General features: G+C 64.3%; 48 protein-coding genes, 1 tRNA gene and 1 pseudogene (2 of these 50 only partly in view). 29 read left to right on the top strand and 21 right to left on the bottom strand.

Annotated features, from left to right (window positions below; all coding sequences use genetic code 11):
• Positions 1 to 36, top strand: partial view of a hypothetical protein gene (locus ACGYK9_RS16105; protein WP_394413029.1) — the 3' portion only. Its footprint begins 333 nt before the window's first position; 36 of the gene's 369 nt are visible here — the last part of the coding sequence; its start codon lies beyond the left edge, outside the window; the stop codon is at positions 34 to 36.
• A gap of 52 nt (positions 37 to 88) precedes the next feature.
• On the opposite strand, the gene ACGYK9_RS16100 is transcribed toward ACGYK9_RS16105, so the two are convergent.
• Complete coding sequence (locus ACGYK9_RS16100; protein ID WP_394413026.1) at positions 89 to 1066, bottom strand: PleD family two-component system response regulator; 978 nt, start codon at positions 1064 to 1066, stop codon at positions 89 to 91.
• 440 nt (positions 1067 to 1506) lie between these two features.
• Between ACGYK9_RS16100 and ACGYK9_RS16095 the strand changes: the two genes are divergently transcribed.
• On the top strand, positions 1507 to 2604 hold the full coding sequence (locus tag ACGYK9_RS16095) for a cupin domain-containing protein (RefSeq protein ID WP_394413023.1): 1098 nt from the start codon (positions 1507 to 1509) through the stop codon (positions 2602 to 2604).
• On the opposite strand, the gene ACGYK9_RS16090 is transcribed toward ACGYK9_RS16095, so the two are convergent.
• On the bottom strand, positions 2596 to 5997 hold the full coding sequence (locus ACGYK9_RS16090; protein WP_394413021.1) for an indolepyruvate ferredoxin oxidoreductase family protein: 3402 nt from the start codon (positions 5995 to 5997) through the stop codon (positions 2596 to 2598). The genes ACGYK9_RS16095 and ACGYK9_RS16090 overlap by 9 nt on opposite strands.
• 124 nt (positions 5998 to 6121) lie before the next feature.
• Here ACGYK9_RS16090 and ACGYK9_RS16085 point away from each other — a divergent pair, with 124 nt between their 5' ends.
• Together ACGYK9_RS16085 and ACGYK9_RS16080 are read left to right on the top strand one after the other, a co-directional pair.
• A complete protein-coding gene (locus ACGYK9_RS16085; protein WP_394413018.1) occupies positions 6122 to 6583 on the top strand; it encodes an Lrp/AsnC family transcriptional regulator in 462 nt (153 codons plus the stop codon).
• A 90-nt stretch (positions 6584 to 6673) separates the two neighbouring features.
• Complete coding sequence (locus ACGYK9_RS16080; RefSeq protein ID WP_394413075.1) at positions 6674 to 7786, top strand: S-(hydroxymethyl)glutathione dehydrogenase/class III alcohol dehydrogenase; 1113 nt, start codon at positions 6674 to 6676, stop codon at positions 7784 to 7786.
• Between the two features lie 32 nt (positions 7787 to 7818).
• On the opposite strand, the gene ACGYK9_RS16075 is transcribed toward ACGYK9_RS16080, so the two are convergent.
• Positions 7819 to 9276, bottom strand: coding sequence for a cobyric acid synthase (locus tag ACGYK9_RS16075; protein WP_394413015.1), 1458 nt, complete (start codon positions 9274 to 9276; stop codon positions 7819 to 7821).
• A 128-nt stretch (positions 9277 to 9404) separates the two neighbouring features.
• The gene (locus ACGYK9_RS16070) at positions 9405 to 9725 is read right to left on the bottom strand and encodes a DUF6280 family protein (RefSeq protein ID WP_007120494.1); all 321 of its coding nucleotides are present in this window, start codon (positions 9723 to 9725) and stop codon (positions 9405 to 9407) included.
• Positions 9726 to 9946: 221 nt separating this feature from the next.
• Between ACGYK9_RS16070 and efp the strand changes: the two genes are divergently transcribed.
• The gene (gene efp / locus ACGYK9_RS16065) at positions 9947 to 10510 is read left to right on the top strand and encodes an elongation factor P (protein ID WP_067265157.1); all 564 of its coding nucleotides are present in this window, start codon (positions 9947 to 9949) and stop codon (positions 10508 to 10510) included.
• A gap of 85 nt (positions 10511 to 10595) precedes the next feature.
• Here the strand turns inward: efp and ACGYK9_RS16060 are convergent, their stop codons facing one another.
• A complete protein-coding gene (locus ACGYK9_RS16060; protein WP_394413011.1) occupies positions 10596 to 11342 on the bottom strand; it encodes a YgfZ/GcvT domain-containing protein in 747 nt (248 codons plus the stop codon).
• Between the two features lie 64 nt (positions 11343 to 11406).
• Between ACGYK9_RS16060 and ACGYK9_RS16055 the strand changes: the two genes are divergently transcribed.
• On the top strand, positions 11407 to 12090 hold the full coding sequence (locus tag ACGYK9_RS16055; RefSeq protein WP_394413008.1) for a TIGR04283 family arsenosugar biosynthesis glycosyltransferase: 684 nt from the start codon (positions 11407 to 11409) through the stop codon (positions 12088 to 12090).
• 32 nt (positions 12091 to 12122) lie between these two features.
• Here ACGYK9_RS16055 and ACGYK9_RS16050 read toward each other — a convergent pair whose 3' ends face one another.
• Entirely contained in the window at positions 12123 to 13979 is a 1857-nt protein-coding gene (locus ACGYK9_RS16050; protein ID WP_394413005.1) for an ABC transporter ATP-binding protein, read from the bottom strand.
• A gap of 233 nt (positions 13980 to 14212) precedes the next feature.
• Here ACGYK9_RS16050 and ACGYK9_RS16045 point away from each other — a divergent pair, with 233 nt between their 5' ends.
• A complete protein-coding gene (locus ACGYK9_RS16045) occupies positions 14213 to 15421 on the top strand; it encodes a pyridoxal-phosphate-dependent aminotransferase family protein (protein WP_394413002.1) in 1209 nt (402 codons plus the stop codon).
• On the opposite strand, the gene ACGYK9_RS16040 is transcribed toward ACGYK9_RS16045, so the two are convergent.
• Positions 15418 to 16521: a pyridoxal phosphate-dependent aminotransferase gene (locus tag ACGYK9_RS16040; RefSeq protein WP_394412999.1), complete on the bottom strand. Its 1104-nt coding sequence runs from the start codon at positions 16519 to 16521 to the stop codon at positions 15418 to 15420. The two genes, ACGYK9_RS16045 and ACGYK9_RS16040, sit on opposite strands and share 4 nt — an antisense overlap.
• A 119-nt stretch (positions 16522 to 16640) precedes the next feature.
• On the opposite strand from ACGYK9_RS16040, the gene ACGYK9_RS16035 reads away from it, so the two are divergent.
• Complete coding sequence (locus ACGYK9_RS16035) at positions 16641 to 17432, top strand: crotonase/enoyl-CoA hydratase family protein (protein WP_394412996.1); 792 nt, start codon at positions 16641 to 16643, stop codon at positions 17430 to 17432.
• A 208-nt stretch (positions 17433 to 17640) separates the two neighbouring features.
• On the opposite strand, the gene ACGYK9_RS16030 is transcribed toward ACGYK9_RS16035, so the two are convergent.
• Both ACGYK9_RS16030 and ACGYK9_RS16025 read right to left on the bottom strand, forming a co-directional pair.
• Positions 17641 to 20652: a valine--tRNA ligase gene (locus tag ACGYK9_RS16030; RefSeq protein WP_394412993.1), complete on the bottom strand. Its 3012-nt coding sequence runs from the start codon at positions 20650 to 20652 to the stop codon at positions 17641 to 17643.
• 89 nt (positions 20653 to 20741) lie between these two features.
• Positions 20742 to 21182, bottom strand: coding sequence for an Lrp/AsnC family transcriptional regulator (locus ACGYK9_RS16025; protein ID WP_394412990.1), 441 nt, complete (start codon positions 21180 to 21182; stop codon positions 20742 to 20744).
• Positions 21183 to 21282: 100 nt separating this feature from the next.
• Between ACGYK9_RS16025 and ACGYK9_RS16020 the strand changes: the two genes are divergently transcribed.
• From ACGYK9_RS16020 to ACGYK9_RS16010, 3 genes are all read left to right on the top strand, one after another.
• Positions 21283 to 22443, top strand: a complete 1161-nt coding sequence (locus tag ACGYK9_RS16020; protein ID WP_394412987.1) for a type III PLP-dependent enzyme — start codon at positions 21283 to 21285, stop codon at positions 22441 to 22443.
• Between the two features lie 70 nt (positions 22444 to 22513).
• A complete protein-coding gene (locus ACGYK9_RS16015; RefSeq protein ID WP_394412984.1) occupies positions 22514 to 24811 on the top strand; it encodes a xanthine dehydrogenase family protein molybdopterin-binding subunit in 2298 nt (765 codons plus the stop codon).
• Entirely contained in the window at positions 24789 to 25904 is a 1116-nt protein-coding gene (locus ACGYK9_RS16010) for a DUF2235 domain-containing protein (protein ID WP_394412981.1), read from the top strand. The genes ACGYK9_RS16015 and ACGYK9_RS16010 overlap by 23 nt, the downstream gene beginning before the upstream one ends.
• Here ACGYK9_RS16010 and ACGYK9_RS16005 read toward each other — a convergent pair.
• The 4 genes and pseudogenes from ACGYK9_RS16005 to putA all read right to left on the bottom strand — a co-directional run bounded on the left by ACGYK9_RS16005 (position 25877) and on the right by putA (position 31684).
• Positions 25877 to 26263: pseudogene (locus ACGYK9_RS16005) on the bottom strand (GFA family protein). The gene ACGYK9_RS16010 and the pseudogene ACGYK9_RS16005 sit on opposite strands and share 28 nt — an antisense overlap.
• Positions 26260 to 27003, bottom strand: a complete 744-nt coding sequence (locus ACGYK9_RS16000) for a rhomboid family intramembrane serine protease (protein ID WP_394412978.1) — start codon at positions 27001 to 27003, stop codon at positions 26260 to 26262. The pseudogene ACGYK9_RS16005 and the gene ACGYK9_RS16000 overlap by 4 nt, the downstream one beginning before the upstream one ends.
• Positions 27004 to 27088: 85 nt before the next feature.
• Complete coding sequence (locus tag ACGYK9_RS15995) at positions 27089 to 28240, bottom strand: amidohydrolase (protein WP_394412975.1); 1152 nt, start codon at positions 28238 to 28240, stop codon at positions 27089 to 27091.
• 27 nt (positions 28241 to 28267) lie between these two features.
• Positions 28268 to 31684 carry a bifunctional proline dehydrogenase/L-glutamate gamma-semialdehyde dehydrogenase PutA gene (gene putA / locus ACGYK9_RS15990; RefSeq protein ID WP_394412972.1) on the bottom strand — a complete coding sequence of 1139 codons (3417 nt, stop codon included), beginning with the start codon at positions 31682 to 31684 and terminating at the stop codon, positions 28268 to 28270.
• A 107-nt stretch (positions 31685 to 31791) separates the two neighbouring features.
• Here putA and ACGYK9_RS15985 point away from each other — a divergent pair, with 107 nt between their 5' ends.
• A complete protein-coding gene (locus ACGYK9_RS15985) occupies positions 31792 to 32268 on the top strand; it encodes an Lrp/AsnC family transcriptional regulator (protein WP_067267484.1) in 477 nt (158 codons plus the stop codon).
• Between the two features lie 78 nt (positions 32269 to 32346).
• Positions 32347 to 32433 (top strand) — tRNA-Leu (locus ACGYK9_RS15980).
• A gap of 14 nt (positions 32434 to 32447) precedes the next feature.
• Here ACGYK9_RS15980 and ACGYK9_RS15975 read toward each other — a convergent pair.
• Positions 32448 to 33989, bottom strand: coding sequence for an MHYT domain-containing protein (locus ACGYK9_RS15975; RefSeq protein ID WP_394412969.1), 1542 nt, complete (start codon positions 33987 to 33989; stop codon positions 32448 to 32450).
• Between the two features lie 311 nt (positions 33990 to 34300).
• On the opposite strand from ACGYK9_RS15975, the gene ACGYK9_RS15970 reads away from it, so the two are divergent.
• Positions 34301 to 34891 (top strand): PAS domain-containing protein, encoded by a 591-nt coding sequence (locus tag ACGYK9_RS15970; protein ID WP_394412966.1) that lies wholly within the window; start codon positions 34301 to 34303, stop codon positions 34889 to 34891.
• A 54-nt stretch (positions 34892 to 34945) separates the two neighbouring features.
• Here the strand turns inward: ACGYK9_RS15970 and metG are convergent, their stop codons facing one another.
• Together metG and ACGYK9_RS15960 are read right to left on the bottom strand one after the other, a co-directional pair.
• The gene (metG, locus tag ACGYK9_RS15965) at positions 34946 to 36670 is read right to left on the bottom strand and encodes a methionine--tRNA ligase (RefSeq protein WP_394412963.1); all 1725 of its coding nucleotides are present in this window, start codon (positions 36668 to 36670) and stop codon (positions 34946 to 34948) included.
• A gap of 70 nt (positions 36671 to 36740) precedes the next feature.
• Positions 36741 to 37964: an MFS transporter gene (locus ACGYK9_RS15960; RefSeq protein ID WP_067267478.1), complete on the bottom strand. Its 1224-nt coding sequence runs from the start codon at positions 37962 to 37964 to the stop codon at positions 36741 to 36743.
• 155 nt (positions 37965 to 38119) lie between these two features.
• On the opposite strand from ACGYK9_RS15960, the gene ACGYK9_RS15955 reads away from it, so the two are divergent.
• Genes ACGYK9_RS15955 through ACGYK9_RS15945 form a run of 3 tightly spaced genes read left to right on the top strand, consistent with a single transcriptional unit; the run spans position 38120 to position 40669 of the window.
• Positions 38120 to 39163, top strand: a complete 1044-nt coding sequence (locus ACGYK9_RS15955) for an aldo/keto reductase (RefSeq protein ID WP_394412959.1) — start codon at positions 38120 to 38122, stop codon at positions 39161 to 39163.
• 38 nt (positions 39164 to 39201) lie between these two features.
• On the top strand, positions 39202 to 39708 hold the full coding sequence (locus ACGYK9_RS15950; protein WP_394412956.1) for a lipocalin family protein: 507 nt from the start codon (positions 39202 to 39204) through the stop codon (positions 39706 to 39708).
• A gap of 40 nt (positions 39709 to 39748) precedes the next feature.
• Complete coding sequence (locus ACGYK9_RS15945; RefSeq protein ID WP_394412953.1) at positions 39749 to 40669, top strand: EamA family transporter; 921 nt, start codon at positions 39749 to 39751, stop codon at positions 40667 to 40669.
• On the opposite strand, the gene ACGYK9_RS15940 is transcribed toward ACGYK9_RS15945, so the two are convergent.
• Together ACGYK9_RS15940 and ACGYK9_RS15935 are read right to left on the bottom strand one after the other, a co-directional pair.
• Positions 40666 to 41361, bottom strand: a complete 696-nt coding sequence (locus tag ACGYK9_RS15940) for a DNA mismatch repair protein MutT (protein ID WP_394412950.1) — start codon at positions 41359 to 41361, stop codon at positions 40666 to 40668. The two genes, ACGYK9_RS15945 and ACGYK9_RS15940, sit on opposite strands and share 4 nt — an antisense overlap.
• A gap of 42 nt (positions 41362 to 41403) precedes the next feature.
• Positions 41404 to 41820, bottom strand: a complete 417-nt coding sequence (locus tag ACGYK9_RS15935; protein WP_247744700.1) for a DUF983 domain-containing protein — start codon at positions 41818 to 41820, stop codon at positions 41404 to 41406.
• Positions 41821 to 42038: 218 nt separating this feature from the next.
• Here ACGYK9_RS15935 and ACGYK9_RS15930 point away from each other — a divergent pair, with 218 nt between their 5' ends.
• The 5 genes from ACGYK9_RS15930 to ACGYK9_RS15910 all read left to right on the top strand — a co-directional run bounded on the left by ACGYK9_RS15930 (position 42039) and on the right by ACGYK9_RS15910 (position 44793).
• Positions 42039 to 42662 carry a calcium sensor EFh gene (locus ACGYK9_RS15930; protein WP_394412947.1) on the top strand — a complete coding sequence of 208 codons (624 nt, stop codon included), beginning with the start codon at positions 42039 to 42041 and terminating at the stop codon, positions 42660 to 42662.
• A 46-nt stretch (positions 42663 to 42708) separates the two neighbouring features.
• Positions 42709 to 43305, top strand: a complete 597-nt coding sequence (locus ACGYK9_RS15925) for an RNA polymerase sigma factor (RefSeq protein WP_394412945.1) — start codon at positions 42709 to 42711, stop codon at positions 43303 to 43305.
• On the top strand, positions 43298 to 43654 hold the full coding sequence (locus ACGYK9_RS15920) for a hypothetical protein (protein WP_394412942.1): 357 nt from the start codon (positions 43298 to 43300) through the stop codon (positions 43652 to 43654). The genes ACGYK9_RS15925 and ACGYK9_RS15920 overlap by 8 nt, the downstream gene beginning before the upstream one ends.
• Before the next feature lies 1 nt (position 43655).
• Positions 43656 to 44174: a periplasmic heavy metal sensor gene (locus ACGYK9_RS15915; RefSeq protein WP_394422595.1), complete on the top strand. Its 519-nt coding sequence runs from the start codon at positions 43656 to 43658 to the stop codon at positions 44172 to 44174.
• Between the two features lie 112 nt (positions 44175 to 44286).
• The gene (locus ACGYK9_RS15910) at positions 44287 to 44793 is read left to right on the top strand and encodes a hypothetical protein (protein ID WP_394412936.1); all 507 of its coding nucleotides are present in this window, start codon (positions 44287 to 44289) and stop codon (positions 44791 to 44793) included.
• Here ACGYK9_RS15910 and ACGYK9_RS15905 read toward each other — a convergent pair.
• Genes ACGYK9_RS15905 through ACGYK9_RS15895 form a run of 3 tightly spaced genes read right to left on the bottom strand, consistent with a single transcriptional unit; the run spans position 44790 to position 47304 of the window.
• On the bottom strand, positions 44790 to 45338 hold the full coding sequence (locus ACGYK9_RS15905; protein ID WP_394412933.1) for a TadE/TadG family type IV pilus assembly protein: 549 nt from the start codon (positions 45336 to 45338) through the stop codon (positions 44790 to 44792). The genes ACGYK9_RS15910 and ACGYK9_RS15905 overlap by 4 nt on opposite strands.
• Positions 45338 to 45877, bottom strand: a complete 540-nt coding sequence (locus ACGYK9_RS15900; protein WP_168612391.1) for a TadE/TadG family type IV pilus assembly protein — start codon at positions 45875 to 45877, stop codon at positions 45338 to 45340. Before ACGYK9_RS15900 ends, ACGYK9_RS15905 begins: the two co-directional genes overlap by 1 nt.
• Complete coding sequence (locus tag ACGYK9_RS15895) at positions 45874 to 47304, bottom strand: pilus assembly protein TadG-related protein (RefSeq protein WP_394412930.1); 1431 nt, start codon at positions 47302 to 47304, stop codon at positions 45874 to 45876. The genes ACGYK9_RS15900 and ACGYK9_RS15895 overlap by 4 nt, the downstream gene beginning before the upstream one ends.
• Before the next feature lie 346 nt (positions 47305 to 47650).
• Between ACGYK9_RS15895 and ACGYK9_RS15890 the strand changes: the two genes are divergently transcribed.
• The 7 genes from ACGYK9_RS15890 to dnaG all read left to right on the top strand — a co-directional run.
• On the top strand, positions 47651 to 49081 hold the full coding sequence (locus ACGYK9_RS15890) for a Glu/Leu/Phe/Val dehydrogenase (RefSeq protein WP_394412927.1): 1431 nt from the start codon (positions 47651 to 47653) through the stop codon (positions 49079 to 49081).
• 151 nt (positions 49082 to 49232) lie between these two features.
• Entirely contained in the window at positions 49233 to 50486 is a 1254-nt protein-coding gene (locus tag ACGYK9_RS15885) for a sarcosine oxidase subunit beta family protein (protein WP_394412924.1), read from the top strand.
• A gap of 12 nt (positions 50487 to 50498) precedes the next feature.
• Positions 50499 to 50771, top strand: a complete 273-nt coding sequence (locus tag ACGYK9_RS15880; RefSeq protein ID WP_394412921.1) for a sarcosine oxidase subunit delta — start codon at positions 50499 to 50501, stop codon at positions 50769 to 50771.
• Positions 50768 to 53704, top strand: coding sequence for a sarcosine oxidase subunit alpha family protein (locus ACGYK9_RS15875; RefSeq protein WP_394412918.1), 2937 nt, complete (start codon positions 50768 to 50770; stop codon positions 53702 to 53704). Before ACGYK9_RS15880 ends, ACGYK9_RS15875 begins: the two co-directional genes overlap by 4 nt.
• Complete coding sequence (locus ACGYK9_RS15870; RefSeq protein ID WP_394412915.1) at positions 53697 to 54233, top strand: sarcosine oxidase subunit gamma; 537 nt, start codon at positions 53697 to 53699, stop codon at positions 54231 to 54233. The genes ACGYK9_RS15875 and ACGYK9_RS15870 overlap by 8 nt, the downstream gene beginning before the upstream one ends.
• Before the next feature lie 51 nt (positions 54234 to 54284).
• A complete protein-coding gene (locus ACGYK9_RS15865) occupies positions 54285 to 54593 on the top strand; it encodes a hypothetical protein (RefSeq protein ID WP_209219329.1) in 309 nt (102 codons plus the stop codon).
• 114 nt (positions 54594 to 54707) lie between these two features.
• Positions 54708 to 56062, top strand: the 5' portion of a protein-coding gene (gene dnaG / locus ACGYK9_RS15860) for a DNA primase (protein WP_394412912.1). The gene runs 640 nt beyond the window's last position; 1355 of the gene's 1995 nt are visible here — the first part of the coding sequence; the start codon lies at positions 54708 to 54710; its stop codon lies beyond the right edge, outside the window.

The following is a 56062-nucleotide window of genomic DNA, read 5'->3' as shown; positions in this document are numbered from 1 at the left end:
GCCGAACGCTGTTTGGTGCAATTCCCCATCAACTGAATGCGAAAACCCGCCCATGAGGCGGGTTTTTCTTGAGGCGATTGCCTTGTCGTCAATGGGCGGCGGAGACCGAGGGTTTCTCGGTCGGTGGGGTGTCGAGCTTGACCTTCTGCCGCATCGCCACGCGGCGAATGGCGCGGTCGAATGTCTTTCTGACCCGCTGAGTGCGGCTGGCATTGGGCTGGATCGGGCCACCGACAGAAAGCATCACCGTCATCGGGCTGTTGTCGTCATGGCGCAGGTCCATGCCGTCCAGCTCCCCTTGGATGAGCACCTCGATCTCGGGCCAAGCGGGCAGGCTGTCACCTGTCACGATGCACAGCAGCGTGCCGGATCCGTTATGGGTCATCAGCAGTTGGGGGCAATCGACTACGCGCGAAATGGCCTCGGCCGCAGCGGCGATGGCGCGGGCGAATTCGGCGGTGTTGCAGGTCGCGTAAAGCTCATCGATATGTTCGATCTTGGCCGCGAAGACTTGACAGATATCAAGGTGTTGGCGTGAAAGCTGCGACAGGTAATTGCCCAAGGAGAAGGGCAGCACCAATTGATCGACCCCATTGATATGCACAGGATCGGCCAGCGCAAAATCGTGGACACCGGGCTCGCCCGCGTCTTTCAAATGCTGCGGATCAAGGCGCGGGGCGCGCTGGGTGTTCTCCAACATCCGCTCGGCGATATGCACGCGGGTTGCAATGTCCTTCACGTCAAAAGGTTTGGTCACATAGTCGTTGGCCCCGGCGGCAAAGGCGCTTTCGATCGCAGTCGCGTCGGCGCGCGAGGTCACCATTAGGATTGGCGTGTCTTGATAGGCTTCCAGCGTGCGAATGCGGCGGCATAGGGTGATGCCGTCCATCTCGGGCATCTCGATGTCCAAGAGCAGGCAGTCGAAGTGTTCTGTGGTGGTTTCGAGCAGTTCCAGAGCGGCAGCGCCGGAGGCGGCCAATGTCAAATGGGGGTACTCGGCTTCGCGGAAAACAACGGGCAGCAATTCGCGGATAAATGGGTCATCGTCGACAGCAAGAATTTTCATTTTTGGCACCTCTTTCGTGGGGCAGACGGGCAGTCCGGGTGTCTTTATAATCTGTTCATATCTAGTCGTATAAACCCGGCGAAATTGTGACGCTTCTGCACCAATACCTTGTGCCGTTGCATAAATTATTAACCATATTTTGAAGCCTCGCGAAACCATTGAATTGGCGAAGAGAGATGGCCGTGGCCCCTTGCTTTCCCGCATTGCGGGAGGTGATTGCGTGGAAATTGTGCAGGCTTTCAGGCGCCATCGGGCGCATCCCGGTGCGAAATCGGGGCGAGAATTTGCGGTTCTTGTGATCGCGCGGATTTCGCGCTGCGACTCGCTGGTCGAAAATGAGCGGTCGGGGGAACTTTATCGGCTGTGGTGCGTAACGCCCAGTTGACGCTTTGCCTGTCGCGCGCTCAACTGCGGCGCGATACGTGAAGAGGATCAGTTAAATGCGTTTGCCCGATGATGTTTTGGCGGAATTCTTGTTGCCCACGCGGGAGCTTAGGGAGGATCTGCCTTTCTTCACCAAAGTGCTGGGCATGCGGCTTGAGACGATCTTTCCCGCGGATGATCCTTCGGTGGCCAGTTTTTCGGGCCATGGGGTGCGCGTGAGGCTTGAGCGGGGGGCGGATGTGCCGCCGGGGCATCTGCGCCTGCTAACCGATGCGCCCGACAGGATCGCAGAGGGCCAGCGAGAACTTACGGCGCCAAACGGCACCAAGATCGAGATCCTGCCGCGCAGCCCCCGCGTGGACCAGCCCGAGACACAGCATGAGTTTGCCGTGCGGCGGCTGGCGGACGAGGCCCCTTGGGTGATCGGCCGCGCGGGGATGCATTACCGCGATCTGATCCCGTCGCGCCTCGGCGGCTCGATCATCGCCAGCCACATCCGCATCCCCGACGGCGGCCCGGTGCCGGACATGGTGCATTACCATACCGTCGGCTTCCAGCTGATCTATTGCTACCGCGGCTGGGTCGATGTGCTTTACGAGGATCAGGGCGATGTGATCCGGCTCCATGCCGGGGATTGCGTGACCCAGCCACCCGGCATCCGTCATCGCGTGATTGAGGCCTCGCCCTCGATCGAGGTGATCGAGATCGGCGTGCCTGCGGAACATGTCACCACCATCGACCACGAGATGACCCTGCCCAACGGCAAAGGCGACCCTGCCCGCGAATGGGACGGCCAGACTTTCGTGCATCACGTGAAGGAGGGGGCCGAGTGGCAGCCCTTCCGTATTCCGGGCTTCGTCGCGCGCGACACCGGAATCACCAAGGGCACCAAGGGCGTGGCCGGCATTCAGGTGGCGCGTTTCGACGGCGGCACGCCGCCGCCTGCGAAGCACGACGCCGACATTCATTTCAGCTTCGTCATGGAAGGCAGCATGACCCTGAACGCCGAAGGGCAGGAGCCACGCCAATTGGAGGCAGGCGATGCCTTCGTCATCCCGCCGGGCATGGTGGCGCAATATAGCGATTGCTCGCCCGACCTCGAATTGCTTGAAGCCGGGCTGCGCGGTGATTTCTCGACGACGCTCTTAGCCTAGGCGCGCGGCCACTTCGGCCTGCACCTTCTCGGCTGCGGCCTCTTTCACGGGGCCGTAGCCGCGGATTTCCATCGGTGCGGAAAGCACCGCCAGCGCCGCATCATGGGGCAGGGCGGGGGCCTTTGCCATGACCTCCTCGTACCAGCCGATCAGGGCGACCTCGAGCTTGCGGTCGGTACCGTAGCTGAACGGGTCGGCCCATGTGCCGCGCAGCGGTTTCATCGCCGCCAGAAGGTCGAAGGCGCGGCCCATCCACGGGCCGAACTTGCGCTTGTGGGGGCGTCCGCGGCCATCCGTGCCAGTGGGCCAAGCGGGCGGGGCGAGGTGGTAATGCACCTTGTAGTCGCCCTCGAACGTATCCGCGATGCGCTCCTCGAAACCGCTCTGACGGTGCAGGCGCGCGACCTCGTATTCGTCCTTGTAGGCCATCAGCTTGAAGAGCGATTTCGCCGCCGCGCGCATCAGGTCGTCGGCGCCTTCGGGCAGCTTGCCCGCCAACGCATCGAGCTTGGCCTTGTAGCGCTGGGCATAGGCGGCGTTCTGGTAGCCGGTGAGGAACTCCATCCGCCGCGCGATCAGGCTCTCGACACTGTCGTCGGGCGCGGGCGCGGGGGCGAAATGCGCCTCGATCGCCTGCGGGTTGCCCGCCATGACCCGGCCAAAGCCGAAGGCTGCGCGGTTCTTGTCTGGCACGACGCCGTTGAGTTCAATCGCCTGTTCAAGTGCTGTGAGCGAGACCGGCACGAGACCTTTCTGCCAAGCGAAACCGAGCATCATCACATTGGCAAAGACCGCGTCGCCCATCAGCTTCTCGGCCATGGCGTTAGCGTCGAAGGCGGCAAGGTTCTCGGCCCCCACGGCCTGCGCGATCACCGCCTCGCGGTCGTCGATGCGCAACTCGGCGTCGCGGTTCAGCACCAGATCGCCGGTGGGCATCTCGGCGCGGTTCAGCACGATCTGCGTCCCGCGCCGGTAGTGGGCCGAGGCTTTTGGCGCAGAACTAACAACCATGTCGCAGCCGATCACCGCGTCGGCGCCGCCCTGGTCGATGCGCACCTGATGCACCTCCTCGGGGCGTTTCGCCAGACGGACATAGCCCAGCACCGTGCCGAACTTCTGCGCGAAACCGGTGAAGTCGAGCACGCTAGAGCCCAGCCCCTCGAGATGCGCCGCCATGGTGATGAGGGCGCCCACGGTCACCACGCCGGTGCCGCCGACGCCGGTCACCAGCAGGTTGAAGGGCCGGTCGAGCTTGGGCAACTCCGGCATCGGCAACTGCGCCGAGAGCCCCGCCACGTCCAGCCCCGCGCCGGAGCGTTTGCGGCGGCTGCCGCCCTCGACCGTGACGAATGACGGGCAGAAACCGTTGAGGCAGGAGTAATCCTTGTTGCAGGTGGACTGGTTGATCTGCCGCTTGGTGCCGAACTCGGTCTTCTTCGGCTCGACGCTGAGACAGTTCGACTCGAGGCTGCAATCGCCGCAGCCCTCGCAGACGAGATCGTTGATCATCACGAATTTCTTCGGGTCGTCCATCAGCCCGCGCTTGCGCATGCGGCGTTTCTCGGTGGCGCAGGTCTGCTCGTAGATCAGCACGGTGACGCCGGGGATCTCGCGCAGCTCGCGCTGCACGCGGTCCAGATCGCCGCGATGGTCGAAGGTGGTGCCCTCTGGGAAGTCGCCCTTTGGCAGCAGCTCGGGCCGGTCGGAGACCAGCGCGATGCGTTCCACACCCTCGGCACGGCAGGCCTGCGCGATGGCGGCGACGGAGACGGGGCCGTCCACCGGCTGGCCGCCGGTCATCGCGACCGCGTCGTTGTAGAGGATCTTGTAGGTGATGTTGGTCTTCGCCGCGACCGCCTGCCGGATCGCCAGCGAGCCGGAGTGATACCACGTGCCCTCGCCGAGGTTCTGGAAGACGTGTTTGCCGCCGTTGAACAGCGAGGTGGCGATCCACGGCACGCCTTCGCCGCCCATCTGGGCAAAACCGGCGGTCTCGCGGTCCATCCAGGAGGCCATGACATGGCAGCCGATGCCGGAGTTCGCCTTAGACCCCTCTGGCAGCTTGGTGGAGGAGTTATGCGGGCAGCCGGAGCAGAAATAAGGGGTGCGGGTGGCGCCCGGGACGTTCAGCAGCACGGGCGGCTGGTCGGTCAAGGCGCGGGCTTTTTCGAGCAGCTTCTCTTCAGGGAAAAAGGCATCGAGACGTGCAGCGATGATCGGCACCAGCTTCAGCGGCGACAGCTCACCGGTCCAAGGCACCAGTTCTTCGAGGTTCTCGTCATGTTTGCCGACCATCCGCGCCGGTTTCGAGCCGGGCCAGTCGTAGAAAGCTTCCTTGAACTGGCTCTCGATGATGCCGCGTTTCTCTTCGATCACAAGCACTTCGCGCTTGCCCTTCACGAAGTCGAGCGCGTCGTCCAGTGCCAGCGGCCAGACCATGCCGATCTTGTAGATGTCGATGCCCAGACGGCGGCAGGCGGCCTCATCAAGGCCCAGAAGCCGGAGTGCCTCCATCGTGTCGAGATGGCCCTTGCCGGTGGTGACGATGCCGAAGGAGGCGTCCTGCGTCTTGTAGATATGCCGGTCGATCGGGTTGGCGCGCATGAAGGCCTGAACCGCGTCGAGCTTGTGGTGCAGTCGCGTCTCGATCTCGGGGGAGGGGAGATCGCCCAAGCGCACGTGCAGCCCGCCCGGGGGGGCGGTGTAGTCAGGTTGCTTGAACACGCGGTCGGGGGTCAGCTCGACCGAGGCGCCGCTCTCCACGGTTTCCGAGATCGCCTTGAAGCCGACCCATGTGCCCGAGAAACGCGACAGCGCGATGCCGTATTCGCCGAAGGCTTGGTATTCGGCAACGGAAGCCGGGTTCAGCGTCGGCATGAACCACGACATGAAGCCCACGTCGGACTGGTGCGGCATCGACGACGACACGCAGCCATGGTCGTCGCCCGCCACAACCAGCACACCGCCCTTGGGCGCGGAGCCATAGGCGTTGCCGTGTTTCAGCGCGTCGCCCGAGCGGTCCACCCCCGGGCCCTTGCCGTACCACATGGAGAAGACGCCCTCGACCTCCGCCTGCGGGTCGAGATGGGCCTGCTGCGCGCCCAAGACCGCGGTGGCGCCGAGGTCTTCGTTCACCGCCGGAAGGAACTTCACGCCCGCTTCGGCCACGCGGTCCTTGATGCGCCAGTATTCCAGATCGAGCCCGCCCAGAGGCGAGCCACGGTAGCCTGAGACGAAACCGGCGGTATTCAGCCCCGCTGCGCGATCACGCCGGGCCTGATCCAGCATGATGCGCACCAGCGCCTGTGTCCCGGTCAGAAAGACGCGGCCTTCGGTCTGATCATAGCGGTCATCAAGTTTATAAGTGGTAAATTCGCGCGGTTGTTCTGTCATGGGGGTCTCCTCACTGAGAAGTGTACCGCAGGATGTGCGAATTTTTGCACCGGTTTTGCTGGCTTTGTCCCGGATGCGCGGATAAATTATCCGGAAGAACTTTTCAGAATGAAAGATTTACCCGATGACTGAAATGGATGCGACGGACCGACAGCTTGTGTTTTTACTCCAGCAGGATTCGCGCCTGCCCAACGCACAGCTGGCCGAAAAGCTGAACATTTCCGCTTCCGCCTGCTGGCGGCGGGTCAAGGCGTTGGAGCAGTCGGGGGTGATCAAACGCTATGCCGCCGTGGTCGACCCCAAGGCGATGGGGCTGGGGTTCGAGGCGATGGTGCATGTGCATCTGACGCGGCATGACGCCTCGGCCCTCGCCAGCTTTATCCGCGCGATCCAAAGCCGGACGGAGGTGACGGAATGTTTCGCCACCACGGGCCAAGCGGATTATCACCTGCGCGTGCTGTGCCGCGATATCGACGCCTATAACGCTTTTTTGGAGAGCTTTCTGTTCCTGCATCCCGCAGTCAATTCGGCCACGACGAATGTGATCCTGCGGCAGATCAAATCCGACGCGCCGATCACCGGTTGAGGCGATCAGAGCGGCGTTTTCTGCGTTGGACATTTGCCGCATGCGTGCTTCATAAAGCAGCAGAGATCACACCCGAAGGAGAGACCCATGATGAGAACCCGTGCCGCCGTTGCCGTGGAAGCCGGCAAACCGCTTGAAATCATGGAGGTGAACCTCGAAGGCCCGAAACGGGGCGAGGTCTTGGTCGAGATCAAGGCGACCGGCCTGTGCCACACCGATGAGTTCACCCGTTCGGGCGACGATCCCGAAGGCATCTTCCCCGCCATCCTCGGCCATGAGGGGGCGGGCGTCGTGCTGGAAGTGGGTGAGGGCGTCACCACGCTGGAGCCGGGCGATCACGTCATCCCGCTTTACACGCCAGAATGCCGCGAGTGTGAATATTGCCTCAGCGGCAAGACCAACCTTTGTCAGGCGATCCGCGTGACCCAAGGTCAGGGCAAGCTGCCCGACGGCACGACGCGGTTTTCGATGCTAGATGGCACGCCGATCCACCACTACATGGGCTGTTCGACCTTCGCCAATCACACCGTGGTGCCTGAAATCGCGCTGGCCAAGGTGCGCAAGGACGCGCCTTTTGACAAGATTTGCTACATCGGCTGCGGCGTCACCACGGGCATCGGTGCCGTCATTAACACCGCCAAGGTCGAGTTGGGCGCGCGTTGCGTGGTCTTTGGACTGGGCGGCATCGGGCTGAACGTCATTCAGGGGCTGCGCATGGCCGGGGCGGATCAGATCGTGGGCGTCGACCTTAATGACGACAAGGAAGAGGCCGCGCGTTACTTTGGCATGACCGATTTCGTGAACCCCTCGAAAGTCGACGGCGATCTGGTGGAGCATCTGGTTGAACTGACCAAGGGCGGTGCGGATTACTCCTTTGACGCGACGGGCAACACCAAGGTCATGCGCGACGCGCTGGAATGCGCGCATAAGGGCTGGGGTGAGAGCATCATCATCGGCGTGGCACCTGCCGGGGCCGAGATTTCGACGCGGCCTTTCCAACTGGTCACCGGTCGGGTCTGGCGCGGCACCGCCTTTGGCGGGGCCAAGGGGCGGACGGATGTCCCCAAGATCGTCGACTGGTACATGAACGGCAAGATCGAGATCGACCCGATGATCACCCACAAACTGACTTTGGATCAGATCAACGAAGGCTTCGATCTGATGCACAAGGGTGAATCGATCCGCGCGGTCGTCGAGTTTTAAGCGTTGGGCTGGAGGGCCGCGCGCTCTCCAGCCTAGACCTCTGCCGCGAGGGAGAGGAACAGGTCGACATCCATATAGGTCTCGACATGATCGGCCAGCGCGTCCAGCGCCTCTTCCACGCCGGTTTCAAAATCCAGCGATGAGGTGACGCCGAAGCCGCCAAGATAGGCGCGGCGGAAGGCATCCGAGCTGAAAATCCCGTGCATATAGCAGCCCTGCACCCGGCCCGAAGGGGAGGCCGCGCCCTCGGGCATGCCGTCGAAAGCCAGCCACGCGCGGGCGCAATCGGGGCCGGTGGTCTCTCCGATATGGATCTCATAGCCGGTGAGGGCGGTGCCGCTCGCCGGGTGCTGGCCCGATTTTTCTGACAGATGTTTCAGCGGGGCCATCGTGGTTTCTACATCCAAATGCCCCAGCCCCGCCACCCGCGCCGCCGGGCCTTCGATCCCCTCGGGGTCGGTAATGGTCTTGCCCAGCATCTGATAGCCACCGCAAAGGCCCAGCACATGGCCGCCGCGCCGGATATGGGCGGCAAGGTCGATGTCCCACCCCTCGGCCCGGAAGGCTTCGAGGTCGGAAATCGTGGATTTACTGCCGACCATGAGCACCAGATCGGCCTCGGCGGGGAGGGGGCTGCCAGGCATGATCATCCGCAGGTCAACGCCCGGCTCAGCCGCCAGCGGATCGAGGTCATCGAAATTGGCGATCCGGGGTAGGCGTGGCACGGCGATAACACAGCCCGACCCGCCTGAGCGGGCGCGGGCGGGCAGGTCCATCACGTCTTCGGCGGGCAGGCGGTGGGCGGCATCGAACCACGGAATTACCCCAAGGCTCGGCCAGCCGGTACGCGCGGCGATGTCATCGCGCCCTGCGTCAAAGAGACTGCGGTCGCCGCGGAATTTGTTCACCGCAAAGCCGCGGATCAGCGCTTTATCCTCGGGGGAGAGCACGGCCTGTGTGCCGACGATCTGCGCGATCACCCCGCCGCGGTCGATGTCGCCCATCAGCACCACAGACACCCCGGCGGCGCGGGCAAAGCCCATATTGGCGATGTCGCCCGCCCGCAGGTTCGTCTCAGCCGGGGAGCCCGCGCCCTCGATCACGATCAGGTCGCAGCTTTCAGCCAAACGGTGAAAGGATTGCAGCACCGCGGGCATCAGGCTGGCTTTGTTGCGGCCAAATTCCCGCGCCTCTTGCTGGCCTGCGATTCTACCCTGCACCACCACCTGCGCGCCGGTGGCGCTCTGGGGTTTCAGCAGCACCGGGTTCATATCCGTATGCGGGGCCACGCCCGCCGCGCGGGCCTGCAACGCCTGCGCGCGGCCAATCTCGCCCCCGTCTTCGGTGACGGCGGCGTTGTTGGACATGTTCTGCGGTTTGAAAGGGCGCACCCGCAGGCCACGCCGGGCGCAGGCGCGGATCAATCCGGCGACGATCATCGACTTGCCGACATTGCTGCCGGTGCCTTGGATCATGATGGCTTTGGTCATGTCTGCTCGCCCTTGGTTTCGCGCAAATTGGCGCAAATCAGGGGCAGGGGAAAGCCCATCGCCGAGGGGCAGACACAAAAAAACGCAGCCCGAAGGCTGCGTCAATTGCGCCGCTTGGCGAATATGTCTTAGGCGGCTTCGGCCTGAAGCGCGGCATTGCGGCGCTCGGATTCTTCACGCGACAGGGCGACGGATGTCCGCACGCCTTTCCCGACGAATTCCATCAGACCTTCGACGACCCGCTCGTTGGGGTCGATACCGGCACAGCTCAGAACCTCGCGGCCATCGCGCGAGCGGGCCCAGCGGGCGATCTGTTCAGGGCCGTTGCCATATTTCTTGTCATCGGCAATTGCGTCATCCAAAGCAGCTAGCACCACAGCAGCAAAGAGCTTGCGTGCGCGGTTGCCTTGCTCGTTGTTGAAAGCGGTGCCATCAACGAAATCTTTCATCTCGTCGTCCTTTCGATTATTCTTGCTCTTGTCATTCGGGCGTGGAGGCCCTTATGACGGATATCTTTTGATTCGGATACCTCTATTTAGCATATCTCCCATGCAGCTTGCGCATATCTAGTTGGGGTGGCAGCAGAGAATAACGCCTGCTTGCAGGGGACCATCCCTCCCGATATAGACCCGAACATCATATCATCAACCTTATGTCGTGGTTTTGTCACATGCCCAAGATTAACGGAAACGAGATCCGCCCCGGAAACGTCCTTGAACATAACGGTGGCCTCTGGGCGGCTGTGAAGGTCGATCACGTGAAGCCCGGCAAGGGCGGCGCCTTTGCCCAAGTCGAGATGCGCAACCTGCGCAACGGCTCCAAATTGAACGAACGCTTCCGTTCCGCCGACAAGGTCGAGCGCGTGCGTTTGGAGCAAAAAGACCAGCAATTTCTGTATGAAGACGACGGTATGCTGGTGGTGATGGACACCGAAACCTATGAGCAGGTGCAACTGCCTGCCGAGCTTTTGGGAGAGCGCCGCCCCTTCTTGCAGGACGGCATGATGATCGTGGTCGAATATCACGAGGAGGAGGCGCTGAACGCCTCCCTGCCGCAGAAGGTGACCTGCAAAGTGGCCGAGACCGAGCCGGTGGTGAAGGGCCAAACGGCGGCGAATTCCTTTAAACCCGCCGTGCTCGACAACGGTGTGAAGATCACCGTGCCGCCCTTCGTGGGCCAAGACGAAGACATCGTCGTGAACACGGAAACCATGGAATATGTCGAACGCGCCTGACGCGACGTCATCTTTGGTAAAGGAGATCAGCCCCGGTTTTGCCGGGGCTTTTTGTTTCGTGGGGCCTTTCAGCGGCGCGCGGTGCTCAGGTCGCGGGGCCGGGCCAAGTGACCTCTGCACCTTCGGCCTGCATCGGGCCTTTGGCGCGGTCGAACCGCAAATGCGCCAAAGCCTGACCGCCCGCTTGGGTGTAGAGCGTGCCCGCGGGTTTCCCCTCTGCCGTGATTGCCGTGCCGGGGGCGGCGCTGCCGCTGACCTCGACCCGGGTCAGCCCTTTGCGCAACTCGGTCTTGTGTTTCATCCGGGCGGTGACCTCTTGGCCGACATAGCAGCCTTTGCGGAAATCCAACCCGTTGATCCGATCAAAGCCCGCCTCAAGGATAAAGGTATCGGGGGTGAGTTCGATCCCCGTCTCGGGGATCAGATGGGCCACGCGCAGAGCGTCCCAATCGGTCGCGTCCTCGGTTTGCGGGGTGTCGCGATAGGCGCGCCAGCCCATTTCTGGATGCCGCGGATCGGCTAAGGCGTCGTCGGGCGCAGGCCCGGTGCCGCGGTGCAGGTGCAGATCGCTGGGCGCGATCGTGACCTTGGCGCGCAGTTTATACATCGACAGCCGCTGGGTCAGCATATCCCCAAGGCTTTCATCCACGTCCAGCAGAACGTCATCGCGATCGGCGATCAAAAAGAAATCGGCCATATATTTGCCCTGCGGCGTCAGCAGGGCGGCATAGACCGGGCCTTGGTCCAGTTTGCCGACGTCATTGGTCACGATTCCTTGCAAAAAGTCGCGGGTGTCGGGGCCGGAGAGGCGCAGAATGCGGCGCGGGGTCATGCGGGTGTCCTTTGATTGCTGGCCATGACATATAACCTGTCAAAGCCATCCAAAAGGGGCAACCATGCGCGCGCCGATCTCTGTCGTCATTCCCAGCCTGAATGCAGCCACCGCGCTGCCCGCCTGCCTCGCCGCGCTTGTCGAGGGCTTGCAGGCCGGGCTGATCCGCGAGGTGATCTTGAGCGATGGCGGCTCCACGGATGGCACGCGCGCGCTGGCCGACGGCTGGGGGGCTGAGGTCGTCTCGGGCGCGCCTTCGCGGGGGGGGCAGTTGCGGCGTGGCTGCGACGCGGCGCAGGGCGCGTGGCTCTTGGTGCTGCACGCCGACACGGTGCTGGCCCCGAGCTGGAGCGATGCAGTGCAGGATCACATGGCGGGCAGGGCCGAAGGGGCGGGGTGGTTCCGCCTGCGCTTCGATCAGCGCGGTTTGGCGCCGCGTTTGGTGGCGGGCTGGGCGAACCTGCGCAGCGCTTTTGGCCTGCCCTATGGCGATCAGGGGTTGCTTTTGCCCCGCGCGCTTTATGACGTGGTGGGCGGCTATCCCGATCAGCCGCTGATGGAGGATGTGGCGCTCGCCCGCGCCCTGCGCGGTCGCTTGACCCGGCTCAATGGCGTCGCCGTGACCAGTGCCGAGAAATACCGCCGTCAGGGCTGGCTGCGCCGGGGCGGGCGCAACCTCTGGACGCTGGCGCGCTATGCGATGGGGGCCAGCCCCGAGGCGCTTGCCGAAAGCTACCGGCGTTCGTGAAAGGGGCGCGGGTTTCCCCACGCCCCGCGCATTCAGTTAAAGAACGCCGCGCCGATCCGCTGGAGCAGATTGGGCTGGCGCGCCCTTTCGCGGCGTTTCTTCGCGGAGAGGGCGCTGAGGCCGCGGGCGTCCGATACGGTCTTTCCGTCGCGATATTGCAGGCGGTAGAGATCGGCATAGATGCCGCCGCGCTCCATCAACTCGTCATGGGTGCCCTCATCGGTGACGCGGCCCCGGTCCATCACCACGATCTTATCAGCACTGCGGATGGTCGACAGCCGGTGCGCGATGACGATGGTGGTGCGACCCTTGGCGAGGCGATCAAGCGCATCCTGCACGACTTGTTCCGATTGCGCGTCCAAGGCGCTGGTGGCCTCATCCAGCAGCAGGATCGGCGTGTCGCGCAGCAGGGCGCGGGCGATCACCACGCGCTGGCGCTGCCCGCCCGACAGGGCCGAGCCGCGCGGGCCGACGCGGGTTTCCAGCCCTTGTTCCAACTGCGGCAGGAAGTCCGCCACATGGGCGGCTTTCAGCACCCGGTCGAGCTCTTCATCGGTGACATTCTCGCGGCCCAGCACGATGTTTTCGCGCAGGGTTTCATCGAACAAAAGCGCTTCCTGTGTCACGACAGAGAAGAGGCCGCGCAGGTCCGGTATGGTCATCGCGCTGGTGTCGACCCCGCCGATCCGCACGCTGCCGCTTTGTGGATCCACCAGCCGGGTGAGCAGGTTGAAGATGGTCGATTTCCCCGCCCCCGAGGCGCCGACCAGTGCGGTCGTCTGGCCCGCTTTCGCGGTCAGGTCCAAGCCGTTCAATACCTTCGTGTCGCCATAGGAGAGCGAGACATCCGTCAGGGTCACATCGGGCGGGCCATCGGGCGCGGCCTGCGCTTTGTCCGGGCTGCGCAGATGCAGGGGCGCGTCGAGCAATTCCTTGATCCGTTCCAGCGCGGCGGCGGCCATCTGCCATAGGCCGCTGATCGCGCCAAGGCGGCGCAGGGGAGAGAACATGAACCCTAGCGAGGTGAAGAAGGTCATGAACTCGCCAATGGTTTTGTTGCCCGCGATGATCTCGGACCCGCCGTAGACGATCACGGCCATGAAGCCGATGCCCGACATGATGTCGATCATCGCCGGGATCGCGGAGTTGCCAAAGGCGGCACGGACTTCGGTGCGGATAAAGGTGCGCGTCAACTCGCGGTATTGCCGGGCTTGGTAGTCCTCTAGCGCGTTGAGCTTGATCTGCACGATGCCGTGGAAAACCTCGTCCAGCCGGGTCGAAAGGCTGGCCCCGATGTCGCGCGCCTCGCGCGAGCGGGCGCGGACGAAACGCTGGGCGATGGCGGCGGGCAGCACCATCAGCGGCACGCCGACCATCGCCAGAAGCGCCCAGATCGGGTCAATCGCGATGGCCACGCCCATGAGGATCACCAGCCCCACCAGATCGCGCCCCGCACCGGTGATCACCGCGCGCCAGACATCGCTGACCGCGTTCACATCCGATTGTACCCGCTGCACAAGAAAACCGGGCGGGTGGTTCTGGTGAAAGGCACCGTCTTGCTGCATCATTCGGTCAAGCAGGTCGATGCGCAGATCCGCCGCCGTGCGCTGTGCCACGCGGGTCAGCAGCACCTTTTGCACCACCGTGGCGAGCGCGCGCAGCGCAAAGATCGCTACCAGCACCAGCCCGACCCAGACCAGCGCCCCACGGTCGCCGCCGACGAAGACGCGGTCAAACATCGGCTCCATCAGTTTCGCCAGCACGCCCAAGGTGGAGCCTTCGATGATCATGAAGATCACCGCGATGGCCATCAGACCGGTGTGTTTCTTTAGATAGTCCCGCCAAAGCCAGCGCATCAACTGCGCGGAGGTGTAACTGTCATCATTCATACCGGTGCCTGATCCTTTTGGGCAGTCGGATCCCGTGTACGAAAGCCGCGCAGGCAGGGCAAGCCGTCGCGCAGGTCGGGCAAGGCGGGCAGGGGGTGGCCTGCGCGCGTGGAAGGGTGGCGCGGGGGCGCACCTTACCTAAGGTCCGATCGCGTGTTGACCCCGGCCTGCCGGGCAGTAAGCTGCGCCCGACCGTCCCCCGGTCACGCATTTTCAAAACGGCAGCCAATATCATGACAAAGCAGAATAAACTCGCCCCCGGTCGTTCGTACCTCGCCATTCCCGGCCCCTCGGTCATGCCCGACGCGGTGCTGAGCGCGATGCACCGCGCGGCTCCCAATATCTATGAGGGCGAGTTGGTCGAGATGATGCCTGCGCTGGCCGCTGACCTGAAGCGCGTGGCGCGTACAGATCGTCATGTGGCGATGTATATCAGCAACGGCCACGGCGCTTGGGAAGCCGCGCTGAGCAATGTCATAGCCCCCGGCGACCGGGTATTGGTGCTGGCCACGGGGCGTTTCGGCCATGGCTGGGCCGAAATGGCGACGGGGCTGGGGGCCGAGGTGGATATCCTCGACTTTGGCCGCAACGCGCCTGTCGATCTCGCGCAGGTGGCCGAGCGTTTGAAGGCCGACAGCGGCCACCAGATCAAGGCGGTGATGGCGGTTCATGTGGACACCTCAAGCTCGGTCCGCAACGATGTGCCGGGTCTGCGCCGCCTGTTGGATGAGGCGGGCCACCCCGCGCTCTTGATGGCCGATTGCATCGCGTCATTGGGCTGTGAGCGCTTTGAGATGGACGCTTGGGGCGTCGATGTCATGGTCACCGCTTCGCAAAAGGGGCTGATGGTGCCGCCGGGCATGGCCTTCGTCTTTTTCAACGACCGGGCCGAGGAAGCCCGTGCGCGTCTGCCCCGCGTGAGCCGCTATTGGGACTGGTCACCGCGCGCCCATGCGCAGGAGTTTTATCAATACCACGGCGGCACGGCGCCGACGCATCACCTCTACGGCCTGCGCGCCGCCCTCGACATCATCCATGAAGAAGGGATCGAGCAGGTCTGGCAGCGCCATGAAACGCTGGCCCGTGCGGTTTGGGCGGCCTGCGAGGCGTGGTCGGCGGAAGGCAGCCTGCGGTTCAACATCGAAGACCGCGCCCTGCGGAGCCATGCCGTCACCGCGCTGCGGCTGCAAGCGCCCCATGCGACCGAGTTACGCGACTGGGTGCAGGGCAATCTGGGGCTGACGCTGGGCGTGGGGCTGGGCATGGCCCTGCCGGGGGAGCCCGCGTGGCACGGGTTCTTCCGCCTTGGCCATATGGGCCATGTGAACGGCCATATGATCATGGGGCTGCTTGGCGGGATCGAAGCCGGGCTTTCGGCGCTGAAAATCGACCACGGCCCGGGCGCCTTGCAAGCGGCGGCGGAGGTGATCGGCGGGGCTTAGGCCCCGCGCGCGTCCGCTAAGGCTTCGGGCAAGGCGGCGGCGAAGTGATCCAGCTCCTCCGCCGTGCTGCAACTGATGCGGATGCAGCGGTTCTGCGGCGCAGCGAAGGGCATCCGCACGAAGATCCCCCGCGTCACCAGCGCGTCGAGAACCGCCTTCGCGAAAGCGCCATCGCGGCCACAGTCAACGGCGACGAAATTGGCGGCAGAGGGAAGGGTGCTGAGCCCGTTTTCTTCGGCGATTTGGGCGATCCGGCGGCGCGCCTCGGCGATCTTAGTCTGAACCTCTTTCAGGTAGCTCTGATCCTGCACCGCCGCCAAAGCCCCCGCCTGCGCTGCGCGGTTCAGGCCAAAGTGATTGCGGACCTTGTGAAAGGCGGTGATCAACGCGGGCGCGGCAATGGCATAGCCGATCCGCGCCCCGGCGAGACCGTAGGCTTTGGAGAAGGTGCGCATCCGGATCACCCGTGGGTCATCGGCGGAAAGTTCGGGCGCGGTGCCCTCGGGGGCGCATTCGATATAGGCTTCATCCAGCAAAAGCAGGCTGCCTTGGGGCAGGTCGTCGAGCGCGCGTGCCAGTGCCGCGCCCTCATGCCAAGTGCCCATCGGGTTGTCGGGATTGGCGAGGTAGACGAGCTTGGCGTCTACCTCCGCCGCCTTGGCGAAAAGCGCCGCCGGGTCTTCGTGATCGTCGCGGTAGGGCACCTTGTGCAGCACGCCGCCAAAGCCCGTGACGTGGTAGTTGAAGGTAGGGTAGGCGCCTTCGGAGGTCACCACCGCATCGCCTTCGCCCACCAGCAGACGGACGAGATAGCCCAGCAGCCCGTCGATGCCTTCGCCGACGATGATGTTTTCGTGCGCGATGCCGTGCAACTCGGCCAGCGCCGCGCGCAACTCCACGCTTTCAGAATCGCCGTATTTCCACATCTCGGTCTCGGCCATGGCCGCGATGGCGCGGGGCGAGGGGCCAAAGACGTTTTCATTGGCGCCAAGCCGCGCTTTGAACGGGCGGCCAAGGACGCGCTCCTGCGCTTCGGGGCCCACGAAGGGGACATTGGCGGGCAGGCGTTGGGCGAGGGGGGTGAGGCGTGCATATGTCATGCGCCAAGGTGTAGGGGCGGGCCCGTGAGAGGGCAAGTGCCGCAGCACCTGCCGCCACGTTTTGCTGGTGCCGCGCGATGATCTGCGCTGAACTGCGCCAAACATTCAGGAGAATAGCCATGCCCCGCGTCACCACCCGGATCGAAGACCATATCGCCCATGTGACCCTCACCCGCGCCGACAAGATGAACGCGGTGGATGATAAGATGATCGAGGCGATCATCGCGGCAGGGCAGGAGGTTGCGGCTTCGGACGCCCGGGTGGTGTTGCTCTCGGGCGAGGGCAAAGGCTTTTGCGCGGGCATTGATATTGGTGGGCTCTCGGGGATGCTGGGGCAGGATGTCGATGCGTTGATCATGCCCCGCAGCCATGGCGAAGGCACGACGAACAAATGGCAAGAGGTGTCGATGGTTTGGCACCGTTTGGAAATCCCGGTCATCGCGGCGCTGCATGGGGTGGTTTTCGGCGCCGGGATGCAGCTGGCGCTTGGGGCGGATATTCGGATTGCCGCGCCGGATACGAAGCTCGCGGTGATGGAGATGAAATGGGGCATCGTGCCGGATATGGGCGGTATGGTGCTGCTGCCGCGGCTGGTGCGATCGGACGTGTTGCGGCGGTTGACTTATACCGCCGCGCCCGTGGACGCCGCGCAGGCCGAGCGTTGGGGACTGGTGACGGAAGTCGCCGAAGACCCGCAGGCGGCGGCGCTGGAACTGGCGCAGGTGATCGCGGGCAAGGGGCCGAATGCGATCCGCACAGCGAAGCGCTTGATCGGATATGCGGAGACGGGGGCATCGGATGCGGATGTGCTCTTGGCCGAGTCGCGTGAGCAGGCGGCGCTGTTGGGCAAGCCCGAGCAGATGGAGGTGATCGCGGCGGAGTTCGGCAAGCGACCTGCGGTGTTTAAGTAGGACGGCAAGCGCGGCATTTGCGTTGCGCCTGACAGCCCGGAATCAAGGCCGCAGGCCGCCGGGCAGCGCCAGACCGCCCCCCGGGCTGGCGCTTTTGCAATCGAAGTGCATTCCTGTCAGCTTGGCATAAACGCGGCAGAGATAAACTGCCTAACTGCCCCCTATGCAGCGCCATCCCGCAGTCTGGCGCTGCCCGGCTTTGTTGGTCTCAGCCCAGTTCCGCCAGCCGGTCCAGTGCGGCCTGCAACTGGTCCGCCTCTTCCTGACGTGCCGCGAGGTTCGCCTGCGCTTCGGCCACCACCTCTTCCGGCGCGGAGGCGGCGAACTTGGGGTTATTCAAACGCCCCTTCAGCCCGCCGATCTCCTTGCCCAGCTTGTCGAGCGACTTCTGCAGACGCGCCTTTTCGGCGTCGATGTCGATGAGACCGGCCAAGGGCAGGCCGAAGCTCGCCCCCGGGGCCGCGATCGAGACGGTGCCTTTCGGGAAGCTGTCGGCTTTCTCAAGGCTCTCGACCCGCGCCAGGCGCTTGATCATCACCTCGTTGCGGTCCCAAGCGCCTTGTGCTGCCTCGTCCATCTCGGTCACCAGCATCGGCACCTTCAGCCCGGCGGGCACATGCATCTGTTGACGCGCAGAGCGGATGCTCTCGATCAGGCCGATGACCCAGTTGAGCTCCCGGTCCGCGTCGGCATCGAGCAGATCGGCGGTCGTGTAGGCGGGCCAATCGGTGAGGGCTAGAAGTTCATCGCGCTTGGCGGTGGTCTGCCAGAGCTCCTCGGTGATGAATGGCATGATCGGGTGCAGCAGGATCAGGCATTGCTCCAGCACCCAGGCCATGGTGGCGCGGGTTTCCGCAGCCTCGGGCGCGTCGTCCTGCAACAGAGGCTTCGACAGCTCCACGTACCAGTCGCAGACCTTGCCCCAGACAAAGGCGTAAAGCGCATTGGCCGCGTCGTTGAAGCGGAAGTTGCCGAGTGCGGCGTCAACTTCCTCGCGCACGCGGGCGGTCTCGCCCACGATCCACTTGTTCAGCGTGGCGGTGGGCCGCGGCATCCCGGCGGGCATCGCGTCGAAGACGCCGTTCATCTCGGCGAAGCGGTGCGCGTTCCACAGCTTGGTGCCGAAGTTGCGATAGCCCGCGATGCGCTGCGTCGAGAGCTTCAGATCGCGCCCCATGGCCGCCATTGACGTCAGGGTAAAGCGCACGGCATCGGCGCCGTAGTCGTCGATCAGCTCCAGCGGGTCGAGCACATTGCCCAAGCTCTTCGACATCTTCTTGCCCTTCTCGTCGCGCACCAGCGCGTGGACATAGACGGTGTCGAAGGGTTTTTGGTCGACCACGGCATATTGCATCATCATCATCCGGGCGACCCAGAAGAAAATGATGTCGAAACCGGTCACCAGCACGGAGGTGGGGAAGTATTTTTCCAGCTCAGCGGTTTGCTCGGGCCAGCCAAGCGTGCCGATGGGCCAGAGGCCGGAGGAGAACCATGTGTCGAGCACATCGGGGTCGCGGTAGATACCCACGGACACAAGCTTTCCACCGCTTTCGACATAGGAACTTGTGCCTTCGCGCAGTTCGACCTCCACGTGGTCGCCGAAGCGAGCCTTCACCTGAGCAACTGCTTCTTCGCTGGTTGATGCGCAATACTCATTGCCTTCGTGGTCGAACCAAACCGGAATCTGGTGCCCCCACCAGAGCTGGCGCGAGATGCACCAGGGTTCGATGTTCTCCAGCCAGTGGAAATAGACCTTGCGGTCCTGTTCGGGTAGGATGGTGACTTCGCCGGAACGCACAGCATCGATAGCAGGCTGCACGATCTTGTCGGTGGCAACAAACCATTGGTCGGTCAGCATCGGCTCGATCACCACCTTTGAGCGGTCGCCGAAGGGCTGCATGATCTTCTTGGCCTCGACGAGCGGCACAAGGTTCTCTTCCTCGGTGCGCATCTCGCCGCCTTCGCCGGGCTCGACGGGGGCCTTCTTGGCGGCGCGGCCAAGGCGGGGATCGGTCGCCTCGGTCATCACGGCAAGGCCCTCGGCGGTCACGTCCTGAACCACGCGCTTGCGGGCCTCAAAACGGTCGAGGCCGCGGTAGGCTTCCGGCACGAGGTTGATCTCGGTCGCGTCCTCGGGCGCGGCTTCGGAACCATCGGCGATGGCCTGCGCGCGCGCGGCGGCTTCATCGTAGGGCAGGCCATCGGCGCGCATCCGGCCTTGGGTGTCCATCAGCGCGTAAAGCGGGATGTTGTTGCGCTTGGCCACGCCGTAGTCGTTGAAGTCATGCGCGCCGGTGATCTTTACCGCGCCCGAGCCGAAGTTCTTGTCCGGATATTCGTCGGTGATGATCGGGATGAGGCGGCGCTGTGCCTTGGGGCCAACCGGGATTTCGCAAAGTTTCCCGACGATTGAAGCGTAACGTTCATCCGATGGATGAACTGCGACAGCGCCGTCGCCCAGCATGGTTTCGGGCCGGGTGGTGGCGATGGAGATGTAATCGCGCTCTTCCTCAAAGAGCACGTTGCCGTCCTCGTCCTTCTCCACATAAGTGTAGGTCTCACCCCCCGCCAGCGGGTATTTGAAGTGCCACATGTGGCCGTCGACCTCGGTGCTCTCGACCTCGAGGTCGGAGATCGCGGTCTCGAAATGCGGGTCCCAGTTGACCAGCCGCTTGCCGCGGTAGATCAGCCCCTTGTTGTACATGTCCACGAAGACCTTGATCACGGCGTCGTGAAAGTTGCCCTCTTCGCCTTCGGGCGCACCGGGCGCGCCGGACATGGTGAAGGCGTTGCGCGACCAGTCGCAGGAGGCGCCCAGTCGGCGCAGCTGGTCGATGATCGTGCCGCCGGATTTCTGCTTTTGCTCCCAGACCTTGGCGGTGAAGGCCTCGCGGCCCAACTCGCGACGGCCCGGTTGGCCGGTGGCGGCCAACTCGCGTTCCACCACCATCTGCGTGGCAATGCCCGCGTGGTCTTGCCCCGGCTGCCAGAGGGTGTCGAAACCCTGCATCCGGTGCCAGCGCACGAGGATGTCCTGCAACGTGTTGTTGAAGGCATGGCCCATGTGCAGCGAGCCGGTGACATTCGGCGGCGGGATCATCACCGAGAAATGCTCATCCCGCTGCGCATTCGCGCCCGCTTTGAACGCGCCCTTGGTCTCCCAATCGGCGTAGATGCGGCTTTCCGCCTCGGCGGCGTTGAAGGTCTTTTCGAGTGCCATGGTCATGATCCCTTTTGTTGCGCCCCGTTTAGCGCTCTGGCGCGGTAAGGGAAAGACCCCTGACAGGGGGTGAGGCGCGGGGGCAGGGCTCAGCCGCTGCGGTCGATCTTGGTGCTGAGGTGGATCAGGCTCTCGCTGCCCTTAACGCCGCGTGTCTCGCCGATGCGGTCAAGGGTCTCGTCCAACTCCTGCGTGGTCTGCGCCGCGATCTGCACCAGCAGGTCAAAGCGGCCCGAGGTGGTGTGCACCACCTGCACCGCCGGAAGGCTGCGCAGCCGCGCCAATACAGCGGGGCCTGCACGCAGCTCGATATTGACCAGAGCCGTGGCATGCAGCGGCGCGCGGGCGGCTTCCCCCAAACGCAGCGTATAGCCGAGGATGGCGCCGCAGCGTTCCAACCGCTCCAGCCGGGCCTGAACGGTGGTGCGGGCAAGGCCAAGACGTCGGGCCAAATCGGCGACCGGCTGACGGGCGTTGGATTGCAGTGCCGCGATCAAAGCGCGGTCGGTGTCGTCAAGTTGCGCTATCATATCGTCACTTTGCCCAAAGTTCGCATCACTTTAGGCGGTATGACACGATGAATCGACCGAAATTCACGCTTCACTGGAGAAAAGCAGTAAAGAGGCCTCCATGCAGCATATCGCCCCCCTTTCCGACAGTCCCGCAGCCTATCTGGCGAAACACAGCCCCGACGCGCCGGTGTTGTTTCTGGCCCCTTCGGTGCTGCAAGCCACCGCGCGGCGGTTTCAGGCGGATTTCGACGGGCTGGTGACCTATGCGGTCAAGGCCAACGACCGGGCCGAGGTGCTGTCGAACCTTGTCGCGGCGGGGATCACCACCTTCGATGTCGCCTCTCCGGCTGAGATGGCGGCGGTGCGGGCGGTCTGTCCGCAGGCGGTTTTGCATTACAATAACCCCGTGCGCTCGGCTTCCGAGGTCAAGGCAGGGATCGCGGCGGGGGTCTATAGCTGGTCGATCGATGACATGTCGGAATTGGCCAAGCTGCGCGATGTGCCGCGCGATAATGAGGTGGCGGTGCGCTTCGCCTTGCCGGTCAAGGGCGCGGCCTATGATTTCGGCTCGAAATTCGGCGCGGCCCCTGAAGAGGCGGCGGTGCTGTTGCGCGCTGTGGTCGAGATGGGGTTCACGCCGTCGATGTGTTTCCACCCCGGCACGCAGTGCAACGATCCGCAGGCTTGGGTGCAATATGTCCATGCGGCGGCGGATATTCTGCGCATGGCCGGTGTCTCGATCAACCGGTTGAACATTGGCGGGGGCTTCGCCGTGGACCGTGGGTTTGACGCGCCCGATCATCGGGCGGTTTTTGCTGCCGTGAACGCGGCGCTGGCCGAGAGTTTTGGGGCGGATGCGCCTTTGCTGCTGTGTGAGCCGGGCCGGGCGATGGTGGCTGACGCCGCCGTATTGGCGACCCGTATCAAGGGGATGCGCAACGATGGGCGGACGGTTTTCCTGAACGACGGTATCTATGGCGGGCTGCCCGATCTGCGCGATATGGGGCTTTCGGGGTTGGTCGATGTGGTCGGCCCCGATGGCACGCGGCGTCTGGGGGCGGCCAAGCCGCGTGTGGTCTTCGGCCCCACTTGTGATTCGCTGGACCGTCTGCCCGATGGCCTGCCGCTGCCGGAGGATGCGCAGACCGGGGATTACCTTTTGTTCGGCGGCATGGGCGCTTATTCCATTGCCATGTCGACCGCCTTCAACGGCTATGGGTTGGCAGGGGTGACGCTGGTCTCAAGCCTTGAGGGCGCGCCCAAACGCAAGGCGGCTTGAGGCTCTGGACACTGGCGGCGCGCCCGCTACTGTTGCGCTGGAACAGGCAGGGCAGCAGGGGCGGCGTCAGATGGAAAAGTTCGGGAAAAGCCAGCCGGTCAAACGGGTGGAAGACCACCGCTTCCTGACCGGAAAGGGCCGCTATGTCGATGATATCGCCCCCGCCGAGGCGCTGCATGGCGTCTTTTTCCGCGCGCCCGTGGCCCATGGGGTGATCACTGAGTTGGATGTGACGGACGCCCGCGCGGCGGATGGCGTGCATCTGGTGCTGACCTGCGCCGATCTGGAAGCGGCGGGGATGAATATCGCTCTGCCCCATACGGTCGTCGACAACCGCGATGGTAGCAAAGGGGCGGCGCCGCTGCGCCCGATGCTGGCCAAGGACCGCGTGCGCTATGTGGGCGAGCCGGTGGCGCTGGTGGTGGCCGAGAGTTTGCAACAGGCCCGCGACGCGGCGGAGATGATCCTTTTCGAGGCCGACGATCTGCCTGCCAAAATGGATGTCGCCCCGGGCGGTGAGCCCCTGCACGCAGAGGCCCCCGACAACCACGCCTTTGACTGGCATATGGGCGATGAGGCCAAGGTTGAGGCGGCTTTTGCCAAGGCCGCCCATCGCGTCAAGCTGGAGGTCGGGGACAACCGCATCATCGTCAACTCCATGGAGCCGCGGGGCTGCTATGCCGAATGGACCGAGGGCCGGTTGCATGTGGCGCTGGGCGGGCAGGGCGTCTGGGCGCACAAGGGGTTTCTGACCAAAGCCTTTGGCCTGCCCGAAGACGCGGTGCGCGTCACCAATCCCGATGTCGGCGGCGGTTTCGGCATGAAGGCGATGACCTACCCGGAGTATTTCTGCGTGGCCCAAGCCGCGCGGGCGCTGGGCCGCCCGGTGCGCTGGATGTCAGAGCGGACCGAAGCCATGCTCACCGACAACGGCGGGCGTGATCTGGTGTCTTGGGCCGAGTTCGCCTTTGACGAAAACCACAAGATCACCGCCTACCGTGTCGATACGCGCTGCAACCTTGGGGCTTATAACAGCCAGTTCGGCCAGCCGATCCAGTCGCAGCTCTTCTCCAAGGTCTTGATGGGCGTCTATGACGTGCAAGACACCTATCTGCATGTCGAGGGCTATTACACCAACACCGCGCAGGTCGACGCCTATCGTGGTGCAGGGCGGCCCGAGGCGATCTATGTGTTGGAGCGGTTGATGGACCGCGCCGCGCGTGAGTTGGGCGTCGATCCGTGGGAGTTACGGCGGATCAACTTCATCAAGCCTGAGCAATTCCCCTATACCACTGCCACGGGCGAGCTTTACGACGTGGGCGATTTCGCGCGGCTGCTGGCTCGGGTGGGGCAAGAGGCCGACCGCGACGGTTTTGCCGCGCGCCGGGCGGCGGATGCCAAACGCGGCCTGCTGCGCGGGCAAGGGCTGTGTTACTATATCGAGAGCATTTTGGGCGATCCCTCCGAAGGGGCCAAAGTGGTTTTCGAGGGCGATGGCCGGGTGACGATCTATGTCGGCACCCAAAGCAATGGGCAGGGGCATGAGACGGTCTATGCGCAGTTCCTCTCGGACCAGACCGGCATCCCCGCCGAGCGGATCGACGTGGTGCAGGGCGATAGCGATCTGATCAAGAAGGGTGGCGGCACCGGCGGCTCGCGCTCGGTCACCACGCAGAACACGGCGACCTTGGCCACCGTGGCGAAGATCACTGAAGTCTTCACCGCGTTTCTGGCCAAGGAATTGGGCGTCGCCGCCGCGGATATCACCTTTGATGACGAACGTTTCCGCGCAGAGGGCTCGAACATCAGCCCGACGATGCTTGAGGTGGCCGAGATGGCCCGCGCTAAGGGCCGGGATGATCTGCTCAGCCACCATGAACGCGCCAGCCTGCCGGGGCGCAGCTATCCCAACGGGGCGCATGTGGCCGAGGTGGTGATCGACCCCGAGACCGGGGTGGTGACGCTCGACCGCTACACCGTGGTCGACGATTTCGGCAATCTCATCAACCCGATGCTGGCGGAGGGGCAGGTCCACGGCGGGGTGGCGCAGGGCATTGGCCAAGCGGTGCAGGAGCGGGTGGTCTATGACGAGGACGGCCAGCTTTTGACCGCCACCTTCATGGACTATGCCATGCCCCGCGCGGCGGACCTGCCGATGATCTCTTTCACCTCCGAACCGGTGCCCTCCACGGCCAATGTCATGGGCATGAAGGGCTGCGGGGAGGCGGGCACCGTTGGTGCCTTGGCAGCGGTGTCGAATGCAGTGCAGGATGCCCTGTGGGAACGCGGCGTGCGGCAGGCGGATATGCCGTTCACCCCGCACCGTGTCTGGGAGATGCTGCAAGGTGCCGCAATCGCAGCCGAGTAAAACCCTGTTCCAACGGCTCTTCGGGCGGTTCTGGCGGCGGCCTGAAAGCGACTTTGGCCCGCGCCGGGGGGCGGTGACCCATGTCATCATCCTCGACGGGACCATGTCCTCGCTCGAACTGGGGCGTGAGACGAATGCGGGCATTGCCTATGGCCTCTGCCGCGAGATGGGCAGCGCCCTGTCGATCTATTACGAGCCGGGGCTGCAATGGCGCGATTGGCGCAGCGCTTTGGATGTGATCTTGGGCCGCGGGATCAACCGGCAAATCCGCCGCGCCTATGGATATCTCGCCTCGCGCTACCGGCCCGGAGATCGGATTTTCCTGATGGGCTATTCGCGCGGTGGCTATGCGGTGCGCTCGCTCGCCGGGGTGATCGAGCGTGTGGGGCTTCTGCGCGCCGAGGTGGCGACAGAGCGTAACATCCGCGATGTTTACCGCCATTATGAGGCGCAACATCTGAGCAAGGCGGGCGAACTCTTTGCCCGCGCCAACTGTCACCCCGAGGTCGAGATCGAGGCGATTGGCGTTTGGGATACGGTCAAGTCGCTGGGCCTCAACGCGCCGCTGTTCTGGCGGTTCTCGCAGCCGCTGCATATGTTCCACAACCATGACCTCAGCCGCAACGTGAAGAACGGCTTTCAGGCGCTGGCCCTGAACGAGACCCGCGTCGCCTATGCCCCGGTGCTATGGACCACGCCCGAGGGCTATGACGGGCGGCTGGAACAGGTCTGGTTCCCCGGCACCCATGGCGACGTGGGCGGCCAGTTGGGCGGGCATGAGGCCGCGCGCCCCTTGGCCAATATCCCGCTGGTCTGGCTGCTGTCGCGGATGGAGGACAGCGGCCTGCCGCTGCCCGCAGGCTGGGCCACGCGGTTCGATCAAGACCCCGCCGCGCCCTCCATCGGGCGCTGGCGCGGCTATGGCAAGATGCTGGTGACCCGCCGCCGTCGGGTGGTGGGCGCGGACCCGTCCGAGCGGTTGCACGAAAGCGTGGAGCAGCGCCGCGAACAGGCTCAGCCGCAGCCGGGGCTGCTGGCCCGGATGCAGGGTGTGATCTCCGGCCTTCAGCCGGGGTCGCGGTCCGAGGGGTGATTGATGCCATCGCTATAGGGCAGCGGCTCCATCTCCCAAGGCAAGACCCCTTCGATCGCACCAAGGTTCACGCCGCATTCATCGGGGTTCGAGCGGCGGCGGTGGTGGGTGTAGATGCCGCAGGTCTTACAGAATTAGTGCTGTGCGGTATGCGTGCCCCAAGTGTAAAGCGTGAGGTTCTCGGCCCCTTTCAACACGGTCACCGTTTCGGCCAGCGCGGTCACCGTGGCGGCGGCACGGCGGCGACAAAAGGAGCAGGTGCAGCGCGAGGCCGAGGCTAGCCCACGCGGAAACAGCGCTTCGATCACCTCGGCCCCGCAGTGGCACGAGGCGCGGCGGGTTTCGGAGGTTTCGGTCATTTGCGTCTCACTTTCGGAATGCGACTTTCGCTCAGGTCATAGTCTGCGGCGGCATGGGGCGGATGGCCGTGGGTCTGCCGCCAAAAGGCAAAGCCGCCCCGCCGCCGCCAGAGCGGCAAGGTCAGCAGCAGCCCCGCAATGAACCCGCCCGCATGGGCCCAATAGGCCACCCCGCCGGTGCCCGGCGTGGCCCCGATCCCGCCGATGAACTGCATGCCGAACCACAGGCCCAGCATGATCCACGCCGGGATCGCGAAGATGCGGAAAAACACGATGAAGATCACCAAAATGTCGACCTTGGCGCGCGGGAAGAGCAGCAGGTAGCCCCCCATCACCCCCGCAATCGCGCCCGAGGCCCCGACCATGGGCACCCATGACAGCGGCTCTGTCACGACTTGGCCCAGACCCGCGGCGATGCCGCAGGCAAGGTAGAACAGCAGATAGCGCCCATGGCCCATTTCATCTTCGACATTATCGCCGAATATCCACAAAAACAGCATGTTACCCGCCAGATGCATCCAGCCGCCATGCAGGAATTGCGAGGTGATAAGGCCGAAATACCCCTCCCCATGGCTCAGCCGCGCGGGCAGCAGGGCGTAGCTGTAGTAAAACTCGGCCAAGGCGCGCTCATCCGCCATCAGCGACAGGGAAGACAGAAACACCCCGATGTTGAGCGCCATCAGCGCATAGGTGACGAAGGGCGTTCGGCCCGAGGGGTTGTGATCGCGGATCGGGAACATGCGGGCCAGCCTTTGCCAAGTCGTCCGCAGCGTCAAGCGGCGCGGGGGATCTTCATGACCTTAGCTGCGCCCGCGGGGGCTTCTGTCAAGCGGAACCGAGCAAATCCCGCGCGATCCGCTCAAAAATTCCGGCGCCCACGGGAATCAGATCATCGGGGAAATCGTAATCGGGGTTGTGCAGGGCGGCATAGCCCTCGCCGGGGCCGAGGCAGAGCATCGCCGCCTTGGCATCGCGCCCGAACAGGCCGAAATCCTCGGAGGCGCGCATCGGCAGGTTTTCCTGCCCGTGCGACACGCCAAGCGCGTCCATCGCTGCGGCGGCGATCGCGTAGGCGTCGGGGTGGTTGATGGAGGCGGCGAAATGGTCGGATTCCGCGAAAGCTACGGTCAGCCCATGGGTCTCGGTCACGTGGGCGACTTCGGCACGCAGGGCCGCTTCGATCTCGGCCAGCGCCGCGTCTCGGGTGCTGCGCAGGGTGGCGTAGAGCGCCGCTTCGCCAGGGGCGACGCCAAAGGTCGGCTCACCCATGCGCAGGTGGGTGAGGGTGACGAGGCGGAAGTCATCGTCAAGCGGCCCGCCGGGGCCGAGCGCTTGCAGCGCCGGGATCAACTCGGCCAGTGCAGGCGCAGGGGAGGTGCCGTCTTCGGGGCTGGCGGCATGGGCGGTCTTGCCGTGCAGGGTGACGGAGATGCCTTTCGAGGCGCAGTTGATCAGCGCGGGCGCGGTGTCGACATGGCCAAAGGGGCGGCCCGGCTCGACATGGATGGCAAAGGCGTAATCGGCAGCGATCTCGGCATAGGTGGGATCGTTCACCACCGCCCGCGCGCCGCTGCCGTCCTCCTCGGCCGGTTGGAACATCAGCACCACGCGGCCCTTTGCGACGGGGCGGCGCGCGATCATCCGCCCGAGCGCCAAGAGCATGGCCATATGACCGTCGTGGCCGCAGACGTGGGACTTGCCCGGCACCTTAGAGACCCAAGGAATGTCATGTTCCTCGGGGATTGGGAGGGCGTCGAGTTCCGCGCGGAAGAGCACCGTGGGGCCGGGGCTGCCGCTGTCGAAAACCGCCGCCACCCCATGCCCGCCAAGGCCGGTGAGGATGCGCGAAGGCGCGAGCTTTTCCAGTTCCGCCGCGATGGTCCGGGCGGTTTCCACTTCCTCGCCCGAGATCTCGGGGTGTTGGTGGAGCGCCCTGCGAAACTGCGTCAACTCTTCGATATCGCGGTTCGTCAGCATGGCGCTCCCCCTAATTGCGCGGCCCGTTCAGGCCATCATCCCCAAGAGCTGTGCATTGCCGCCCGAGGCGGTGGTGTCAACACAGACATGGCGCTCGGCGCGGACGCGCGCGGTGTCGGGCTTGCCGCGCAGAAGCGGAATGATCGCCCCTTCGCGGGCCGCCAGCGCCTTGTCGATTTGCCGCGCCGTCTCCTCATCGCCCCACCAGAGCACGCCGCCATAGGCGGGGCCGGTGGTGAGTGCTTCGGGGGCGATCCGGCCTGCAGCCTCGACCGCGACACCGCCGAGGGCGCGCACGGCCTTGGCCTGCGCCGTGGCCGCCTCGGCCCCCGGACCCATGCAGAGAAGCGCAGGTCGGGGCAGGGTCGACAGGCGGTTGCTCTCGCCGGTGGGCCCGGGCATCGACTGGGTCTCCAGCACGGTCGGCTGGTGCGCGGGCAGGGCGGGTAGGCTCTGTTGCGCGCTGTCCCATGGGCCGGAAGCCTCCTGATGGTCGGGCGCGGCGAAACGCGGCAGGTAGTTCGGCCCGCCCGCCTTCGGCCCGGTGCCCGAAAGCCCCTCGCCGCCGAAGGGCTGGCTGCCGACGATGGCGCCGATCTGGTTGCGGTTCACGTAGATGTTGCCCGCCTCGATCCGCTCGGACACATGCTGCACCCGGTCGTCGATCCGCGTGTGGAGGCCGAAGGTGAGGCCGTAGCCGGTGGCGTTGATCGCGTCGATCACGGCGTCGAGCTCATGGCTCTTGAAGGTCGCCACATGCAGCACGGGGCCGAAGATTTCGCGCTTCATGTCGCTGATGCCATCCACCCGCAGGATCGCGGGGCCGACGAAGGTGCCGCCTTCGGGCGCTTTTAGTTCGGCGATCAGCCGGCCCTCCGCGCGGGCGGCCTCGACATGATCGACGATGGTCTGTCGCGCGGCATCGTCGATGACGGGGCCCACGTCGGTCGACAGATGCCACGGATCGCCAATGCGCAGCGCCTGCATCGCGCCCTTGAGCATGGTGATCAGGTCCTCGGCGATGTCCTCCTGCACGTAGAGGCAACGCACGGCGGAGCAGCGCTGGCCCGCGGATTGGAAGGCGCTTTCGACGATGGCCTGCACGGCCTGCTCGGGCAGGGCAGTGCTGTCGACGATCATGGCGTTGAGGCCACCGGTCTCGGCAATCAGCGGTGTGCCGGGGGCGCAGTGTTCGGCCATGTTGGCGCGGATACGCAGGGCGGTGGCGGTGGAGCCGGTGAAGGCCACGCCGTTGACGCGGGCGTCGCCGGTCAGCGCCGCGCCCACCTCGCCGCCGCCCGGCAGCAGTTGCAGCGCCGCGCGCGGCACGCCGGCCTCGTGCAGCACCTTGACGGCAAGCTGTGCGATGAGCGGGGTCTGCTCGGCCGGTTTGGCGAGCACGGCATTGCCGGCGGCCAGGGCTGCCGTGACCTGCCCGCAGAAGATCGCCAGTGGGAAGTTCCACGGCGAGATGCAGGTGAAGATGCCCGCGGGCGGCTCGTTGGTCGCCTGACCGGCGTAGTAGCGCAGGAAGTCCACCGCCTCGCGCAGCTCGGCCACGCAATCGGGCAGTTGCTTGCCGGCTTCGCGGGCGAGGATGGCAAAGATCTCGCCATAGCGGTCCTCGAACATGTCGGCGGCGCGCAGAAGCGTGCTGCGCCGTGCGTCAAGAGGCGCGTCCCAAGGGGCGGCGTTGTCGAGCGCGGTGGCCACATCGGCCTTGGAGGCAGGGCACACGGTCCCGGGCGAGGTGCCGCCGGTGGGGTTGGCGACGGTTTGGGCAGCCTCGGGCGCAGCTTCGCCCGCCAGCAGCGGTGCGGCTTCCCAAGTGGCGTCCGCGAAGGGGGCGCGGGCCTCCTCGATCGCGGCGAGGGTCGGGGTATGGGCCAGATCGAAGCCCCGCGCATTGGCGCGCTGCGGTTGGAACACCTCTGGCCCTTTCGGGATCGTCGGGGCGTTGTCGTTCAACTGGTCGAAGGGATCGGCGGCCACGACCTCGGGCGGGACTTCCTCGTCGACGATCTGGTTCACGAAGCTGGAGTTCGCGCCGTTTTCCAAAAGACGCCGGACGAGATAGGCCAGCAGATCACGGTGCGCACCCACGGGGGCGTAGATGCGGCAGCGGGTGCCACGCTTGCGCATGACGATGTCATGCAGCGTCTCGCCCATGCCGTGCAGGCGCTGGAATTCGTAAGCCTCGGGGTCGTCGGCCATATGCAGCACGGCGGCGACGGTATGGGCGTTATGGGTCGCGAACTGCGGGTAAATGCGGTCGGTCATGCCCAGAAGCTTGCGGGCATTGGCGATGTAGCTCACATCCGTCGCGGCCTTGCGGGTGAAGACCGGGAAACCGTCGATCCCCTCGACCTGCGCGCGCTTGATCTCGGTGTCCCAATAGGCGCCCTTGACCAGCCGCACCATGATGCGGCGGTCGTGGCGCTGCGCCATTTCGTAAAGCGTGTCGATCACCACGCCCGCGCGCGGGCCATAGGCCTGCACGACCACGCCGAAACCGTCCCAGCCGGCCAGCGCAGGCTCGCCCATCACCGTGTCGATCACCTCGAGCGAGAGTGCCAAACGGTCGGCCTCCTCGGCGTCGATGTTGAGGCCCATGCCAGCCGATTTCGCCAAGAGCGCCAGCGCCCGCAGGCGGGGCACCAGATCACGCATCACGGCCTCTTCCTGCGCCAACTCGTAGCGCGGGTGCAGGGCCGAGAGCTTGACCGAAATGCCGGGGTTCTTGCGGATGTCGTCATGGGTGCAGGCCTCGGCAATGGCCGAGATCGCGCGGGAATAGCTCAGGTGATAGCGCTTGGCGTCGGCCTCGGTGCGCGCGGCTTCGCCCAGCATGTCGTAGCTATAGGTAAAGCCCTTCTTCTCCATGCCGCGGGCGCGTTTCATCGCCGCTTGGATGTCTTCCCCCAGCACGAACTGGCGACCCATTTCGCGCATGGCCCGGCTGACGGCGGTGCGGATCACCGGCTCCCCCAGACGTTTGATCGCCGCCCGCAGGTGGCGCACCGGGCCGGGCTGGTCGTCGTCGAGCACGCGGCCCGTCAGCATCAGCGCCCATGTCGACGCGTTGACGAGGCTGGAGGTCGAATGCCCCATGTGCCGACCCCAGTCCGAGGGGGCGATCTTATCCTCGATCAGCGCGTCGATGGTCTCGGCATCCGGCACGCGCAGCAGCGCTTCGGCCAGACACATGAGCGCCACGCCTTCCTCGGTGCTGAGCCCGTATTCGGCAAGGAAGACTTCCATCATGCCGGGGGCCGAGGTGCCGCGGATGTCACGCACCAGACCCGCCGCATCGGCGGTGATCTTGGCGCGGTCCTCGGGCGAAAGATCGGCCTGCGCCTTGAGCTCGGTGAGCAGCGCGACAGGCTCGGCATAGGTGCGCGCGTCGATGGTTTGGCGAAGGGCGGGGGCGTGATCGAGGGCCATGGCAAGCTCCAGTTGATGTTTCGACCAGAATACCGCATGTTGAGAAGGCTAATCGACTTAATATATATTGTATCATGGTCGTTATGACCGAACTAGCGGGGAATCACATGTCAAATGAACTTTTCAATCTGGACCGGTTCGACAGCGCGATTCTATCGGTGTTGGCCGAGGACGGGCGTATCAGCATCACCGATCTTGCCCGCCGCATCGGCCTGTCGAAATCCCCCACCCAAGCACGGCTGCGCCGGTTGGAAGAAAGCGGCGTGATCCTTGGCTATCGCGCCCTGTTGGACCCGATCCGGCTGGGGCTGGATCACGTCGCCTTTGTCGAGGTGCGCCTGAACGACACGCGCGAGGCGGCCTTGCGGGCCTTTAACCTCGCCGTGGCCAAGGTGCCCGAGATCGAACAGGCCCATATGATCGCGAGCCATTTCGACTATCTGATCAAGGTGCGCACGCGGAACATGTCGGAATATCGCCGCTTTCTGGGGGAGGTCATCTCAACCCTGCCGCATGTGGCCAGCACCTCGACCTATGTGGCGATGGAGGCGGTGAAGGAAACCATGCTGGCCGATACGGCCTGACGCATCGTGCCAGAACCATGGGGCCGGGGGCATTCGCCCATTTACACCGCCCGCGTGATGCTTATTGTGCGCCCCGATGCGGGCGTGATGGAATGGTAGACATACCAGACTTAAAATCTGTTGGGGCGTAGCCCCGTGTGGGTTCGAGTCCCACCGCCCGCACCACTGGTTTCAAAGACTTAGCTTGCCTTCGCCAGCGTCACAGGCTCTGCCAATTGCGTGGCGCCGGGGATGAACACGGTAAAGGTCGTCCCCTGACCGAGCGTGCTTTTGACCGTGATGTCGCCACCATGTGCAAGGGCCAGTTTCTTGCAGATCGCGAGCCCCAGCCCGGTGCCGCCCTCGGCGCGGTCGTCGGCATCTTCGATCTGGGTGAAAGCCTCGAAAATGCGGTCCAGATCCTGCGCGGCGATGCCAACGCCATTGTCTTCGACCTCGAAAACAAACCCGCCCGCGTGCAGGCCCGCACGCAGATAGATGTCCCGCGCCTTGGAGAATTTCAGCGCATTGCCGACGATATGGCCCAGCAGTTGCAGGCTGCGGCGGCGGTCGGCGGTGACGGTCAGCGGTGGGGTGTCGATATGCAGCGTGGCCGTCTTATCATGCGCGGCGCCGTGGTGCTCTTCGACCACTTCCTCCAAAAGCGCGCGGGTGTCGAAGGCGGTTTTGTCCAGCGCGAGGTCGTTTAACTCCATATTCGTATAGTCGAGGATGTCGTTGATAATGGTCAACAATTGCCCGCCCGCGAATTTGATGCGCTGGCCGTAGAGTTCCGCCTGATCGCCCATCTTGGTGAAATGCTCGGACTCCGGTTTTTCATCCGGGCCCAGCTTGGCGAGGTTGTGGCGTTTGAGTTCCGACAGGAAGCTGGCGTAGCCGATCACGATGGTCAGCGGGGTGCGCAATTCGTGGCTCAGCACGCTCATGAATTCCGATTTCGCCCGGCTGGCGCTTTCGGCGGCATCGCGGGCCTTTCGCAGTTCCTGGACGCTTTCGTTGCGGGTGCGGTTTTCGACAACATAGCTAAAGAGCGCGGCTAGGGCGATGATGGCGGCGGTGCCGGCGACGATCAGCGCGATTAATTTGTACTCGACAGGGTTGGCATAGAGCGGCTGCGCGGCCAGCGGGGTGACCTGAAAAGCGGCCATGCCGGTGAAATGGAGCAGGATGATCGCCAGCGCCAAAAGCGCGGTCATCCACAGCACGCTGCCCTTGCCCCCACGGCCCGCCGCGCCAAGCGCGAGGGTCGCAAGGACAACCGCGATGATGACGGAGGCGGTCAGATAGCCCATGTCCCACTGGATCGCGCCCTGCACGCGATAGGCCACCATGCCGGTATAATGCATGGCCGAAATCGCCAGCCCAAAGATCGTCCCGCCCAGAACCGTGGCCCGGCGGGATTTCAGCAGCCCGGCGATGACGACGCCCAAGATCGAGCCGACGATGGCGATGATCAGCGACAGGAAGGTGAGCGAGAAATGGAACGTCGCCGGCGCGTCGAGCTGATAGGCAAGGATCGCGATGAAATGGGTGCACCAGATCGTCACCCCCGCTGTCATCGCGGTCAGATAGCACCAGATCAACGCTTGGCGACGCGGCTGTTCAAGCACATGCCGATAGAGCCGTGCCACCACCCAGCTGCCGAAGATACAAAGAAGTGCTGCAAGCAGCACGAGCCCGAGGTCGTGATCGTGATGAATTGTATGGGCGACCCGGAACATCTTTATCCTATCTGATATTAACACTTGGTTAATTGCTGTCGGAATAGGGCGAAAATAAGTCTCCCGCAAGTTCACACTGTGCCTACATTTTTTAACTCCGTGGTAAGACCTTGCCGCTAATCCTCCCCCAAGGTCGGCAGTGGGGCGGGATGAGGCAGAGGCGGCAGATGGCAGGGTCAGGGAAAGGAGGGCGATCGTTTAACCTCTTACGGCGTATGGTTTTTTGCTTGCGGAGCTATGTTGCTCGGATGCTGGGCTCCGCTGTGCGGTGCGGCGCGTCGGGGCCCAACGGGCCGCGTAAGAGGGTGAGCATGTCAGACGGAGATACCGCTGCTGGGGAGGACAGCCTTACCTCAGGGCAACTCCCGCTCATCTCCATCGTTTTCGCGGCAGAGCGGCGCATGTTTAGGCAGAACCTTGATGGCCGACCCAAAGCGGGGCTTCGCGGGGCGCTTATGCCCTCTCTTGGCCCCGCGGGCGGGAAGGGGGCGGCGGGCAATCGCCTCCTATCCCCGGTCAAGGCCGATATGGCCGAAATCGACGTGGTCTTCACTCCCGATGGGCGCGTTTGCCATGCCAATGAGGCGGCCTGCGGTGTCACCTATGGGCTGGGGGATTGTCTGATCGGGCAACATATCAGCGATCTGTTCGGGCCGCGGCTTTGCGATGGGGCTGAGATCGGCACGCTTTGGGCGCAGGCGCTTGAGGGGCTGGCGCCGCAGGGCGGCTTTCAAATGCACCCGGGGGAGGAGACGGCCCGCATTGTCCACGGATGGCTCACGGCGGAGCGGGATCCCGAAGGGCGGGGGCATGGCCTCCGGTTTCGGGGTGTCGAAGCGGCGGCGAATGGCGTGGGGCCAGTGCGCGCGGTCTCAGGCGGAAAGCGCGCGCGGCGCGGTTAGCCGAGCGCCTTCGCCGTAGAACGAAACAGCGGCGCATAACCCGCGCCGCTGTTCCTAGATTTCTGAGCAGTCGCGCTTACCGGCGAAACGTTCGGCCCAGCTTTCCCGGTCCTCATCGCTGATCTTGGCAAAAAGCACCTCGGGCACTTCAAACCCGTGGCCGGGGGCAAGCTTGCCCAAGGCCGCGGGCACATCGTCGGGCCAGGGCATGTCTTCGACCTTCATCGCCGCCAGCATCGAGGCCGAGGCCGTGGGGATGAAGGGTGCGGAAAGCACGGCGTAGAGCGGGATCAGGTTCAGCGCCAGCCGTACCTGCGCCGCCGCGCGGTCGGGGTCAGTCTTGAAGGTGGTCCAAGGCGCTTGGGCTTGCAGATATTCGTTGCCCGCCGCCCAGATGCCACGCAGTTCGGCGGCGGATTTGCGGACCTCCATCGCCTCCATCAGCGTCTCGTAACGGGCGACGCGGGCGGTGATGTCTTCGATCAGCGTATGTTCCGACTCGCCGTATTCACCGGCCTCGGGCACCGCTTCGCCGAATTTGGAGCGGCAGAACTTGGTGATCCGGCTGACGAAATTGCCCAGCACGTCGGCCAAGTCTTTGTTCACCGAGGCTTGGAAGTTTTCCCAAGTGAATTCAGCATCCGAGGTCTCGGGCGCATGGCTCAAGAGCCACCAGCGCCAGTAATCCGCCGGCAGGATTTCCAGCGCCTGATCCATGAAGACGCCGCGCCCGCGCGAGGTGGAGAACTGACCGCCGTCATAATTGAGGTAATTGAAGGACTTGATGTAATCCACCAGCTTCCATGGCTCGCCCGAGCCCTTGATCGTGGCGGGGAAGCTGAGCGTGTGGAAGGGGACATTGTCCTTGCCCATGAACTGGGTGTAGCGCACGTCTTCGGCGCCCTTGTCGGTGCGCCACCAGCTTTCCCAATCGGTGCCTTTGCCCGCATCGACCCATTCCTGCGCGCAGGCGATGTATTCGATGGGCGCGTCGAACCAGACGTAGAAGACCTTGCCCTCCATGCCCGGCCAGTCCTGATCGCCGCGTTTCACCGGCACGCCCCAGCTGAGGTCGCGGGTGATGCCACGGTCTTGCAGCCCGTCGCCGTCATGCAGCCATTTCTTGGCGATGGAGGTGGTCAGCACGGGCCAGTCGGTCTTGCTGTCGATCCAAGCGTCCAACTCGTCCTTGAGTTGGCTTTGCTTGAGGAACAGGTGTTTCGTCTCGCGCATCTCCAGATCAGTAGCGCCCGAGATGGTCGAGCGCGGGTTGATCAGATCCTCGGGGTCAAGTTGCTTGGTGCAATTGTCGCATTGATCGCCGCGCGCATCCTCGAAACCGCAGTTGGGGCAGGTGCCCTCGACATAGCGGTCGGGCAGGAAGCGCCCGTCGGTCGGCGAATAAATCTGCCGTTGGGAGACCTCTTCGATCAGCCCCTGATCCGCCAAGGCACCGGCAAAATGCTGCGTGAGCTTGCGATTCTGCGGGCTGGACGAGCGACCAAAGTGATCGAAGGAGAGGCCAAAGCCTTCGGCGATGCGGGCCTGTGTTTCATACATCTCGGCGCAATATTCATCGACCGGCTTGCCCGCTTTCGCTGCGGCAAGCTCGGCGGGGGTGCCGTGCTCGTCCGTGGCGCAGAGGAACAGAACATCCTGCCCCCGGCCACGCTGATAGCGCGCGTAGAGGTCCGCAGGCAGCTGGCTGCCCACGAGGTTACCCAGATGTTTGATCCCGTTGATATAGGGGATGGCGGAGGTGATGAGGTGGCGTGTCATATAAATATTCCCGTGCTTGGCGCAGCCTTATCGCAAGGGCTGCGCCAGTTCCAGCAAAAGACGGGACCGCTCAGTCGCGGTCCCGCGCGCGGCCCAAGAGCCGCCCGATGAGAAAGCTGGTCCGTGGCGCGTAGACGTAGGGCGTCCGCTCGGCCAAGGTGGGGCGCGCACGCATCCGCGCAAGGCCAAAGACCACCAGGCCCCCATGCGCCGCCGCGATCATCGCGAAAAGCGCCGCCGCGCCGAAATTGTCGATCAGGACCGAGGCGAGATAGGGCGCGCCGATGGCGCCCAGAGCGAAAAAGAACATCAGGGCGGCGGAAAGCTCTACCCGCTCGTCGGAACTGGCAAAGTCGTGGGCATGGGCGGCAGAGACCGAATAGATCGGAAAGGTCGTGGCGCCGAAGAGCCCGGCCGAGAGCATGATCCCCGCCGTGCCATAGCCCGCGCCCATCACGGTGACCGCACAGCCGCCCATCGCGGCGACCGAGAGCCAGATCAGCACCCAGCGGCGGTCGAACTTATCGGCCAGCATCCCCATGGGATATTGCGCAAGCGCACCGCCCAGCACGAAGGCGGCAAGGAACCACGCGATCTGAGGCGCGCTGAGGCCGACTTCTTGGCCGTAGATCGGCCCGACCATCCGGAAAGACGCGCTGGAGACGGCGGCCACGATGACCCCCGCCGCCGCCAGTGGCGAGCGGTCAAAGGCGAGGCGCGGGCGCAGCCGTGGCTGGCTGGGCGTTTCGGGCGGGCGGACCTTGGTCAGCGTCAGCGGCAAGAGGGCAGCACAGCAGCCGATGGCCAGCAGGTTGTAAGAGACGTAAGACGCCGGGGCGAGCACGCCCACGATCAACTGCGCGGCGAGCGAGCCGCTCATGTCCACCACCCGGTAAACGCCCATGGTGCGCCCGCGGGTCTCATTGGTGACCTTGGCCTGCATCCATGCTTCGATCACCGTATAGCAGCCCGCCACGCACATGCCTGACGCGACACGCATCAGCCCCCATGCGTAGGGGTCCACCACCATCATATGCGCCATCAGGCCGATTGATCCGGCGGCGGTGAAGGCCGCAAAGGCGCGGCTGTGGCCGACGCTGCCCATCAACCGAGGCGCCCACCAGCAGCCGATGAAGAACCCCAGAAAATGGGCCGAGCCGAGCATACCGATTTCCTGTCGGCTGAACCCAAGCTGCGCGCCCGACAGCACGTCGATCGGCCCCACACCTCCGGTGGAGAGTTGCAGAAGGATGACCGAGAAGAACAGGGCGGCGAAGGATATGAGCAGGCGCATGGGCGCAGATTGCGTCCATTGCTGCCCAAACGGAAGGCCGAAAACTACCGGGGCTGCGCTTTTGTCGGGGTGCTAGGATCGGCGCGGGGCAATTGCCCTTGCGAAGGCCGGGCAGGCGGCTAGGTTGCGGGCAAATCACAAGCGAGGACCAAAAGATGAAGATGAAAAAGCTCGGCTCAAGCGATATCGAGGTCTCGCATTTCTGTTTGGGCTCCATGACATGGGGCACCCAGAACACCGCCGAGGAGGGCCATGCGCAGATCGACCGCGCACTGGAGGCCGGGATCAACTTCATCGACACCGCCGAGATGTACCCCGTGAACCCGATCAGCGCCGAGACGACTGGCCGGACGGAAGAGATCATCGGCCAGTGGTTCGCCCGCGACAAACGCCGGGACGAGGTGGTTTTGGCCAGCAAACATTCCGGCGAGGGGATGCCGCATGCGCGCGACGGTGCGCCGATTTCCTCGGACACGATCCCCGGCGCCATCGAAGGCTCGCTGAAGCGGTTGCAGACGGATTACATCGATCTCTACCAGTTCCACTGGCCCAACCGCGGCAGCTATATGTTCCGCAAGAACTGGCACTACGACCCATCCAGCCAGAACCGGGCCGAGACCATTGCGCATATGGAGGACACGCTCGGCGCGCTGCAACGTGAGGTCGAACGTGGGACGATCCGCGCCTTTGGCCTCAGCAACGAAAGCGCTTGGGGGTTGACCCAATGGGCTGCCGTGGCCGAACGGGTGGGCGGGCCGCGCCCGATCTCGGTGCAGAACGAATATTCGCTGATGTGCCGACTGGCCGATACCGATGTGTCCGAGACCTGCGTCAATGAACAGATCGACATGCTGGCCTTCTCTCCGCTGGCCGCGGGCTTGCTGACCGGGAAATATCAGGGCGGGAAAGTTCCTGCTGGGTCGCGCCTGTCGCTGAACGAAGACCTCGGCGGTCGGGTCACCCCCCGCGCCTTTGAAACAGTCGCGGCCTATCTTGACGTGGCCGAGAAACATGGGCTCGACCCGGTGCAGATGGCGCTGGCATGGTGTGCGACACGGCCCTTCATGGGCTCTGTCATCTTTGGCGCGACCAGCCTTGAGCAGCTTGACGTGGCGCTTGGCGGGGCGGAGCTGAGCCTTAGCGATGAGGTGATGGCCGACCTTGATGCAGCGCATAAAGCCCATCCGATGCCCTATTGATGGGCCGCCTTAGGATGCATTTGGCGCGGCGGGGGGCCATGTTGCTGCTCTTGGGCGCCCTCGCGGCCTGCAGTGGCGGCGAGGCACCGCCCGCGCAGACCGGGTTTCGCGATGCGGAGGCTTTGATCGGGGCCACCAGCCGCTATGACGCGGCGCGTTTTGGCGGCGATTGGCAGGTCCGGGCTGCATTCCCCGGTGACGCCGAGCTGCAAGCCGTGACCTTTGCGCCGGAAGGGCCGACCCTGATCGAACAGCGCCAGACCTGCGACAGCGCCGGATGCCGCAACACCCGTACCCTTTGGGCGCTAAGCGCAGAGGGGCCGGGCCGTTACGCGATGCGCGCCGCCGTCGGCGGGGCCGAGCGGCCTTTCTGGGTGCTCTGGGTCGACGAAGGCTTCCGCACGGCGGTCATCGGCAGCCCCGATGGCGGATATGGCTGGATCCTTGACCGTCAGGCGACAGGCGGGGCGGACCGGATCGCCGCAGCACAGGAGATCTTGGCCTTCAACGGCTATGACCTCGGGGCCCTAGAGATGAGACCCTAAGACACTGGCCCTGCCGCCCGCCTTCGGCCTATAGGCTGTTATGGACAGTGTTTTCGCCCCCGAGCTGTGGATCCTCGTCACCCTTGCCGCCGCCGTCTTCCAGACCGGGCGCTTCATGCTGCAAAAGCATCTGGCGACCGATACACTCTCGGCAGGCGGGGCGACCTTTTCGCGGTTTCTCTATTCCGCGCCCTTCGTGGCGCTGTTGCTGCCGCTCTATCTTGCGCTGAGCGGGCAGGGGGTGCCGCCGCTTGAGGCGGGGTTCTGGCTGTATGGGGCGATGGGCGGCACGGCGCAGATCATGGCGACGGTCTGCGTGGTGCTATTATTCAAGCAGCGCAACTTTGCTGTGGGCATCACTTTCAAGAAGACCGAGGTGATCCAGACCGTGCTGATGGGCTGGATCGTGCTAGGCGAGGGTGTTTCGGGCGCGGGCTTTGCGGCCATCGCCCTTGGCGTGCTGGGGCTGCTGTTGCTGTCCGGCGGGGCCGAGACGCGGGGGCTGCGCCTTAGCGATCTGCGCAACCGTGCGGCGGGGCTGGGGATCGCTTCGGGCTTTCTCTTCGCGATCTCGGCGGTCTGTTATCGCGGCGCTTCGCTCGCCGTGGCCTCGGGCGATCCGCTGTTGCGTGCGGGCGTGACGCTGGCGGCGGTGGTGCTGATGCAGACGCTGATCATGGCCCTTTGGCTGCGCCTGCGCGAACCGGGGCAGATGCGCCGGGTCTGGGCCGCGCGGCGGGTGGCGGTTTGGATCGGGCTGACCTCGATGGGCGGGTCGCTCTGTTGGTTCATCGCCTTCACCCTGCAAAACGCGGCCTATGTGAAAGCCTTGGGGCAGGTGGAACTGATGCTGAGCATCGCGGCCACGACCCTGTTCTTCCGCGAGCGGATTTCGCGCCGGGAGTGGGCGGGCATGGCGGTGCTGGCGGTCTCGATCTTGATGCTGGTTTTGGTGACCTAGCCCGACATCGGGCGGCCATGCAGGCGCAGGAACAGGCTTTCTTCGTCGTTGTTCTTAAAAAACGGGACCGAGGCAGGCGGGCTGGTGTCGCGCGCCCGGGCGGCGACCTCGGCCAATACGACCTCGGTGATGAAGGGCATGTCGAAAGACCGCGCCCGGCTCAGCGGCACCCATTGCAGATGTGACAGCTCATCACAGGCGGCATCGAAATCATCGGGGTCGCTGGCGATGTCGTCGGCATCCACCAGAAAGAAACGCGCGTCGAAGCGGCGCGGGCGGCCCGGCGGTGTCAGGGCGCGAAACACGAATTGCAGGGCAGAGGCATCGGGCAGGTGGCCCGTGGCGGCAAAGCTCTGCCAGTCGGACGGCACATCCCCCTTCCACGCGCCCTTGCGGCCCAGCACCAGACCGGTCTCTTCCCAAAGTTCACGAATGGCGGCGACGGCGATGGCATGGGCGAGCGATGGCTCGGCATCGTCGCAAAGCCTGCCGTGGCAAAGCGCGTTCACCGGGGCGGCAAGGGACACATCGGCATCACCCGCGTCCACCGCCCCGCCGGGAAAAACGAATTTATTCGGCATGAAGGCCGCCTTGGCCCCGCGTTGCCCCATCAGGATATGCGGGGTCTCATGGCGGTCGCGTAGCACGATCACCGTGGCGGCGTTGCGGATTTTGGTCTTGTCGATGGTCATGCGGTAGCGCTCCGGCAGTCAGGGGCCGAAGGGCAGGCCGCCTTAGTTTGACCGGCCGAAGCCGCCCATCCTTTTGGCCCATTGAAAGCCGATCATGGCCCCCTTCAGTCTGGGCAGAAGGTAAAGCGACAGCGCCGTGCAGCCAACCGCAAAAATGGTGAACAGGGTCAGAGGTTCGGGCCGCCAGACCACATAGGCGATGTGCAGCCCCGGTGCCAAAAGGTGACCGACCAGCAGAATGGTCAGATAGGCCGGGCCGTCATCGGCGCGGTGGTGGTGGAACTCCTGACGGCAAACCGCGCAGTCGTCGTTCACTTTCAGATAGCCATGCAGCAGCTCTCCGCCCCCGCAGGAGGGGCATTTGCCACGCCAACCGCGCAGCATGGCAGGCAAGCGGGGCCGCTCTTCGCTGGCATCGGTCTCTGCGGTGTCGGGGGACAATTGCTGGGTCTGTGACATGGGGGCGATCCTCTGGTTGAGGGATAGATGCAGTCTGGGGCGTGAAATGAAAAGACCGGAGGTTGCCGTTGCGGCGCCATGTCGCGCAGGGCGGGGCTTTGCCGATTTTCTCGAAAAAAGTTTGAAAACCTGCGACGGAAGTTTCTGGCTCCGCCGTTTGACCCTGTGATCGCGGCGCAAAAGCGTGAGACGATCTTTAAAAAACGAGGAGTATCAAGATGACCATTCGTACCAATATGAAGATCGCAGCCCTCAGCGGATTGTTGGCCGTGGGTGCCGTGGCCGCCACCGCCCAGCCAAACGGGCAGGACCGGTTTCAGCAGCTTGACGCAGATGGCAACGGTGCGATCACGCAGGCAGAGTTTCAGGCCCATGCCGAGGCGCGTTTTGCCAAGGTTGATGCCGATGGCGACGGTTTCGTGACCGGCGAAGAGCTGAAGGCCGCAGGCGATGCGCGCCGCGCCGATCGCGCCGCCAAGATGGTTGAGCGTTTCGACACCGACGGCAACGGCAGCCTCGACGCTTCCGAATTGGAAGCCATGGGCGATAAACACGGTGGCAAGCGCGGCGGCAAAGAGGGCGGCAAGCACGGTGATAAACACGGTGAGAAGCGCGGCGATAAAGGCGCACATATGATCGAGCGTATGGACGCCAATGACGACGGCAAACTCTCGATGGAAGAGATGACGCAGCGCCACGATCCGGCCAAGATGTTCGAACGTCTGGACAAAGACGGTAACGGCAGCGTCAGCGCCGAAGAGTTCGAAGCGGCGAAAAAAATGCATGGCAAGCGGCACCATAAGGGTGACAAAATGGACCATGACAAGCCGCAGCGCGACTAAATGAAGCCTCGGGCGCGCTTGATCATGGCGCGCCCGGACCTTAGCCATGGACGGGATGCAGGATTTGCCCAACGCGCAGCAGGATGCGGATGCCGAGTTATTGCAACGCTACGCCAATGGCGACGCGGCGGCGGCACGGTTGTTGACCGCGCGGCTGGTGCCACGCGTTCACGGCCATGCGCTGCGGGTGCTTGGCGACCGGGCCGAGGCCGAGGATGTGGCCCAAGAGGCGATGCTGCGGCTTTGGCGTCAGGCGCCGAAGTGGCGCAGGGGCGAGGCCAAGGTGACCACTTGGCTCTACCGTGTCGTGGCCAACCTCTGCACCGACCGGCTCCGCCGCCGTGGGGCGGGGGTGGCCGGGCTCGATGATGTGGCAGAACCTGCCGATCCGACCCCCGGTGCCGCGCAGCAGATGCAGCAGGCCGCCCGTGTGGACGCCCTGCAACAGGCGCTGGCCACTTTGCCCGACCGCCAGCGGCAAGCGGTGGTATTGCGCCATATCGACGGTATGGCCAACCCCGAGATCGCCGAGGTGCTGGGCATCGGGGTCGAAGCGGTGGAAAGCCTGACCGCACGGGGCAAACGGGCATTGGCCGCGCAACTGTCGGCACAACGGGACGCATTGGGGTTTGAAAATGAGTGACGTCGACGATCTGGAAGATTTCTTTGCCGCGGCCCGGGCCAATCCGCCACAGGTCTCGGCCGATTTGCAGGCGCGCGTTCTGGCCGATGCCGAAGCGCATATGCCCAAAGCGCCGCGCCAACCGTGGCATCAAGCGCTCTGGCAACTCTTGGGCGGTGCGGCGGGGCTGAGCGGTCTTGCCACTGCCGCGGCTGTCGGGGTTTGGGTCGGAGTGGCCCCGCCCGAGGGCATGCCGGATTTGGCCGGGCAGTTCGTGACCGGCACATGGGAGGCCGAGACTTTGGATATCAGCGAGGCTGAGACGGCCACCGAACTCGGCGGGTTTGGCTGGGACATGGAGGAAAGTTGAGATGACACAGGATCCCACAACACGGCGCAGGCGCCTCATGCGATTGGCGCTTGGTCTGTCGCTGGCGTTGAACGTGATGATCCTCGGCGCGCTTGGCGGGGCGATGTGGCGTCATGGCGGGCCGGGGCCGCGTGGCGCTGGCGATTTGCCGGGGCTGCGCAGCTATGCCTCGCCCTACGTACAGACACTGCCGCCCGAGACGCGGCACGAACTGCACAGCAAAATGCGCGCCAGCGGCAAGGCGCATCACCTCGACCGGGAAGCGCGGCGCGCGCTTTACGACGAAATGCTTGCCGCGCTTCGGGCCGAGCCGTTTCAGGCGGATGTGGCCGCCGCGGTGCTCGCCGCCCAAGGGGAGGCTGCCGCGGGTGTTCAGCAGGTCGCCCATGACGCTTGGTTGGCCGAGGTCAGCGCGATGGATGCCGCCGCCCGTCAAGACTATGCCGACAAGCTGCAACAGCGGCTGGAAGCGGGGCCGCCCCGCAAAAAAGGCAAACGCGACGGCAGACCCGAACGGTGAGCGGGCCGGTACCCGGTCTTGCCCTTTGCCGGTCGGCGGGCTAGGCCGAGGGCGAATGACCCCGGCAGGGGGCGGCGTTAACCGGCCCCTTGCCCCTTAGAAAGCCCGGCCCATGACCGACACCTCTCAGACGATGCACAGCGGCGCGGAAACCGTTCTGGCCACGGCCAAGGCGTCACCCGCGCGGCGTGCGGTGGGGCTCTTGTCACTGGCGGGGCTGGGGTTGCTGCTGATCTATTCCGCGCTGACCCGCTCGCCTGATCCGGTCTGGCAGAGCGTACTGGTGCTGGTGGGACTTGGCTTTATCGCGATTGCCGAGGTGATGCGCCGCGCCACCGCCAGCGCGGTGGAACTGACCGAAGAGGCGCTGCGCGATGCCGATGGCCGGGTGATCGTCCGCATGGACGAGATCGCGCGCATCGATCAGGGCGCTTTCGCGGTCAAACCCTCGAACGGTTTCCTGCTCAAGACCAAACGCCGCGTGGCGCGGGGCTGGCGCTTGGGCCTGTGGTGGAGCCTTGGCCGCCGGATCGGCGTGGGCGGCATGACCCCGGCCAATGAAACCAAGCTCATCGCCGAGATCATCCGCGCCAAACTGGCCGAGCGTGAGACCGCTTAACCGTCCGACCAGACCGTGCGTGGCGCATAGCGCGGGCGGGTGAAGACGAAGTTGTGAATGTCGCGCCGCTCCAACCCGGTTTTGAACAGCGGCTCGAAGTCACGCCAAGTCTCAACCAACGTGACGCGTTCGTTATTGGGCATAACGGGCAGCTTGTCATGCCAATCGCGCACATCGTCGCTGGTCAAAGGCTCAACCGTGCCGCGAACCTGCGACCAATCGGCCTGATAGCGGTTGTTTTCCGCGTCATACCAAAGCGAGCTGACCCGTATCGCGGTTTGCCCGGTGCCCCGGGTGAGATACTCGAACAGTTCTTGCATCCCGCGCAGATAGTCCGCGTCAATCGCCTGCGTCTCGCGCGAGATGGCATCGCCCACGGTATAGGCCGCCGTCTGGTTGAGGTTGTACATCCGGAAGGTGTCAAAGGTCGAATACATGGCCAGATAGGCCCAGAACATCAGCGGCAACATGATCACCGTCTCGACGGCGATGGAGCCGTCTTCGCGCCCTTTGAACCGGGCCAGCAGACTGCGGAGAGCGCGCATCAGTTCGGCTCCTGTACGAAGGCCGCGCTTGAGACCATGGAAACACGGCCTGCGCCGTCCTTCTCAAGGGCATAGCCAAGGCCGGTAGTCGGAAAGAAGGGCTCAAACCGTGCGCAGGCGCGCAGCAGCATCAACTGATGCTCGACCCCAAGGGTCCAGCCGCGCACCGGTCTGGGGTCTTCGGAAGTGTCGACGCAATCGGGCGACTGGTCGAAGCTGGCGAAATTGCGTGGGTCCACGCGGATCATCTCAAGGCGCAGCGTCTCTTCGCAGTCATCCAAAAAGATCGCGGCCTCGCAGATTTTGTCCTTGATGGTCTGATGCGTCATCGGGGTATTGGTGTTCAGCCGGATGTAGCGCACTGTCATGTCGAGACCCCGGTCAAGGAACATGTGGCGGATGGCGTAAAAGCTCATCTCGACGGACATGAGCAGGCAGCCGAACAGCAGTGGCGACAGGATGGCGAATTCCATCAGCATGGCCGAGCCATCTTCATCGCCGCGAAACCGGCGCCATGCCTTGATGCAGCGCTGTATCATTGCGTCAGCCTCAACTGGTTGATCTGGCGGGCGATGGCCTCGAACGCGCTGACGATTTCCACCCCTTCGACGCGGAAGAAATGGCTGTCGGAGGAGGCGCAGTTCTTCATCACCGATGCGCCATGGTCGGTCACTTCAAAGCCGATCGACCAGATTACGATGCCCTTGGCCTTGGCCGCGTCGCAGATGTTGTCGAGCAGGGCGTCGGCCTGCGATGCGCTGTATTTCGTCCAGTACCAGCGGTGACGCTCGCTTGAACGGACATTGCGGTTCAGCCACCAGTAGAAGGGGTAATCGCTCCAATGGCGGTAGTGGTCCCGGTTGGCGTAGACTTGGCGGTTGATCCGGCGGGTGGTCACGTTCACCCCGTCAGTCATCAGGATCACCGTTTTCAGCGTGTCGATATCGCCGTAATCAGCCGGGCGGCCTTGGAAGGCCGCATCGCCGCCGATGGCTTGATTGATCGCGCGGAAGGACGGGTCGAGCAGCGCTACGCCCCATTTCATTCCCAGATGAATGGCGGTGTTCGCACGGGGCTGGAAATTGGAAATCCGGGCTTTCAGCGCAGTGGCGTTCTGCGAATAGGGCGCGACTTCTTCGTAATCCTGCTTCGGGCAGCCGGGGTTGTAGATGTTGTCATAACGGCCGGTGTTGTCGCGGTGATAGCCGTTCCAGCTATAGCCCGCCTCGAAGTGCTGCATATGCTCATAGCTGCGGGTCTGGCTGATGGCGGTGAGGTCAAACTCGCTGTCGTCGAAATCAACGCAATGGGAGAAGGAATGCAGCTGGGTGACGTTCAACTCATCCATGATGTCCTTCCCGACGTTGACCTGCGCGGTATAGGGCACGACGGAGATCGAGATCAGGTCCGCGTTCTCGGGCTTCAGCACGGTGTCGATGAAGGCGTCGCTCGCGTCATGGAGGTTGGCCATCTTGCCATTCTCCCGCATGGAGCCCGAGATATCGAGCACCATAGAAATCTCGACCTTGTTCACCTTTTCCTCCGCCGTAGATTTGGCAGGGACATGCAGCCGGTCTTGGCCGAATTTACTCATGAACATCGTGTTGAGCGTGCGCGAGGCATCGACGGTGACACGGCGGTAGTTCAACCCTTCGTCGACCGTCACGCTGGACACATATTCGGCCAGCCCTGCCTTGTCGAAATAATCGCGGGCGACAGCTTCGGGGCTGAGCGTCTGGTCGAGATCGGCTGCCGCCAGCACGGCGCGGTCGGCCACGGCCTGCACCCTTGCGCGTTCGCGCTCATGGCGCATCAGGTCCACGCCGATGCCGCCCATGAGGATCATCAACAGGATCATCATGATGGCGAACAGCGTGACCAACCCGTCTTCCTCGCGCGCGAAACGCTGGAGAAACGCGGGCAGGGGCCGCAGGGAGCTGTCTGATCTGTGAGATGTATCGCGCATCTTCATGAACCTCTTTTCCAGTGGCGTCCTGCGGGCACCAAAGGGAATGGGCGGCATTTGCCTTGTTTCTGTTGTGCTGCGGGAAAGTGTCCAGAGTTTGGCGCATCTGGGGCAATAGGCGGCGCTTGGGGCCGGTTTTTATGGCCTTTTCGGGTGATTTCCACCCAGCGGGGAGGGTTGCCCATTCCGCTCCTACCCACGGTTGATAAAGTTTCGCAAATCGCGAGGAATTGGGTCGCGCCCCGCTATGAGGCGTCCTACGGTGCGACTGCATGCCCCTAGGGCAGCCAGATGAGTCGCGCCCGCAAACAAAGGGACCGCGACCGGACAAGAAGAGGAGAGACCGATGAATCCAGCCAATGAGCCGAGTTTCCGCGACAGTGTGGACCTGATGTTCAATCGCGCGGTCGCGCTGATGGATTTGCCGCCCGGTCTCGAAGAGAAAATCCGCGTTTGCAATGCCACCTACACGGTGCGTTTCGGCGTACGTCTGCGGGGCCGTATCCACACCTTCACCGGCTATCGCTCGGTCCATTCCGAACATATGGAGCCCGTCAAAGGCGGTATCCGCTATTCCATGGCGGTGAACCAGAACGAGGTCGAAGCGCTGGCGGCGCTGATGACCTATAAATGCGCGCTGGTTGAGGCGCCCTTTGGCGGCTCCAAAGGCGGGCTGTGCATTGATCCGCGTGAATATGACGAGCATGAGCTTGAATTGATCACCCGGCGTTTTGCCTATGAGCTGATCAAGCGCGACATGATCCACCCCGCGCAGAACGTGCCCGCCCCCGACATGGGCACCGGCGAGCGTGAGATGGCTTGGATCGCGGACCAGTACAAACGCATGAACACCACCGACATCAACGGTGTGGCCTGTGTCACCGGCAAGCCGATCAACGCGGGCGGTATCCAAGGCCGGACCGAGGCGACAGGCCGGGGCGTGCAATATGCGCTCCAAGCCTTCTTCCGCGATCCCGAGGGGCTGAAGAAAGCGGGCCTTTCGGGCAAGCTCGACGGCAAGCGGGTCATCATTCAGGGTCTCGGCAACGTGGGCTATCACGCCGCCAAGTTCCTGAGCGAAGAGGATGGCGCGAAGATCACCGCGATCATTGAGCGCGACGGTGCGCTGCACAGCGAAGACGGGCTGAACGTCGAAGCCGTACACAAGTGGATCGAAAAGCACGGCACGATCAAAGGCTATGCCGATGCGAAGTTCGAGGAGGATGGCGCCAAGTTTCTGGAAGCGGATTGCGATATCCTGATCCCCGCCGCACTTGAGGGGGTGATCAACCTCACCAATGCCGAACGTATCAAGGCGCCCCTGATCATCGAGGCCGCGAACGGTCCGGTGACCGCCGGTGCGGATGAGGTGCTGCGCAAGAAGGGCACGGTGATCGTGCCTGATATGTATGCCAACGCGGGCGGTGTGACGGTGTCTTACTTCGAGTGGGTCAAGAACCTCAGCCACATCCGCTTTGGCCGCATGCAGCGCCGCGCCGAGGAGTCGCGTCACCAACTGGTGGTGGATGAGCTTGAGCGGCTGAGCGCGGATAAGGACCTCGGCTGGACGCTGAGCCCCGACTTCAAAGAGAAGTACCTGCGCGGTGCGGGGGAGTTGGAACTGGTCCGCTCCGGTCTCGATGACACGATGCGCACGGCCTATGAGGCGATGGCCCATGTCTGGCACAGCCGCGACGATGTCGATGACCTGCGCACGGCGGCCTATCTCGTCTCGATCGAAAAGGTCGCGGCGAGCTATCACGCCAAGGGGCTTTGAAGGGGCGTAACCCTCTCGCAAGTGATCGAAAAAGGGGCGTCCTGCGCCCCTTTTTGCCGTCTGGGGCCGGGATGGGGGCGAGATGCGTTTTCGGTCATTGATACTTGCGCCCCAAGTTGCTTGACTGCGCCAAGACCGGGGGAGGCGAATGATGCGATTTTCAGGACTGCGGGTATTGCGCGAAGGCTTGACCGGCAATCGGGGTTGGACGGCGCAATGGCGCGATCCAGAGCCGCAGGCGGAATATGACGCGGTGATCATCGGCGGTGGCGGGCATGGGCTGAGCACGGCCTATTACCTCGCCAAGAACCACGGCATGACGAATATCGCGGTGCTTGAAAAAGGCTACCTTGGCGGGGGCAACGTCGGGCGCAACACGACCGTGGTGCGCGGCAATTACTTTCTGCCCGGCAATTCCGAGTTCTACAGCCATTCGCTGAAACTCTGGGAGGGGCTGTCGGAAGAGTTGAACTATAACGTGATGTTCAGCCAGCGCGGCGTGATCACCCTGTTTCACTCAGACGCGCAGCGCGATGCTTCGGCCCGGCGCGGCAATGCGATGATCAATCAGGGCGACGATGCGGAACTGCTCGACCGCGACGGCCTGCGCAAACTGCTGCCCTATCTGGACTATGACAACGGGCGCTTTCCGATCCACGGCGGGTTGCTGCACCGGCGCGGGGGCACGGCGCGCCACGATGCGGTGGCTTGGGGCTATGCGCGCGGCGCGGACCAGCGCGGTGTCGATCTGATCCAGCAATGCGAAGTCACCGGCATCGACATTGAAAATGGCCGCGTGCGCGGCGTGCAGACCACGCGCGGTGCGATCCGGGCCAAGAAGGTGGCGATCGTCACGGCAGGGCGCTCGGGGCAGGTGGCGGCGATGGCCGGGATGCGCCTGCCGATCGAGAGCCATGTTTTGCAGGCTTTCGTGTCCGAAGGGTTGAAGCCCGTGATCGACCATGTGATCAGCTTTGGCATGGGGCATTTCTATATCAGCCAGTCCGACAAGGGCGGGTTGGTCTTTGGCGGCGATCTGGATTTCTATGCCTCCTACGCGCAGCGCGGCAACCTGCCGATGATGGAACATGTGATGGAGGCGGGGATGACCCTGATGCCGATGATCGGCAAGGCCCGCCTGCTGCGCTCTTGGGGTGGGATCATGGACATGACCCCCGATGGCAGCCCGATCATCGACAAGACCGAGACCGAGGGTTTGTTCGTCGACTGCGGCTGGTGCTACGGCGGCTTCAAGGCGGTGCCCGCCTCGGGCTATGCGCTGGCGCATCTGATGGCCACCGGGCAGCCCCATGAGACGGCGGCGGGCTTCAGGCTCGACCGGTTCCGTTCGGGCGAAGGTCTGATAGATGAAGAGGCCACCGGGTCTCAGCACAACTTGCATTGAGGGAGGGCCAATATGCGGATCGAATGCCCCATCTGCGGCAGCCGGGATCGGCGGGAGTTCTATTATCGCGGCGATGCCATCGCCTTGGCCCGGCCTGCGCCCGATGCCTCGGATGAGGACTGGGACGCCTATCTGCACCTGCGCAACAACCCTGCGGGAGAGACCCGCGACCTGTGGCAGCATGAGACCGGCTGCGGCGCCTGGCTCGTCGTCACCCGCGATACGGTGACCCATGCGGTGCGGGCCGTGGAATTGGCATCGGATGTGAAAAGGGCCATGGCATGAGGATTGCAGGGCGCGGATTGATCGACCGGGAGACGCCGGTCAGCTTTACCTTCGACGGGCGGCGCTACGACGGCTTTGCGGGCGATACGGTCGCCTCGGCCATGCTGGCGAATGGGCAGCGGCTGATGGGGCGGTCATTCAAATACCACCGCCCGCGCGGGGTGCTGAGCGCGGGCAGCGAAGAGCCGAACGCGTTGGTGACCACCGGCGTCGGTCCCGCGTCAGAGCCCAACGTTCGCGCCACCATGCAAGAGATTTACGAAGGTTTGCAGGTGCGCAGCCAAAACGCTTGGCCGAGCCTCGATCTCGACCTCATGGCGGTGAACGATCTGGCGTCGCCGTTCCTCGGGGCGGGGTTCTATTACAAGACCTTCATGTGGCCGCGCAATTTTTGGCGGCGCGTCTATGAGCCGGTGATCCGCCGCGCGGCGGGTCTGGGGCGGCTGAGCGGCCAGCCCAACGCGGACGCCTATGAGAAAGCCTATGCCTTTTGCGATCTTTTGGTGATCGGTGCAGGCCCGACGGGTCTGATGGCGGCGCTGGTGGCGGCGCGGGCGGGGGCGGATGTGATCCTCACCGACGAAGATGCGCTGATGGGCGGGCGGCTGAATGCCGAGAACGAGCGTGTCGATGGTGAGCCGGGCCATGTATGGGCGGCGGGCGTGGTCGCGGAACTCGCGGCGATGGACAATGTGCGGCTGATGCCCCGCACGACGGTGACCGGCGCCTATGACGGCGGGATGTTCGGCGCGCTCGAACGGGTCAACCAACACCGCGCGCGGCGGGGCGAGGGCGCGCCGCTTGAGTGTTTCTGGCGCATCGCAGCCAAGCAATCCATCCTCGCGGCAGGCGCGTTGGAGCGCCCCGTGGCCTTCGCCAACAACGACCGCCCGGGCATCATGACCGCAGGCGCGGTGCGCGCCTATCTCAATCGCTGGGGCGTGGCCCCGGGCAAGCAGGTTGCGGTCTTTGGCAATAACGACGACGCCCACCGCACGGCCCGCGATCTGGCGGCAGCAGGCGTGCATGTGGCCGCGCTGATCGACAGCCGCGAGGGGGTCAGCCGCGATGGCGCGGATTTCCCGGTGCTGAGCGGGGCGGTGGTCTGCAACACCTCGGGCGGCAAGGAGTTGGAGGCGGTGTCGATCCGCACCGCCGGGGGCGTGCATAAGATACAGGCCGACTGTCTGGCCATGTCGGGCGGTTGGAACCCATCGCTGCATCTCACCTGCCATATGAACGGGCGACCGACATGGTCGCCGGAGATCCATGCTTTTGTGCCCACCCCCGGCGCGGTGCCGGGGATGCATGTGGCGGGAGCCTGTAACGGCAGCTTCTCGACCCACGGCTGCCTTGCGGCGGGTGTGGCGGCGGCAGGGGACGCGTTGGCGGCTTTCGGCCGCAAGCCAGAGCCCATCGATCTGCCGCAGGCCGATGACGCGACCTACCGCCTTGCCCCGCTTTGGGCAGTGCCGGGCAAGGGCCGGGCGTGGCTGGATTTCCAGAACGATGTCTGCGTGAAGGATGTGCAGCAGGCGGCGGCCGAGAGCTTCCGCTCGGTCGAGCATATGAAGCGCTACACGACCCAAGGCATGGCCCCCGATCAGGGCAAGAACTCCAACGTGGCGGCGCTGGCGGTGCTGGCAGATGCCACCGGGCGCGGCATTGCCGAGACGGGCACGACCACCTTCCGCCCGCCCTATACCCCGGTTGCGATTGCAGCGATGGGCGCGGGTGGGCAGGGCAAGGGCTTTGCGCCCGAACGGCTGACCACCAGCCACGCGGCCAGCCTTGCCATGAATGCCCCGATGGTGGAGGCGGGGCTGTGGTATCGCCCCAGCTATTTTCCGCGCGGGCAGGAGCGCAACTGGCGTCAATCCTGTGATCGCGAGGTCGGCTTTGTCCGCAAGACGGTGGGCATCTGCGATGTCTCGACCCTAGGCAAGATCGACATTCAGGGGCCGGATGCGGCCAAGCTGCTCGATCTGGTTTATACGAACAAGTTCAACAGCTTGAAGGTCGGTAAGGTACGCTATGGGCTGATTCTGCGCGAAGACGGTTTCGTCATGGACGATGGCACCTGCGCGCGTTTGGGTGAGACGCATTACCTGATGACCACCACCACCGGCGCTGCCGGTGAGGTGATGCGCCATCTGGAATTCGTCACGCAATGTCTCCATCCCGAATGGCAGGTGCATCTGTCTTCGGTCACCGAACAATGGGCGCAATTCGCCGTGGCGGGGCCGAAGTCTCGTGAATTGCTGAACAGGCTGCTGGAGCAGCCGATCGACAATGAGAGCTTCCCCTTCATGGCCTGCGGCGATGTGCGGCTCGGCGGGGTCGCGGCGCGGCTGTTCCGCATCTCCTTCTCCGGCGAACATGCCTATGAGATCGCCGTGCCCGCGCGCTATGGCGCGGCGCTGTTTGATCTGCTGGTCGCGCGGGCCGAGGCGCTGGAGGGCGGCGCCTATGGGATGGAGGCACTCAACGTGTTGCGGTTGGAAAAGGGCCATATCACCCATGCAGAGATCGACGGCCGCGCCACGGCAGAGGATATCGGCATGGGGCGGATGCTGTCGGATGCCAAGGATTGCATCGGCAAGACCATGTCCGAACGCCCCGGCCTGCGCGACCCAAACCGCGCGCAACTGGTCGGGATGCGGCCCGTCGGCGCGGTGAAACAACTCACCGCAGGGGCGTTTCTGTTCGAGGCCGGAGCCGAGGCCAGCCGCGAGAATGTGCAGGGGCATACAACCTCGGTCGGCTTTTCGCCGGATGTTGGCACTTTTATCGGGCTGGGCTTTGTCACCCGGGGCCGCGCACGGCATGGGGAGGTGATGCGCATGGTCGACCATCTGCGCGAAATCGAGGCGGAGGTGGAGATCTGCGCCCCGGTCTTTGTGGACCCGGAAGGAGGGCGCCCCCGTGGTTGAATTGAAAGCGCAAACGCCGTTCGGCGATCTGCTCCCGCTGCACATCGGTGAGATGACGATGACGGCCCGCGATCTGGGCCAGTTGACCGTGCTGGGCGTGTTTGATCCGGCGGCCCTCACCAAGGCGCTGGAGGCCGCCCATGGGGTTGCCCTGCCGGAACCGCTTCAGAGTACCGCCAAGGGCGATGCGCGCTGCCTGTGGTTTGGCCGGGACGAAGCGCTGCTTGTCGGGCCCGCGCCGGATGAGGCGCTTGCGAAACATGCAGCCCTTGTCGACGTCTCGGACGGATGGGCGGTGGCAGAGTTGCAGGGGCCGGGGGCCGAAGATGTGCTGGCGCGGCTGGCCCCGGTGGACCTGCGCGTGGCGGCCTTCAAACCCAGTCAGACTCTGCGCAGCCCCTTGCGCGAAATGCCCGCCGCGATCACCCGCACCGATACCGGCTTTTTGCTGATGGTCTATCGGTCGATGGCCGCCACTTTGGTGCAGGAGTTGCGCCGCGCTATGGAAGCGGTGGCATCGCGGCGCTAGGTTGTGCGGCAGGGGCCCGAATCCCCGTTAGGCAAACAACGGAGCATAGACATGAACAAAACGATTTTCGCCGCATTGGCCGCGATCAGCATGGCGGTCTCGGGCCCGGCGCTGGCGGCCTCGAAGAAAGAGACGAGCTGCATGCATCAGGCCGCCGTGGTCGCCGCCGTGCAGCAGGCCCGCCTCGACCGGGTGAAGGAACGCCAAGTGCCCGCCGCCGTGAAGGCCAAGGCGACATGGCCCGAAAGCTTCAACACCGCGATCCCGCTGGTGACCCCTTGGGTCTACGAGATGAAGATGCGCGACGTGAAAAAGAACGATCTCGCCGCCGCGTGGAAAGAAATGTGCCTCGCCCAATAGGCTGACCAACGCCGTGCCGGGCAGGGGGCGCTGCCCGGCAAAAGGGGCGTTTTACCGCCCGCTGCCGCTCTGCCTCCTCTGGACTCTGAACTGCCCCAGCCGGTATATGAAGCCATGAGCCTGCCCCCCGGATTTTTGGAAGAACTGCGTGACCGCGCCAGCCTGTCTCAGGTGGTGGGGCGCAAGGTCATTTGGGACAACCGAAAGTCCAATCAGGGCAAGGGCGACATGTGGGCGCCATGCCCCTTCCATCAGGAAAAATCCGCCAGCTTTCACGTCGATGATCGCAAAGGGTTCTACTACTGCTTTGGGTGCCACGCAAAAGGGGATGCAATCTCTTTCGTGCGCGAGACCGAGAATGTGAGCTTCATGGAAGCGGTGGAGATCATCGCCCGCGAAGTCGGCATGCCGATCCCCAAGCAAGACCCCCGCGCGCAGGCCAAGGCCGACAAACGCACGCAACTGGCCGAGGTGATGGAACAGGCGGTGCAATGGTTTCGCCTGCAATTGCGCACCGGGGCTGCGGGCGCGGCGCGCGACTATCTGGCCAAGCGCGGGTTGTCGGAACAGGCGCAGGCGCATTGGGAGATTGGCTTTGCTCCGAACAGTTGGCAGGGGCTTTGGGATGCGCTGAAGGCCAAGGGCGTGGCGGATGAGTTGATCCTCGGCGCGGGGCTGGCGAAACCCTCGTCCAAGGGCGGCAAACCCTATGACACGTTCCGGGGGCGCATCATGTTCCCGATCCGCGATGCGCGCGGGCGGGCGATTGCCTTCGGCGGTCGCGCGATGGACCCGGAGGATAAGGCGAAATACCTCAACTCGCCCGAGACCGAACTTTTTGACAAGGGCCGCAGCCTTTACAACGTCAAACACGCCCGCGCCGCCGCAGGGCGAGGGCAGCCGCTGATCGTGGCCGAAGGCTATATGGATGTGATCGCCCTGCATGGGGCGGGGTTCGAAGGGGCCGTGGCCCCCTTGGGCACTGCGATCACCGAGAACCAATTGCAGATGTTGTGGCGTATCGCGCCTGAGCCGATCATCACGCTGGATGGCGATGCGGCGGGCCAACGCGCCGCGCTCCGATTGATTGATCTGGCGCTTCCGCTGTTGGAGGCCGGGCAAAGCCTGCGTTTCGCCGTGATGCCCGAGGGGCAGGACCCCGACGATTTGCTGCGCGCGCAGGGGGCGGGGGCCTTGCAAAAGCTCTTGGACAATGCCCTGCCCATGGTGCGCCTGCTGTGGCAGCGTGAGACCGAAGGCAAGGTTTTCGACAGCCCCGAACGCAAGGCGGCGCTGGACAAAAGCCTGCGCGAAAAGATCAAACTGATCCGCGACCCGTCGATCCGCAGCCACTATGGGCAAGAGATCAAGGATCTGCGGTGGGAGCTGTTCCGTCCGCAAAAGAAACGGCCCGAATTTCGCCCCGTCGGGGGCAAAGCGCCGGGCAAGGGCAAAGGCGGCAAGGGCGC

This window comes from Sulfitobacter sp. 1A15258 (genome assembly GCF_043557045.1).
GTDB classification, from domain to species: domain Bacteria; phylum Pseudomonadota; class Alphaproteobacteria; order Rhodobacterales; family Rhodobacteraceae; genus Sulfitobacter; species Sulfitobacter faviae.
Note: the sequence above shows the minus strand (reverse complement) of the source record. Positions and strands in the feature narration are given on the sequence as shown.

Bases quoted from the DNA above. Each gene is read 5' to 3' on its own strand.
- ACGYK9_RS15910 (WP_394412936.1), top strand. From the start codon at position 44,287: ATGACCGACACCTCTCAGACGATGCACAGCGGCGCGGAAACCGTTCTG.
- ACGYK9_RS16070 (WP_007120494.1), bottom strand. From the start codon at position 9,725: ATGAAAGATTTCGTTGATGGCACCGCTTTCAACAACGAGCAAGGCAAC.
- ACGYK9_RS15890 (WP_394412927.1), top strand. From the start codon at position 47,651: ATGAATCCAGCCAATGAGCCGAGTTTCCGCGACAGTGTGGACCTGATG.
- ACGYK9_RS16045 (WP_394413002.1), top strand. From the start codon at position 14,213: ATGACAAAGCAGAATAAACTCGCCCCCGGTCGTTCGTACCTCGCCATT.
- ACGYK9_RS15960 (WP_067267478.1), bottom strand. From the start codon at position 37,964: ATGCGCCTGCTCATATCCTTCGCCGCCCTGTTCTTCTCGGTCATCCTT.
- ACGYK9_RS15900 (WP_168612391.1), bottom strand. From the start codon at position 45,877: ATGATACAGCGCTGCATCAAGGCATGGCGCCGGTTTCGCGGCGATGAA.
- ACGYK9_RS16000 (WP_394412978.1), bottom strand. From the start codon at position 27,003: ATGTTCCCGATCCGCGATCACAACCCCTCGGGCCGAACGCCCTTCGTC.
- ACGYK9_RS15950 (WP_394412956.1), top strand. From the start codon at position 39,202: ATGTTGCTGCTCTTGGGCGCCCTCGCGGCCTGCAGTGGCGGCGAGGCA.
- ACGYK9_RS15940 (WP_394412950.1), bottom strand. From the start codon at position 41,361: ATGACCATCGACAAGACCAAAATCCGCAACGCCGCCACGGTGATCGTG.
- ACGYK9_RS15970 (WP_394412966.1), top strand. From the start codon at position 34,301: ATGTCAGACGGAGATACCGCTGCTGGGGAGGACAGCCTTACCTCAGGG.
- metG (WP_394412963.1), bottom strand. From the start codon at position 36,670: ATGACACGCCACCTCATCACCTCCGCCATCCCCTATATCAACGGGATC.
- ACGYK9_RS16095 (WP_394413023.1), top strand. From the start codon at position 1,507: ATGCGTTTGCCCGATGATGTTTTGGCGGAATTCTTGTTGCCCACGCGG.
- ACGYK9_RS15945 (WP_394412953.1), top strand. From the start codon at position 39,749: ATGGACAGTGTTTTCGCCCCCGAGCTGTGGATCCTCGTCACCCTTGCC.
- ACGYK9_RS16055 (WP_394413008.1), top strand. From the start codon at position 11,407: ATGCGCGCGCCGATCTCTGTCGTCATTCCCAGCCTGAATGCAGCCACC.
- ACGYK9_RS16050 (WP_394413005.1), bottom strand. From the start codon at position 13,979: ATGAATGATGACAGTTACACCTCCGCGCAGTTGATGCGCTGGCTTTGG.
- ACGYK9_RS16020 (WP_394412987.1), top strand. From the start codon at position 21,283: ATGCAGCATATCGCCCCCCTTTCCGACAGTCCCGCAGCCTATCTGGCG.
- ACGYK9_RS15930 (WP_394412947.1), top strand. From the start codon at position 42,039: ATGACCATTCGTACCAATATGAAGATCGCAGCCCTCAGCGGATTGTTG.
- ACGYK9_RS16035 (WP_394412996.1), top strand. From the start codon at position 16,641: ATGCCCCGCGTCACCACCCGGATCGAAGACCATATCGCCCATGTGACC.
- ACGYK9_RS16030 (WP_394412993.1), bottom strand. From the start codon at position 20,652: ATGGCACTCGAAAAGACCTTCAACGCCGCCGAGGCGGAAAGCCGCATC.
- putA (WP_394412972.1), bottom strand. From the start codon at position 31,684: ATGGCCCTCGATCACGCCCCCGCCCTTCGCCAAACCATCGACGCGCGC.
- ACGYK9_RS16015 (WP_394412984.1), top strand. From the start codon at position 22,514: ATGGAAAAGTTCGGGAAAAGCCAGCCGGTCAAACGGGTGGAAGACCAC.
- ACGYK9_RS15925 (WP_394412945.1), top strand. From the start codon at position 42,709: ATGGACGGGATGCAGGATTTGCCCAACGCGCAGCAGGATGCGGATGCC.
- ACGYK9_RS16080 (WP_394413075.1), top strand. From the start codon at position 6,674: ATGAGAACCCGTGCCGCCGTTGCCGTGGAAGCCGGCAAACCGCTTGAA.
- ACGYK9_RS16025 (WP_394412990.1), bottom strand. From the start codon at position 21,182: ATGATAGCGCAACTTGACGACACCGACCGCGCTTTGATCGCGGCACTG.
- ACGYK9_RS15955 (WP_394412959.1), top strand. From the start codon at position 38,120: ATGAAGATGAAAAAGCTCGGCTCAAGCGATATCGAGGTCTCGCATTTC.
- ACGYK9_RS15875 (WP_394412918.1), top strand. From the start codon at position 50,768: ATGAGGATTGCAGGGCGCGGATTGATCGACCGGGAGACGCCGGTCAGC.
- efp (WP_067265157.1), top strand. From the start codon at position 9,947: ATGCCCAAGATTAACGGAAACGAGATCCGCCCCGGAAACGTCCTTGAA.
- ACGYK9_RS15985 (WP_067267484.1), top strand. From the start codon at position 31,792: ATGTCAAATGAACTTTTCAATCTGGACCGGTTCGACAGCGCGATTCTA.
- ACGYK9_RS15895 (WP_394412930.1), bottom strand. From the start codon at position 47,304: ATGCGCGATACATCTCACAGATCAGACAGCTCCCTGCGGCCCCTGCCC.
- ACGYK9_RS16085 (WP_394413018.1), top strand. From the start codon at position 6,122: ATGACTGAAATGGATGCGACGGACCGACAGCTTGTGTTTTTACTCCAG.
- ACGYK9_RS15865 (WP_209219329.1), top strand. From the start codon at position 54,285: ATGAACAAAACGATTTTCGCCGCATTGGCCGCGATCAGCATGGCGGTC.
- ACGYK9_RS16060 (WP_394413011.1), bottom strand. From the start codon at position 11,342: ATGACCCCGCGCCGCATTCTGCGCCTCTCCGGCCCCGACACCCGCGAC.
- ACGYK9_RS15915 (WP_394422595.1), top strand. From the start codon at position 43,656: ATGACACAGGATCCCACAACACGGCGCAGGCGCCTCATGCGATTGGCG.
- ACGYK9_RS15935 (WP_247744700.1), bottom strand. From the start codon at position 41,820: ATGTCACAGACCCAGCAATTGTCCCCCGACACCGCAGAGACCGATGCC.
- ACGYK9_RS15885 (WP_394412924.1), top strand. From the start codon at position 49,233: ATGCGATTTTCAGGACTGCGGGTATTGCGCGAAGGCTTGACCGGCAAT.
- ACGYK9_RS15905 (WP_394412933.1), bottom strand. From the start codon at position 45,338: ATGCGCGCTCTCCGCAGTCTGCTGGCCCGGTTCAAAGGGCGCGAAGAC.
- ACGYK9_RS15920 (WP_394412942.1), top strand. From the start codon at position 43,298: ATGAGTGACGTCGACGATCTGGAAGATTTCTTTGCCGCGGCCCGGGCC.
- ACGYK9_RS16100 (WP_394413026.1), bottom strand. From the start codon at position 1,066: ATGAAAATTCTTGCTGTCGACGATGACCCATTTATCCGCGAATTGCTG.
- ACGYK9_RS15975 (WP_394412969.1), bottom strand. From the start codon at position 33,989: ATGTTCCGGGTCGCCCATACAATTCATCACGATCACGACCTCGGGCTC.
- ACGYK9_RS16090 (WP_394413021.1), bottom strand. From the start codon at position 5,997: ATGACAGAACAACCGCGCGAATTTACCACTTATAAACTTGATGACCGC.
- ACGYK9_RS16075 (WP_394413015.1), bottom strand. From the start codon at position 9,276: ATGACCAAAGCCATCATGATCCAAGGCACCGGCAGCAATGTCGGCAAG.
- ACGYK9_RS16040 (WP_394412999.1), bottom strand. From the start codon at position 16,521: ATGACATATGCACGCCTCACCCCCCTCGCCCAACGCCTGCCCGCCAAT.
- ACGYK9_RS15995 (WP_394412975.1), bottom strand. From the start codon at position 28,240: ATGCTGACGAACCGCGATATCGAAGAGTTGACGCAGTTTCGCAGGGCG.
- ACGYK9_RS15880 (WP_394412921.1), top strand. From the start codon at position 50,499: ATGCGGATCGAATGCCCCATCTGCGGCAGCCGGGATCGGCGGGAGTTC.